This is a genomic window from Finegoldia sp. P2-F-LR (genome assembly GCF_052932265.1).
The window spans coordinates 115,344-173,014 of sequence record NZ_JBRFJF010000001.1; the positions used below are offsets into that span (position 1 = coordinate 115,344).

General features: G+C 28.7%; 55 protein-coding genes and 1 other RNA gene (2 of these 56 cut by a window edge). 6 read left to right on the forward strand and 50 right to left on the reverse strand.

Annotation, left to right across the window (positions count from 1 at the left end):
• From gap to ACU68W_RS00605, 6 genes are all read right to left on the reverse strand, one after another.
• Positions 1-626, reverse strand: partial view of a type I glyceraldehyde-3-phosphate dehydrogenase gene (gene gap / locus ACU68W_RS00580; protein WP_094223486.1) — the 5' portion only. 376 nt of this gene lie to the left of the window's left edge; only the first 626 of its 1,002 coding nucleotides appear in the window; the start codon lies at positions 624-626; its stop codon lies off the left edge, out of view.
• Positions 627-699: 73 nt separating this feature from the next.
• The gene (locus ACU68W_RS00585) at positions 700-2,298 is read right to left on the reverse strand and encodes a Na/Pi cotransporter family protein (RefSeq protein WP_094223487.1); all 1,599 of its coding nucleotides are present in this window, start codon (positions 2,296-2,298) and stop codon (positions 700-702) included.
• 8 nt (positions 2,299-2,306) lie between these two features.
• Positions 2,307-2,774: a tRNA (cytidine(34)-2'-O)-methyltransferase gene (locus ACU68W_RS00590; protein ID WP_094223488.1), complete on the reverse strand. Its 468-nt coding sequence runs from the start codon at positions 2,772-2,774 to the stop codon at positions 2,307-2,309.
• A 143-nt stretch (positions 2,775-2,917) separates the two neighbouring features.
• Positions 2,918-4,885: a transketolase gene (gene tkt / locus ACU68W_RS00595; RefSeq protein WP_094223489.1), complete on the reverse strand. Its 1,968-nt coding sequence runs from the start codon at positions 4,883-4,885 to the stop codon at positions 2,918-2,920.
• Positions 4,886-4,934: 49 nt separating this feature from the next.
• Positions 4,935-6,005: a DNA-processing protein DprA gene (gene dprA, locus ACU68W_RS00600; protein ID WP_094223490.1), complete on the reverse strand. Its 1,071-nt coding sequence runs from the start codon at positions 6,003-6,005 to the stop codon at positions 4,935-4,937.
• Between the two features lie 92 nt (positions 6,006-6,097).
• Entirely contained in the window at positions 6,098-7,507 is a 1,410-nt protein-coding gene (locus tag ACU68W_RS00605; protein ID WP_094205707.1) for a L,D-transpeptidase family protein, read from the reverse strand.
• A gap of 206 nt (positions 7,508-7,713) precedes the next feature.
• Here ACU68W_RS00605 and ACU68W_RS00610 point away from each other — a divergent pair, with 206 nt between their 5' ends.
• From ACU68W_RS00610 to ACU68W_RS00620, 3 genes are all read left to right on the forward strand, one after another.
• Positions 7,714-8,532: a pyruvate, water dikinase regulatory protein gene (locus tag ACU68W_RS00610; RefSeq protein WP_094205708.1), complete on the forward strand. Its 819-nt coding sequence runs from the start codon at positions 7,714-7,716 to the stop codon at positions 8,530-8,532.
• Positions 8,533-8,547: 15 nt separating this feature from the next.
• Entirely contained in the window at positions 8,548-11,178 is a 2,631-nt protein-coding gene (ppdK, locus tag ACU68W_RS00615) for a pyruvate, phosphate dikinase (RefSeq protein WP_094223491.1), read from the forward strand.
• Positions 11,179-11,289: 111 nt separating this feature from the next.
• Positions 11,290-12,519 (forward strand): lipid II:glycine glycyltransferase FemX, encoded by a 1,230-nt coding sequence (locus tag ACU68W_RS00620; RefSeq protein ID WP_094223492.1) that lies wholly within the window; start codon positions 11,290-11,292, stop codon positions 12,517-12,519.
• 40 nt (positions 12,520-12,559) lie between these two features.
• Here the strand turns inward: ACU68W_RS00620 and ACU68W_RS00625 are convergent, their stop codons facing one another.
• The 16 genes from ACU68W_RS00625 to ruvC form a co-directional block, all read right to left on the reverse strand.
• On the reverse strand, positions 12,560-13,900 hold the full coding sequence (locus ACU68W_RS00625; RefSeq protein ID WP_094223493.1) for an MATE family efflux transporter: 1,341 nt from the start codon (positions 13,898-13,900) through the stop codon (positions 12,560-12,562).
• Positions 13,901-13,913: 13 nt separating this feature from the next.
• Positions 13,914-14,792, reverse strand: coding sequence for an Hsp33 family molecular chaperone HslO (hslO, locus tag ACU68W_RS00630; RefSeq protein WP_094223494.1), 879 nt, complete (start codon positions 14,790-14,792; stop codon positions 13,914-13,916).
• Between the two features lie 52 nt (positions 14,793-14,844).
• On the reverse strand, positions 14,845-15,048 hold the full coding sequence (locus tag ACU68W_RS00635; protein WP_002836476.1) for a cold-shock protein: 204 nt from the start codon (positions 15,046-15,048) through the stop codon (positions 14,845-14,847).
• 87 nt (positions 15,049-15,135) lie between these two features.
• On the reverse strand, positions 15,136-15,852 hold the full coding sequence (locus ACU68W_RS00640; protein WP_002836477.1) for a class I SAM-dependent DNA methyltransferase: 717 nt from the start codon (positions 15,850-15,852) through the stop codon (positions 15,136-15,138).
• Complete coding sequence (gene hpt / locus ACU68W_RS00645) at positions 15,845-16,366, reverse strand: hypoxanthine phosphoribosyltransferase (protein ID WP_094208633.1); 522 nt, start codon at positions 16,364-16,366, stop codon at positions 15,845-15,847. The genes ACU68W_RS00640 and hpt overlap by 8 nt, the downstream gene beginning before the upstream one ends.
• Before the next feature lie 144 nt (positions 16,367-16,510).
• Positions 16,511-19,129, reverse strand: coding sequence for a valine--tRNA ligase (locus ACU68W_RS00650; RefSeq protein WP_094223495.1), 2,619 nt, complete (start codon positions 19,127-19,129; stop codon positions 16,511-16,513).
• Between the two features lie 14 nt (positions 19,130-19,143).
• A complete protein-coding gene (locus ACU68W_RS00655; protein ID WP_094208635.1) occupies positions 19,144-19,752 on the reverse strand; it encodes an MBL fold metallo-hydrolase in 609 nt (202 codons plus the stop codon).
• Positions 19,752-20,198: a D-aminoacyl-tRNA deacylase gene (gene dtd, locus ACU68W_RS00660; protein WP_446755941.1), complete on the reverse strand. Its 447-nt coding sequence runs from the start codon at positions 20,196-20,198 to the stop codon at positions 19,752-19,754. The genes ACU68W_RS00655 and dtd overlap by 1 nt, the downstream gene beginning before the upstream one ends.
• Complete coding sequence (locus tag ACU68W_RS00665) at positions 20,198-22,369, reverse strand: RelA/SpoT family protein (protein ID WP_446755942.1); 2,172 nt, start codon at positions 22,367-22,369, stop codon at positions 20,198-20,200. Before ACU68W_RS00665 ends, dtd begins: the two co-directional genes overlap by 1 nt.
• A gap of 64 nt (positions 22,370-22,433) precedes the next feature.
• The gene (gene recJ / locus ACU68W_RS00670) at positions 22,434-24,176 is read right to left on the reverse strand and encodes a single-stranded-DNA-specific exonuclease RecJ (RefSeq protein WP_094208638.1); all 1,743 of its coding nucleotides are present in this window, start codon (positions 24,174-24,176) and stop codon (positions 22,434-22,436) included.
• A gap of 66 nt (positions 24,177-24,242) precedes the next feature.
• Positions 24,243-24,551 (reverse strand): preprotein translocase subunit YajC, encoded by a 309-nt coding sequence (gene yajC / locus ACU68W_RS00675; RefSeq protein WP_094208639.1) that lies wholly within the window; start codon positions 24,549-24,551, stop codon positions 24,243-24,245.
• Between the two features lie 23 nt (positions 24,552-24,574).
• Positions 24,575-25,714: a tRNA guanosine(34) transglycosylase Tgt gene (gene tgt / locus ACU68W_RS00680; RefSeq protein WP_094208640.1), complete on the reverse strand. Its 1,140-nt coding sequence runs from the start codon at positions 25,712-25,714 to the stop codon at positions 24,575-24,577.
• Positions 25,707-26,744, reverse strand: a complete 1,038-nt coding sequence (gene queA, locus ACU68W_RS00685; protein WP_446755943.1) for a tRNA preQ1(34) S-adenosylmethionine ribosyltransferase-isomerase QueA — start codon at positions 26,742-26,744, stop codon at positions 25,707-25,709. The genes tgt and queA overlap by 8 nt, the downstream gene beginning before the upstream one ends.
• 9 nt (positions 26,745-26,753) lie before the next feature.
• Positions 26,754-27,761 (reverse strand): Holliday junction branch migration DNA helicase RuvB, encoded by a 1,008-nt coding sequence (ruvB, locus tag ACU68W_RS00690; protein WP_094205723.1) that lies wholly within the window; start codon positions 27,759-27,761, stop codon positions 26,754-26,756.
• A gap of 8 nt (positions 27,762-27,769) precedes the next feature.
• Entirely contained in the window at positions 27,770-28,366 is a 597-nt protein-coding gene (gene ruvA / locus ACU68W_RS00695; protein ID WP_094223498.1) for a Holliday junction branch migration protein RuvA, read from the reverse strand.
• A gap of 8 nt (positions 28,367-28,374) precedes the next feature.
• Positions 28,375-28,869 (reverse strand): crossover junction endodeoxyribonuclease RuvC, encoded by a 495-nt coding sequence (ruvC, locus tag ACU68W_RS00700; protein ID WP_094208643.1) that lies wholly within the window; start codon positions 28,867-28,869, stop codon positions 28,375-28,377.
• 116 nt (positions 28,870-28,985) lie between these two features.
• Between ruvC and ymfI the strand changes: the two genes are divergently transcribed.
• From ymfI to ACU68W_RS00715, 3 genes are read left to right on the forward strand one after another with little or no spacing between them, the layout of a single operon-like run.
• Positions 28,986-29,723 (forward strand): elongation factor P 5-aminopentanone reductase, encoded by a 738-nt coding sequence (gene ymfI / locus ACU68W_RS00705; RefSeq protein WP_094205726.1) that lies wholly within the window; start codon positions 28,986-28,988, stop codon positions 29,721-29,723.
• A complete protein-coding gene (locus ACU68W_RS00710) occupies positions 29,716-30,435 on the forward strand; it encodes a response regulator transcription factor (protein ID WP_094205727.1) in 720 nt (239 codons plus the stop codon). The genes ymfI and ACU68W_RS00710 overlap by 8 nt, the downstream gene beginning before the upstream one ends.
• Positions 30,425-31,774: a sensor histidine kinase gene (locus ACU68W_RS00715; RefSeq protein ID WP_446755944.1), complete on the forward strand. Its 1,350-nt coding sequence runs from the start codon at positions 30,425-30,427 to the stop codon at positions 31,772-31,774. Before ACU68W_RS00710 ends, ACU68W_RS00715 begins: the two co-directional genes overlap by 11 nt.
• A 36-nt stretch (positions 31,775-31,810) precedes the next feature.
• Here the strand turns inward: ACU68W_RS00715 and rnpB are convergent.
• The 28 genes from rnpB to ACU68W_RS00855 form a co-directional block, all read right to left on the reverse strand.
• Positions 31,811-32,140: RNase P RNA component class A (gene rnpB, locus ACU68W_RS00720), an RNA gene on the reverse strand.
• Between the two features lie 19 nt (positions 32,141-32,159).
• Positions 32,160-32,939 (reverse strand): Nif3-like dinuclear metal center hexameric protein, encoded by a 780-nt coding sequence (locus ACU68W_RS00725; protein WP_446755945.1) that lies wholly within the window; start codon positions 32,937-32,939, stop codon positions 32,160-32,162.
• Positions 32,929-33,621 carry a tRNA (adenine(22)-N(1))-methyltransferase gene (locus tag ACU68W_RS00730; protein ID WP_094223500.1) on the reverse strand — a complete coding sequence of 231 codons (693 nt, stop codon included), beginning with the start codon at positions 33,619-33,621 and terminating at the stop codon, positions 32,929-32,931. The genes ACU68W_RS00725 and ACU68W_RS00730 overlap by 11 nt, the downstream gene beginning before the upstream one ends.
• A gap of 1 nt (position 33,622) precedes the next feature.
• Positions 33,623-34,792 carry an RNA polymerase sigma factor RpoD gene (gene rpoD, locus ACU68W_RS00735; RefSeq protein WP_446755946.1) on the reverse strand — a complete coding sequence of 390 codons (1,170 nt, stop codon included), beginning with the start codon at positions 34,790-34,792 and terminating at the stop codon, positions 33,623-33,625.
• 17 nt (positions 34,793-34,809) lie between these two features.
• Positions 34,810-36,606, reverse strand: a complete 1,797-nt coding sequence (dnaG, locus tag ACU68W_RS00740; RefSeq protein ID WP_094223501.1) for a DNA primase — start codon at positions 36,604-36,606, stop codon at positions 34,810-34,812.
• Between the two features lie 15 nt (positions 36,607-36,621).
• Positions 36,622-37,632: a deoxyguanosinetriphosphate triphosphohydrolase gene (locus ACU68W_RS00745; protein ID WP_094223502.1), complete on the reverse strand. Its 1,011-nt coding sequence runs from the start codon at positions 37,630-37,632 to the stop codon at positions 36,622-36,624.
• A 114-nt stretch (positions 37,633-37,746) separates the two neighbouring features.
• Positions 37,747-39,774, reverse strand: coding sequence for a bifunctional 4-hydroxy-3-methylbut-2-enyl diphosphate reductase/30S ribosomal protein S1 (locus ACU68W_RS00750; protein ID WP_094223503.1), 2,028 nt, complete (start codon positions 39,772-39,774; stop codon positions 37,747-37,749).
• Positions 39,774-40,343, reverse strand: coding sequence for a lysophospholipid acyltransferase family protein (locus tag ACU68W_RS00755; RefSeq protein WP_094223504.1), 570 nt, complete (start codon positions 40,341-40,343; stop codon positions 39,774-39,776). Before ACU68W_RS00755 ends, ACU68W_RS00750 begins: the two co-directional genes overlap by 1 nt.
• A complete protein-coding gene (gene cmk / locus ACU68W_RS00760; protein ID WP_306478719.1) occupies positions 40,333-41,202 on the reverse strand; it encodes a (d)CMP kinase in 870 nt (289 codons plus the stop codon). The genes ACU68W_RS00755 and cmk overlap by 11 nt, the downstream gene beginning before the upstream one ends.
• The gene (locus ACU68W_RS00765; RefSeq protein ID WP_278725699.1) at positions 41,199-42,401 is read right to left on the reverse strand and encodes an NAD(P)/FAD-dependent oxidoreductase; all 1,203 of its coding nucleotides are present in this window, start codon (positions 42,399-42,401) and stop codon (positions 41,199-41,201) included. The genes cmk and ACU68W_RS00765 overlap by 4 nt, the downstream gene beginning before the upstream one ends.
• On the reverse strand, positions 42,401-42,940 hold the full coding sequence (locus tag ACU68W_RS00770) for a tRNA (mnm(5)s(2)U34)-methyltransferase (protein WP_446755947.1): 540 nt from the start codon (positions 42,938-42,940) through the stop codon (positions 42,401-42,403). The genes ACU68W_RS00765 and ACU68W_RS00770 overlap by 1 nt, the downstream gene beginning before the upstream one ends.
• Positions 42,930-43,277 carry a hypothetical protein gene (locus ACU68W_RS00775; protein ID WP_446755948.1) on the reverse strand — a complete coding sequence of 116 codons (348 nt, stop codon included), beginning with the start codon at positions 43,275-43,277 and terminating at the stop codon, positions 42,930-42,932. The genes ACU68W_RS00770 and ACU68W_RS00775 overlap by 11 nt, the downstream gene beginning before the upstream one ends.
• Entirely contained in the window at positions 43,270-43,980 is a 711-nt protein-coding gene (locus ACU68W_RS00780) for a pseudouridine synthase (protein WP_446755949.1), read from the reverse strand. The genes ACU68W_RS00775 and ACU68W_RS00780 overlap by 8 nt, the downstream gene beginning before the upstream one ends.
• A complete protein-coding gene (scpB, locus tag ACU68W_RS00785) occupies positions 43,967-44,515 on the reverse strand; it encodes an SMC-Scp complex subunit ScpB (protein WP_094208657.1) in 549 nt (182 codons plus the stop codon). The genes ACU68W_RS00780 and scpB overlap by 14 nt, the downstream gene beginning before the upstream one ends.
• Before the next feature lie 2 nt (positions 44,516-44,517).
• Complete coding sequence (locus tag ACU68W_RS00790) at positions 44,518-45,228, reverse strand: segregation and condensation protein A (RefSeq protein WP_094205742.1); 711 nt, start codon at positions 45,226-45,228, stop codon at positions 44,518-44,520.
• The gene (locus ACU68W_RS00795) at positions 45,225-45,833 is read right to left on the reverse strand and encodes a site-2 protease family protein (protein ID WP_316532605.1); all 609 of its coding nucleotides are present in this window, start codon (positions 45,831-45,833) and stop codon (positions 45,225-45,227) included. Before ACU68W_RS00795 ends, ACU68W_RS00790 begins: the two co-directional genes overlap by 4 nt.
• On the reverse strand, positions 45,827-46,363 hold the full coding sequence (locus tag ACU68W_RS00800; RefSeq protein WP_094205744.1) for an NUDIX hydrolase: 537 nt from the start codon (positions 46,361-46,363) through the stop codon (positions 45,827-45,829). Before ACU68W_RS00800 ends, ACU68W_RS00795 begins: the two co-directional genes overlap by 7 nt.
• Positions 46,364-46,365: 2 nt before the next feature.
• Positions 46,366-48,063, reverse strand: coding sequence for a DNA repair protein RecN (gene recN, locus ACU68W_RS00805; protein WP_446755950.1), 1,698 nt, complete (start codon positions 48,061-48,063; stop codon positions 46,366-46,368).
• Positions 48,064-48,067: 4 nt separating this feature from the next.
• The gene (locus tag ACU68W_RS00810) at positions 48,068-48,520 is read right to left on the reverse strand and encodes an arginine repressor (RefSeq protein ID WP_002836519.1); all 453 of its coding nucleotides are present in this window, start codon (positions 48,518-48,520) and stop codon (positions 48,068-48,070) included.
• 4 nt (positions 48,521-48,524) lie between these two features.
• On the reverse strand, positions 48,525-49,283 hold the full coding sequence (locus ACU68W_RS00815) for a TlyA family RNA methyltransferase (RefSeq protein WP_094208661.1): 759 nt from the start codon (positions 49,281-49,283) through the stop codon (positions 48,525-48,527).
• Between the two features lies 1 nt (position 49,284).
• Complete coding sequence (locus ACU68W_RS00820; protein WP_094208662.1) at positions 49,285-50,094, reverse strand: polyprenyl synthetase family protein; 810 nt, start codon at positions 50,092-50,094, stop codon at positions 49,285-49,287.
• The gene (gene xseB, locus ACU68W_RS00825) at positions 50,087-50,323 is read right to left on the reverse strand and encodes an exodeoxyribonuclease VII small subunit (RefSeq protein WP_002836523.1); all 237 of its coding nucleotides are present in this window, start codon (positions 50,321-50,323) and stop codon (positions 50,087-50,089) included. The genes ACU68W_RS00820 and xseB overlap by 8 nt, the downstream gene beginning before the upstream one ends.
• Positions 50,316-51,650, reverse strand: a complete 1,335-nt coding sequence (gene xseA / locus ACU68W_RS00830) for an exodeoxyribonuclease VII large subunit (protein ID WP_094208663.1) — start codon at positions 51,648-51,650, stop codon at positions 50,316-50,318. The genes xseB and xseA overlap by 8 nt, the downstream gene beginning before the upstream one ends.
• A complete protein-coding gene (gene nusB / locus ACU68W_RS00835; RefSeq protein WP_094205749.1) occupies positions 51,637-52,050 on the reverse strand; it encodes a transcription antitermination factor NusB in 414 nt (137 codons plus the stop codon). Before nusB ends, xseA begins: the two co-directional genes overlap by 14 nt.
• Positions 52,051-52,090: 40 nt before the next feature.
• Entirely contained in the window at positions 52,091-52,423 is a 333-nt protein-coding gene (locus ACU68W_RS00840) for an Asp23/Gls24 family envelope stress response protein (protein WP_002836527.1), read from the reverse strand.
• Between the two features lie 50 nt (positions 52,424-52,473).
• Positions 52,474-53,628, reverse strand: a complete 1,155-nt coding sequence (gene ftsY, locus ACU68W_RS00845; RefSeq protein WP_094208664.1) for a signal recognition particle-docking protein FtsY — start codon at positions 53,626-53,628, stop codon at positions 52,474-52,476.
• Entirely contained in the window at positions 53,622-57,125 is a 3,504-nt protein-coding gene (gene smc, locus ACU68W_RS00850; protein WP_094223511.1) for a chromosome segregation protein SMC, read from the reverse strand. Before smc ends, ftsY begins: the two co-directional genes overlap by 7 nt.
• A gap of 2 nt (positions 57,126-57,127) precedes the next feature.
• Positions 57,128-57,671: the 3' portion of an elongator complex protein 3 gene (locus tag ACU68W_RS00855; RefSeq protein WP_094223512.1), read on the reverse strand. Its footprint extends 521 nt past the window's final position; only the last 544 of its 1,065 coding nucleotides appear in the window; its start codon lies off the right edge, out of view — the gene reads right to left on this strand; its stop codon occupies positions 57,128-57,130.

A 57,671-nucleotide genomic window follows, 5' to 3' on the forward strand; every position in this document is an offset into this window, starting at 1 on the left:
GTAGGAATCATACTTAAAGCAGCTGCTCTCGCACGTCTTAAATCCTTGTGGTGAGCGTCTTGAATGTTTTGATCGTTAGTATAAGCGTGAATTGTAGTCATTAAACCTTTTTCAATTCCAAATTCATCATCTAATACTTTAGCAACTGGAGCTAAGCAGTTAGTTGTACATGATGCATTAGATATAATATCATCAGTTTCTGGGTCATATTCTTTGTCATTTACCCCAACTACGATCATTTTAACATCTGATTTACCTGGAGCAGTTAATAATACTTTCTTTGCACCAGCTTTAATATGTTTTGATAAACCTTCTTTGTCTTTAAAAGCGCCCGTTGAATCGATAACTAGATCAACACCTAATTCTTTCCAAGGTAATTCTTCTGGATTTCTGTTATTTACAACAGTTATTTCCCTATCACCAATTTTAATTTTGTCATCCACTAATACTTCAACGTCTTTTTCAAAAGTACGATAAATTGAGTCATACTTTAAAAGATGTGCATTTGTTTTAAGGTCACTTGTAATGTTCAATGCCACTAATTCAAGATCAGGGTCATTTTTTTGAATTAAAATTCTTGTTACATCTCTACCTATTCTTCCAAATCCACTAATTGCTACTTTCATTTAATCCTCCTTGAAATATTTCATAATACATACTTTTATTATATACCCGATATATAATCTTATTAATCAAATTTTAAACCTCAATATGAAGAGTATAATTGGATATATTTGTGCAATGGTCAGATATTCTTTCTAAATTTGATAGAATATCTAAAAAATTAACTCCCACTGTAGAATCACATTCATTGTTGTTAATTCGTTTGATATGATTATGTCTATATTTTTTTTCTAAAAAGTCTACATTATTTTCAATATTTGCGACTTTAGAAGCCAATGATTGGTCATTATTTTTAAATGCCATAGTTGAATCTACTATTGCATTTTCTACATTTGAATATAAGTCTTTATACTCATCGATAGCTACTTTGCTAAATTCCTTTTCTTCATCATAAATAAGAGTTACAATTCCGCATATATTTTCAACATGATCTCCTATTCTCTCGAGATCATTAAGCATATCTTGCATAATAAATATTTGTGTGTGCTCTTCATCTGAAATAGATTTGTTAGATAATTTTACAAGATATTCAACAATATGTTTTTCCAAATTATTAATTCTTTTTTCTTCTTCTAATATTTTTGATCTTAGTTTTTTATTACCTGTCATAAAATATTCATCAACATTTTTAAAATTTTGATATACTATATCACTCATTCTAATAACTTCAAGTCTAGCTTGTTCAACCGCAATAGAAGGAGTTTCCAAAATTCTGTCATCTAAATATTGTAAGTCTTTTGCGTGTTCTTCACCTGGAACAATTTTCATAGCAGCTTTAACTAAAAAGTTTGAAACCGGAAGTTGAATTGCAACGTTTATTATATTGAATAAAGTATGATAATTTGCTATTTGTCTTGAAACATTTAATGGAGTTAACATAGATACTATGTTTTGCATCAATTTATTTAAAAATAATAGTACAATTATCGTACCAATTGCGTTAAATAATAAATGTATTATTGCTGCTCTTTTAGCATTTTTCCCTGCTCCTACTGATGAAAGTAAAGCAGTAGTAGTAGTACCAATATTACCCCCTAACAAAAGAGGAGCTGCTTGATTGATTGTTAATAATCCCTGTTTTCCCAAAGCTTGTATTAAACCAATAGAGGCCGAAGATGATTGTACTGCAGTAGTTAAGAAAAATCCTACAAAAACTCCAATTATCGGTGAGTTTAGTTTTAATAAAGCATTTTTAAACCACAATTCTTTAGATAGTGGATTTAATCCATCTCCCATAGTATTCATTCCTATGAAAATTAAACCTAGACCAACAAAGACTTCACCTAGATTTTTTTTCCTATCATCTTTTGCACTCATATATAAAAGTACACCAAAAGCTACAATTAATGGTGCAAATTTCGCAATATCAAAAGCGATTATTTGCGCAGTAATTGTAGTTCCGACATTTGCTCCTATAATTACTCCAACAGCTTGATTCAAAGGCATTAAACCTGCATTTACAAAGCCCACAACCATTACTGTCGCTGCAGATGATGATTGTATTACCATCGTTACTACTATACCTAGTAACACACCTATGTATTTATTCCTAGTTAAAGAACCTACTATCCTTTTTAATTTATTACCTGACGATTTTTGGAGACCTTCACCCATTATTGTCATTCCGAACAAGAAAAGTGCCAACCCACCTAAAACCGGAGTTATAATATCCATAATACCTCCTACTTTAATCTTGGAAAATCTATCTGTCTCAATGCTTCAAATAAAACTATATTGCACGAATTTGCTAAATTTAATGATCTATCAATTTCCATATTCATTGGAATCTTTATAGAATGATCATCGTGCTTAACTACCAAATCTTTATTTATTCCTGAAGATTCCTTTCCGAACACGAAAAAATCACCATCTTGATATTCAAGCTCATGATAATAATTTGTTGCAAAAGTTTCAACATAAAAAACTCTATCATTTCCTTTAATGTATTCTAAAAATTCATTCATATCATCATGAATAACTAAATCAACTTTATCCCAATAATCCATGCCGGACCTCTTTAATAATTTGTCATCTAGTCTAAAGCTAAAAGGTCTAACTAAATGTAATCTAGAATTAGTTAGAACACAAGTTCTTCCTATATTTCCTGTATTAGAAGGTTTCTCTGGTTCTAAAAGAACAATATTTATCATATCCACCTCTTTACGATTCTTTAACTATATTTTAATATTCCCATAAAAAATATACCATAAAAGAAATAGTATTTCAATTTTAAAAACGATTAAAATTTTAAAACAAAAAGACCATCAACACAAAATTGTTGACGGTCTGTCGATTATAAATATTGTTTTATTTTTTCAACTATTTTTTCTGTTGTAAATCCAAAGTGATCCATTATTTTACTACCTGGAGCGCTCATTCCGAACTCATCTATTCCTATATTTAATCCATTAAGTCCAGTATATTTTTGCCATCCATAAGTTGACAAACATTCAATGCTAACTCTTTTTTCTACATTTTTTGGAATAACAGAATCTTTGTATTCTTGATCTTGTTTGTCGAAAATTTCTTGACACATCATTGATACAACTTGAGCCTTAACTCCTTCTTTTTCAAGAGCCTCACTTGCATCTAATGCAAGTTTAACTTCAGAACCTGTTGCTATTATTACTAAATCAGGAGACTCTTGTTTTTTTAGAATATATCCTCCTTTTAAGGCTTGTTCGTTAGTTTCTTTTAAATTAACTAATTTTTGTCTAGACAATACTAAAGCTGTTGGTGTTTCTTTATTTTCTAATGCTATCTTGTATGCCATTGATGTTTCAAAGCCATCAGCAGGTCTAATAGTATTAAGATTTGGAATAGTTCTAAGCATTGCTAATTGTTCTATTGGTTCATGAGTAGGTCCGTCTTCTCCAACACCAATTGAATCATGAGTCAATATATATAGTACTTGTCTCTTCATTAAAGATGACAATCTCATCGCTGGTTTTAAATAATCTGAAAAAATCATAAATGTAGCGCAATAAGGAATTAATCCACCATATAAACTTATACCATTCGTTATAGCAGCCATTGCGTGTTCTCTAACACCGAATTGTATGTTTCTTCCAGATCGATTTGTTTGCGTAAATACATCTAAACCATCCATAAATGTTTTATTAGATGGAGCTAAATCCGCAGATCCTCCAACAATATTTAATTGTTTATCTTTTAATCTATTTAATAAAACATGTGAGTATGATCTTGTAGCATCATCTTTTTCGAAGCTAGTAAACTCTTTAGATGTTAAATATTCTTCATCAATTTCTTTAGATAAGAATTTCATTAATTTATCATAAAGGTCTTTGTGAGTGTGTTTGTAGTCTTCAAACATACTTTCCCATTCAGAATAATATTTTTCCTTTTCTGAAGTTGATTGCGCAAAAAGTTCCTTAACTTCTTGCGGAATATAGAATTCTTCTGTAAAGTCTAAGCCTAATTTTTCTTTTAAACTTGGAATGTTTTCTGCACCAATTGGAGCTCCATGTGCTTTTGCAGTTCCTTCAACGACACTTCCATAACCAATTTTTGTTTTTATTTCAATAAATGATGGTTTATCTGTTGTTTTCGCAAGTTGGATAGTTTCTCTTATTTTTTCTATATCATTTCCATCTTCTACAAAATAAGTATCCCAGCCCAACGCTTCATATCTAGCTCTGACATTTTCTGAGAAAATATTTTTTGTATCGCCTTCAATTGTTATATTGTTAGAATCATATAAACAAATCAATTTTGAAAGTTTTAATGATCCAGCTATTGAACTAGCTTCATTAGTTATTCCTTCTTGAAGACAACCATCACCAACAATTGTGTAAGTATAGTTATCAAAAATTTTGTGGTTTTCGGTATTAAATTGGCTGGCCATATATTCCTGAGCAATTGCCATACCAACAGCCATGCTCAATCCTTGTCCTAAAGGACCAGTCGTAGCATCAATTCCTTTTGTATGCAAATATTCTGGATGTCCTGGTGTTAAGCTGTTGTATTGTCTAAATTCTTTTAAATCATCAACAGTTATTCCAAATCCAAACAAATGTAAAAGTGAATATAACATTGCAGACCCATGTCCAGCTGATAAAATAAATCTGTCCCTATTTATCCAATCGCTGTGTTTTGGTGAGAAATGCATTATGTCATTAAATAATGTAAATGTCATAGGGCTTGCACCTAAAGGAAGTCCAGGGTGGCCTGAATTCGCTTTTTGAATCATTTCTACAGATAATAATCTAATAGTATTAATAGCTAATTGTTTTTTGTCCATATCATTCTCCTCTATAAAATTCCAATGTTATTATATCATATTATTTAATCTACTTTAATGAGTATTTGCTTCCAATATCCACAACAATTCCCAACAATTCCATTTTTGTTAAACTCATCAATACATCAGATATATCTTCATTTAATTTTATAGAAATTTCATCTGGTGAATTGGCGTCAATTTTCAATAAATTATATATTTTACGTTCTAAATCATTCAAATCAAAACTTAATTGTGGTTTTTCCATATATTTATTTTGAAACTCAGGGATTTGAGTTATAATATCCAAAACGTCGGTTAATATGTAAGCTCCATCTTTTATTAGTTGATTAGTTCCGGTTGAATAAACTGAGTTAATATTTCCTGGAACAGCAAATATATCTCTACCTTGAGACAAGGCATAAGATGATGTGATTAATGTACCGCTTTTCTCTTTTGCTTCAATAACGACAGTTGCAAGTGATAAACCAGAAATAATTCTATTTCTAAACGGAAAATTATATGCCAATGGTGCTATTCCAAAAGGATATTCACTCATAATTACTCCGTTATGTGATGAAATCATATCTTGAAACACTCTATAATTGCTCCTTGGATAAACTTGGTCTATTCCACACCCTAAAACTCCAATTGTTTTATTATTATTTTCAAGAGAAGTTTGATGAGAAATTTTGTCTATACCAAGAGCCAATCCACTAACAACTGGTATTTTATATTGTGATATTTCAGATACAAATTTTTTACATGCATAAGATCCATATTGACTACATTTTCTAGCTCCGACAAATGAAACACAATTATCGAAATCTTCAGTCAAATCACCTTTATAGTACAAAGTATATGGTGCATCATCTATTTCAAGTAATTTTTTCGGATATTTTGAATCACCGTATGTAGTAAATTTTATACTGTTTTTCCATAATTTTTCTTTGTACAAATTTATATCGAATTTTTTCATATTTTTTAGAATAAATTCGTAAATTTTAGGATCTACTTCTAGAAGTTTTTTTGCATTATCGTAGATAATATCATCTAATGTATTATAATTTTCAATAATTGGACCTATCCAATTATAATTCGTGTTTAAACTACTCAAAAATAATAATAAATCTGAATCCATAATTTACCCCTTTTCTTTACATATAGAATACCATTAATATTTATTTTTTTACAATAAAAAAAGTCGACTATTATAAAATAATCGACTAATTTTTAATAGATTACAACTGGCATTCCATTTTCAGACGAATTAAAAATTGTACGAACATGATTTATAGGAGTATTTATACAACCATGACTTCCAGCACCATTAAAGATTTGTCCACCGTAGGCGGCCCTTCCCTTTGTATCGTGAATTCCTACACCAGTATAGTCAATTTGCATCCAATAATCTACATGAACTTTATATTTTGATCCGTCTGGATTAAATCCTCTTAAAAATCTATCAGTTTCTTTTGACCAAATTTCAAATAAGCCTGTTGGTGTTTCGTGGTCAATTGATGGGTCTCCTGTAACAACAGGTGTGTCTAATACTAGTTTACCATCTTTAAAATACCACAAATGTTGTGCTCCCAAGCTTATTTCAATATAGCTTTTTCCAAGAACTCCATTATTTCGGCTTCTTCTGCTATATACTAAATCACTGTCTATGGTTTTACCGTTTTTTAAAGCATCTGTAATCATAGCTACTGTTTGTTTTTTGTTAATTTCATTTCCAAAAACTTTTGCTTTAACTTTTATGGATTTACCATTATGAGTTGTAAAATCAAAATCTTTTCCAACAACTTCAAATTTTTCTTTCAAGTCATCTACAAAAATTCTAACTTTTTTATCTTCAAACTTATAATTTTCATCTAAGAAAATAGAATTATCTTCTATTTTTTGTGATTCTCCGTTTGGCAATTTTAAAGTAATAGAAGCTTTTGCAATATTTTCAAGTTCTTTTTTGTTTGGCTCCAATGATTTTTTTGTAACTTGAGGATTAATATATTCTGAAGATAATTTGATTTCATCCTTGTGTTCATTAAAACCTTTTATTACGGATTCACAAACTTTATCCAAATCAAGCTTATTACCTAATTCTTCAGGTTTGATTATTGCTTTTTTGTTTTCAAAAATCAATTGGGCGTTTTTTGGTTCTTTGATATTTTTGAATAGCTCACTATTTTTAATCGTTTCTTTTAATTTTTTAGAATCTACACTTTTCTTAACTTTTACATCTGTTTTTATTCCTTTAATAAGTTCTACTGGCCACAAAAAACCATGTTGTACATAGGTTTGATTTTCCAAAGCAACTTGTTTTAAACCCGCTTGTGAATTATTCAATGTAACAGTTTTATTATCTCTTCCTATAATTGATGTAGTTTGCTCATCAAAAATGTTTTTAACATCAGAAATTTTTCTTACTCCTAAACTTTCACCATTAATTTTCGCGTTAGGATAAGTCATGAAGCTAAAAAATATTGAAACCAATATATAAATACCTAAAAGAATTGAAACAACCCAAATCCATGATTGCGATTTTTTTGATTCTTTCAGTTTATAGATACTATCATTTTTTGAAGACTCATTATTCATTTGACTAGTTTTATTGTCTTCATCTTTTTGTAAATCATTTTTCAATTTATCACCTTCTATTAATTATTCCTGTACCTAGAATGATATCATAAATACACAACACTAGTAAACATTTATATTAAATTATACTTTTTCTATAATCTATACTTAATCAAATTTGTGATAATTTTAAATAAAATAACAAAGATTTGCTTTAAAATTGTAAAAAATGATGTATAATTAAATTGATAATACAAATAAAGGGGTGAATTATGGAAAATATTAATCTGGTAGTTTTATCTGATTCTACCGGGGACACAGGTGATCAAATAGCAAGAGCCGCTTTAGCTCAATTTGATATTACTTGTGAAAATGCTAAATTTCACTTATTTGGACATATCCGATCTATTGAGCATCTTAATTCTACATTACAAAAATGCTTAGAAATGGATAATATTATCATATATTATAGTTTAGTTGAAGAAAGTTTAATTGATAGTTTAAAGAAATTTTGTGATATGAATAATCTCATATCGGTAGATATTTTAACTCCATCAATTGTAGCCATCCAAAGGCTAACAAAACGATCTCCAGCAACAAATCCAGGTGCATTACGTAAACTTGACGAACATTATTTTAGAAGAATCGATGCAATAGAATTTGCTGTACGATATGATGATGGAAAAGATCCAAGAGGAGTCGCTAGAGCTGATATAACGATTATTGGTGTTTCTAGAACTTCGAAAACACCATTATCTATGTATCTTGCAAATAAGCATTACAAAGTTTGCAATATTCCACTTGTACCAGAGTCACCAGTCCCAAAGGAACTTTTTGAAATCGAACCAAAAAGAGTCATCGGTCTTACTAACTCTCCTGATAAGCTAAACAAAATCAGAAAAGAAAGACTAAAATCTATGGGATTGCCAACTGAAAGTACATACTCTGATTTGGGTAGAATACTTGACGAATTAGATTATGCTGAGAAGGTAATGAAGAAAATCGGATGTCCTATAATAAACGTTTCTGACAGAGCAATTGAAGAAACGGCAGAAGTTATTATCAGACATCTAAAAAAAATGAATGATTAAAAAGGAGTTTTTTAAATGACAGAAAAATATGTTTACAGTTTTAAAGAAGGTAATAAAGACATGCGAAGCCTTCTTGGTGGAAAAGGTGCCAACTTAGCCGAAATGACTAATATGGATATACCTGTTCCAACAGGATTTACTATTACTACTGAAGCTTGTAACAAATTTTATCAAGAAGACGAAAAATTATGGGATGGATTATTTGAAGAAATCAAATCTCATATTGAAGAAACAGAAAAAGAATTAAACAAAAAATTTTCCGATGAAGAAAATCCTCTACTGTTTTCTGTTCGTTCTGGAGCTGTAATATCAATGCCAGGCATGATGGACACAATCTTAAACCTAGGTTTAAATGATAAATCTGTTATCGGTTTAGCCAAATCAACTAATAACGAAAGATTTGCTTATGATTCTTATAGAAGATTTATTCAAATGTTTTCAGATGTTGCAAGAGAAATTCCTAAAGTATTATTTGAAAACGAATTAGATAAAGTGAAAGAAGAAAAAAACTTTACAGATGATACAGATCTTGATACCGAAGATTTAAAGAAAATTGTTGAAAAATTCAAAGAAATCTACAAAGAAGAAATTGGCGAAGATTTTCCACAAGACCCTATCGATCAATTACGATATGCTATAGAAGCTGTTTTTAGATCTTGGAATAATCCTAGAGCCAAAATTTATAGACAATTAAACGGCATCGACGATAATTTAGGTACTGCAGTAAACATTCAATCAATGGTATTCGGTAACATGGGAAATACATCTGGAACAGGTGTTGCATTCTCAAGAAACCCTGCAACAGGTGAAAATAAATTATTTGGTGAATTCTTAATGAATGCACAAGGTGAAGATGTTGTTGCTGGTATAAGAACTCCTCAACCAATCAGTCAATTACAAGACGTTATGCCTGAAGTATATGAACAATTCCATTCTATAACTAAAAGATTAGAAGAACACTACAGAGATATGCAAGATTTGGAATTCACAATTGAAAATTCTAAATTATATTTACTTCAAACTAGAAACGGAAAAAGAACTGCTATCAGCGCACTAAATGTCGCAGTAGATCAAGTAAATGAAGGTTTAATTTCAAAAGAAGAAGCTATTTTAAGAATTGAACCAAATAGTTTAAATCAACTCCTACACCCTACTTTTGATCAAAAAGAATTAGAAAATGCTGAAGTTATTACAAAAGGTTTAGCTGCTTCACCTGGAGCCGCTAGTGGTCACGTTTATTTTAGTGCTGAAGATTGTAAAACAGCTGCATCTAATGGCATTAAATCAATATTAGTTCGTCAAGAAACATCTCCTGAAGATATTGAAGGTATGATTAAAGCCGAAGGTATATTAACTGCAAGAGGAGGTATGACATCTCACGCTGCAGTAGTTGCACGTGGAATGGGTGCATGCTGTGTAGCAGGTGCTAGTGAAATAAGAGTAGACGAAGAGAACAAAGTAATCAGAGGTAAAAACATCGAAATCAAAGAAGGAGATTTGATTTCATTAGATGGTAGCACTGGATATGTTTATAAAGGAGAAATTTCTAAAGTAAGTCCAGAACTAACTGGTAACTTTGCACAATTTATGCAATGGGTTGATGAAATTAAAAGATTAGGTGTAAAAACTAATGCAGATACTCCAAAAGATGCACATCAAGCAAAAGAATTTGGTGCTGAAGGAATAGGATTAACAAGAACTGAGCACATGTTCTTCAACGAAGAAAGAATTCCAATCGTTAGACAAATGATTCTCTCAAACACTACCGAAAGAAGACAAAAAGCTCTTGATAAATTAAGACCTTTCCAAGAAGAAGACTTTTACAACATTTACAAAGAAATGGGAGATTTATCAGTTACTATCAGACTTTTAGATCCACCACTTCATGAATTCTTACCAAAAGAAAAACATGACATTGAAGAATTAGCGAAAGAAATGGATTTAACTTACGATGAAGTAAATGATATTATTTTAGAACTTCACGAAGTAAACCCAATGCTTGGACACAGAGGTTGTAGATTAGCTGTAACTTATCCAGAAATTTATAGAATGCAAGCAAGAGCAATTATTAGTGCTGCTCTAAAAGTTAAAAAAGAAACTTCACATGAAATAGTTCCTCAAATTATGATTCCGCTTGTTGGAGAAAAGAGAGAATTAAAATACGTTAAGGATCAAATAATTGAAGAAATCAATCAAGTATTTGAAGAAACAAATCAAAAACTAGATTATGAAATTGGTACTATGATTGAAATACCAAGAGCTTGTTTAATGGCTGATGAAATTGCCGAAGAAGCTGACTTCTTCAGTTTTGGTACAAATGACTTAACTCAAATGTCATTTGGTTTCTCACGAGATGATGCTGGTAAGTTCTTATCAGAATATAAAGAAAAGAAAATCTATTCAAGAAGTCCATTTGAAAGATTAGACCAAGAAGGTGTTGGTCAGCTAATCAAAATTGCTATTGAAAGAGGTAAATCTTCAAATCCTGATTTGCACGTAGGTATTTGCGGTGAACATGGTGGAGATCCTGAAAGTGTTGAATTCTGTCACAGAATTGGATTAGATTATGTATCTTGTTCCCCATACAGAGTTCCAATTGCAAGATTAGCAGCAGCTCAAGCAGCAGCAAGAGAAAATTTAAAATAATTAGGTTAATTAGATAGAGTAAACATGTTTACTCTATCTTTTTTTTGATTTCTAATAACTTATTATAGAAACAATTTGTGGTATAATGTATGAAGTTAAGGAAGTGATAAAATGGCTTACGAAATGATTACACTTAGTAGTGAAGAACATGATAATTTTGTTAAAAACCATAAATATGGAGAATTAAATCAAATATATAAATGGCAATTTGTAAAAAAAGGATGGATTGGAAAAAATATTGGAATTAAAAAAGATGGCAAACTTGTTGGCGCCTGTTTAATTTTATTGAAAAAACTCCCGGTTCTTCCCTATTATTTTGCATATGCTCCAAAAGGACCAGTAATTGATTATGAAAATAAAGAAGATTTGAAAGCAACTATCCAAATTTTAAAGGATTTCTGCAAAAAGAGTAAAGTTTTTGCATTGAAATTTGACCCTCAAGTTTCTGTGGAAACTGATGGATTGATTGATTACTTAAAAGAACTTGGATGTTACCATCATGGTTTAAAAAAAGGGTTAGAATATAATCAACCTAGATATTATATGATAACTGATATAGATAAATCTGAAAAAGAAGTTATGAATTCTTTTCAATCTAGAACTAAAAGTGTTGTAAAAAAATCGTTGAAAAACGGACTTGAGTGTAAAAGATGTGACAAGAATGAATTATCTAAGTTTTCAAAATTAATGGAAATTACAGCTAAAAGAGATGAATTCAATCACAGAAGTCATGAATATTTCGAGAATTTATATGATGTTTTAAATCCAGATGATGATTGTGAATTATACCTAACTAAGCTTATTCCATCAAGTGTAAAAAAATCAAATGAAGATGAATTAGATCAAATAGATAAACAAGAGCTAAAAATTAAAAATAAATTGGAAAAAGATATAACTGAAGAAAAAAAGAATAATTTCTTAAAAGAACTAGATGTATTAGATAATAGAAGAAAAAGATGTAAAGATTTAATCGAGCAAATGAATGGATACATCGAAAATGATGTTGATGAAATTGTATTATCAGGAGCATTATTAACATTTTGTGGAAAAAAATCATACTATCTTTACGGAGCATCTTCAAATGATTTTAGAGATTTAAGTCCAAATTATTTAATGCAATGGACTATGATGAAAAGAGCTATAGAAAAAGGATGCACATCTTATGATTTCGGTGGAGTATCAGGATATACTCCGGAAGATAATGTAGAAGACCATGAATCCGGATTATATGAATTCAAAAAAAGATTTGGCACCGAAATGATAGCTACAATTGGAGAGTTTGACATAGTGTTTAATAAATTTATAAATAAATTATTTGAATTTGCACTAAAACACAGATAATATAAAAACTAGGATTGATATAATAATCAATCCTAGTTTTTTAATCCAATAAATATTTTAATTTATTTTTGTAAACTTTTCTGTAAAATACAATAAACAAGCTAATTCCCTTACATATAACAAGTGAAGATATAATTACCCATATCCATTCAATTCTCAAGTTATTATACATAACCAGAAGGGACAATGGAATTCTGATAAAATTAAATATAATTCCGTTTATAGAAGGATACTTAGTTAATGAAATTCCATTCAAAAATCCAGTAGTAGCTATTTCTACACACATAAATATTTCAGAAAGCGATAATATTCTTAAATACACTACCCCTATATTTAAAGTATCAAGATCATCTGGAATAAATAGCTTAAATAATTGAGGAGCAAAAGTGAATAAGAATATAGTTGTGAATATTCCAATACCAACACATATCTTCATACCTTTTTTGTATCCTTCCATTACTCTGGAATAGTTTTTCGCTCCATTATTTTGAGCAATAAAGGTAGATAATGCAACACTGAATCCACCTACAGTTAACCATGTAATAGATTCTATTTGATTGCCTATTTTTTGTGCAGCTATAGCTTCTTTTCCCCAATGAGCTATAATAGCAGCCATTATTATAGAAAACGTCGCAAAAAGGCATTCTTGGAGGGCTATAGGAAATCCTAAATCAAAAAGCCTTTTTGCATAAATTAAATGCATTTTTTCTTTCAAGTATTTAAAATATTCAAATCTAACTATCATAAACATAATACATGCTGACATTTGAGCGATAAAAGTGGCAAGGGCGGCCCCTTTTATTCCCATTGGTTTTATAAAACCAAATCCAAATATCAAAACAGGGTCTAATACTATATTAATTCCCAAAGCAATTGTGTTTATTATAAAAGGAATTTTACTTTCCCCCTGTCCATTTAATATTCCTGTTAGAACTGGATTTATGAAGTTAAAAAATATTGAAGCTACAAAAAATCCGTAATACTCAAATGCTAGTTTTGTGACCGATTCATCCAGATTAAAGAAATTTATTATTTGTACTTTAAATAAAACCATTAATAAAATAAATACAAATCCAACTATTAATGCAAATTTTATCGCATTAGATATGTATTTTTGTACAGAATCCATATCCTTTTTACCAATGCAATCTGCTACAGATATTTGTGCACCTACGCTTAACATCATACATATCGCATAACTCAACCATCCAAAAAACCCTACAGTTCCAGCCGCAGCTACTGATTCTATAGACAATCTTCCCAACCAAAATAAGTCCATCAGATTATAACTCATCTGTATAAAAGATGTTGCCATAATTGGTAATGATAAGCTTATTAATTCCCTATAAATATTACCTTCAGTAAGATTTCTAGTTTTCAATTAACACCATCCTTTATATATTATTTCTTAATTTTATCAAATCTTCTTTAGTAAAATTGTATTTTTCATGGCAAAAATCACATACCAATTCAGCCTTTCCATCCTCTTCAATCAATTCATTTAACGTTTTTTTTCCCAATGAAATCAAAGATCTTTCAACTCTATCTCTATTGCAATCACATAAATATTTTACTTCTTTTTCACCCAATAATTTTAAATCAAAGTCTGCAAATAATTGATTTAAAACGTCAAAAGGATTTTCATGATTTACAAATAGAGAAGAAATTGGTGGGAAATTATTAATATCTTTTTCCAATTTATCAATTAATGATTCATCATATCCTGGCAATGCTTGAATAAATAATCCTCCAGCGCTTTTTATCGATAAATCAGTATCTACCAAGACACCTAAAGCCACAACTGTTGGTCTTTGATCAGATTGATAGAAGTAATTACTAAAATCTTCAGCTATTTCACCACTAACTAAACTAGTTTGACCTATATAAGGTTCCTTTAATTTAAAATCTTTTATAACAGTAAGTAGACCATCATTTCCTACAAAATTACCAACATCCAATTTTTTATTAGATTTTGGTGGTAAATCAACTTCTGGATGACTTACATAACTCTTTACCTCTCCTCTACCGTTAACTGTAGAAATTAACATTCCACCTGGTCCGTTTCCTTGTAAATTTAATGTAATATTGTGTTTGTCATTTTTTAATTCGTGACTCATAATTGACGCCATAGTACTTAATCTTCCCAACGCAGCGGATGCTGTTGCTGATGTATTATGAATATCTCTTACTGATTGTACTAACTCCGTAGAATCTACAATTATAAATCTAAATGATTCTGTAGAATCGGTAGCAATATATAATTTATTTATCATATAACCTCCAAATAAAAAACCCCCTAAAAAGGGGCATATTAATAATATTTTATTATAATTTTTTTACATTACAAGCTTGAAGACCTCTAGGTCCATCGGCGATATCAAATTCAACTTCTTGATTTTCTTCTAGTTTCCTATATTCGCCGTTATCTTCCAATGCAGTATAATGCACAAACACATCTCCATGATCTTCTGTTGAGATAAATCCGAAGCCTTTTGTAGCATTAAACCATTTTACAGTCCCTTTTGTCATATTTCCTCCAATATTTAACGTAGTTTTCATTTACTATATTAATATAACATACACAATAAAAATATACAACGAAATAATTATCGTTACCTAATAACATATAAATAATGCGCGTTGGGTACAATTATTAAGAGTTTTACCTGTATCAAAATCTATTATTTTAACAGTATTAAAACCACTGTTGTACAACATAAATCTTAGTGCATCCAAACTATAAACTTTTTCTGTTTGAGTTTCCCTAATCCTTTGATAAGAATTATCCTGATTTTTCACAAAAAAGTCAATATAAAAATCTATCAAATTATCTTCTTCATAATATTGATTAACCCAAGTATAAAAAATATCCTCATATTCATACACAAAGTGATTGTTACCCATTACTTCTATTAGCTTATAAGGAGTGTTTACATCAAACATAAACACTCCTGTACAATTTTCATTAATATTTGAGAACAAATTCTGTAGTTTTTCTGAGTCTAGTATATAGTTTATTGTATCTAAAGTAGAAAAAATAAAATCATAATTTTTTGTTAGCTCTAATTGACATAAATCCTCATTAATAATATTGATATTAGAAAATTTATCTGCACAAATTTTCAACATTTCTTTACTAAGATCCACTCCAGTATAATTAATTGAAGAGTTATAGAAGTATTTTGTCATATTTCCACTGCCGATTCCTAACTCAAGAATAGATTCTGGTTTTATGTCTAATTTTTTTAATTCTTTTTTGATAACTTCAGAATACTCTTCATAATCAATATCAAAAGTTAATTTATCATAAATATACGCAAATTCTTTATACATCTTGATTCCAAATGAAAATGTAAGGTATATTTCGATATGATGATTTATAGTTCAAACCATAACCAACTATAAAAACATCATCAATTTCAAAACCAACGTAATCTGCGTTATATTCAACTTGTCTTCTGCTTGGTTTATCTAGCAATACACATGTTTTAACACTTTTTGGATTTTTTTGTTTAATATATTCCAAAGTATTTACGATTGTATTTCCAGAATCAATAATGTCATCAACTATTAACACATCATAGTTTTCTAAATTTTCTCTTACATCAGTAAGGATTTCTACTTTACCTGTTGATTTTTCAGCGTCTTCATAAGAAGATGTAGTCATAAAATCAATACAAATTGGCATATCTATTTGTCTAACCAAATCAGACATGAACATAAAACTTCCTCTAAGAAGAGATACTACACATAAATTCTTATCTTTGTAATCTTTGGTAATTTGAGCACCTAATTCTTTAACTTTTTCTTTAATTTGTTGTTCACTTAATAATATTTCTTCTTTCATTATTCACCCCTGTATTTGAACTATTTACATTCTCATCTATCTTTTTTTCAATCTTCTCTAATTATACTAAAATTTTATTTAAAGTATATTGTACGCTGACCAACACCATAATCAAAACAAAACCAAATATGATTTTGAATTTCATTACATATTTTCCTTAATAGAACTAATAGAATTATTAATATCGTCAATTAAATGTGAATATTTTTCGACTTTTTCTTTTTCTTTTTCGACAAGTGCTTCAGGAGCTCCTTTTAAGAATCCTTCATTTTTTAGTTTTGATTCCGCTCTCTTTAATTCTGATTTAGCTGTATTTAATTCTTTTTCTAGTCTTTCTAATTCTTTAGAATAATCAATTAGATCATTCAATGGAATAATGATTTTATAAGAATCTTTAACAATTACTATATTATTATCTTCTGATATATCTTCGTTAACCTTATATTCGTTAATAGAAACACTTGATCTAAATAGTGACTCTAGTTTTTTAAAATCTTCTTCCAAGCTCTTATCAGATGTCAATATATATATATCAGATTGTTTTTTAGGCGCAATATTCATTTCTTGTCTTGAATTTCTAATACTAATTACAGATTCAACTAACTTGTCAATAATTTGCTCTTCGTTTTTATATGACTTTGTTTCAGAATATTTTGGCCATGTTTCGTTAATCAACATATCATTTTTATTAGGAAGATAGCTATATATTTCTTCTGTGATATATGGCATAAATGGATGTAATAATTTTATTACATTAGTCAACGTATAAATCAAAACTGAGATTGCAGATTCTTTTAAAATAGAATCATCTCCATAGAGTCTTGGTTTAACTAATTCAATGTACCAATCACAGAACACATTCCAAGTAAAATCGTATATTTTTTCAGCTGCTATACCAATTTCATATTTATTTAAATTAGTAGATACTTCATCAATGACATCATTTAAGCTTGATATAATCCACTTGTCTTCAATTTGTAATTCGACATCATTGATGTTTTTAACATGATCTTCTACATTCATGAAAACAAATCTGGATGCGTTCCATAATTTATTGCAGAAATTTCTATTCGCTTCTACTTTTTCCATGTAGAATCTTGAATCATTTCCAGGAGTATTACCAGTGATTAACGCAAATCTTAACGCATCTGCTCCATATTGATCTATAACTTCTATAGGATCAATACCATTTCCTAAAGATTTTGACATTTTTCTTCCTTGAGAGTCTTTAACTAATCCTGTCAAGTAAACATCTTTGAAAGGAACTTCTCCTAAATTATAAAGTGAAGAGAATACCATTCTAATTACCCAGAAGAAAATAATATCATATCCTGTTACTAGAACATTTGTAGGGAAGAAATATTTCAAATCTTCTGTTTCGTTTGGCCATCCTAATGTGGAAAAAGGCCATAATGCAGATGAGAACCATGTATCCAAAGTGTCTGGATCTTGAGTATATTTTTCAGGGTCTGGATTTTTTCTTGCAACCACAACTTCACCTGTTTCATTATGGTAATAAACCGGAAGTCTATGTCCCCACCATAATTGACGAGAAATACACCAATCTCTAATGTTTTCTAACCAATTTACATAAACTTTTTCGAATCTTTTTGGAATAAATCTAATTTCTTCATTTTTATAAGCGTCTAAAGCTAATTTTGCTAACTGTTCCATCTTAACAAACCATTGTTTACTGATTAATGGCTCAACAGTAGTATGGCATCTTTCACAATGACCTACGGCATGTTCATGTTCTTTTACTGAATCTAGTTGTCCGATTTTTTCCAAATCTTCGATAATTAATTTTCTTGCTTCATATCTATCTAATCCAGAATATTTACCATATCCGTCAACAATCTTTGCATCCTCATCAATTACAACACATTGACCTAGCTCATGTCTTGCACCTACTTCAAAGTCATTAGGATCATGTGAAGGAGTAATCTTAACAATTCCAGTTCCAAATTCCATATCCACATAGCTATCAGCAATAACTTTAATTTCTCTATTAACTAATGGTAATATCAAAGTCTTTCCAACAATGTCAGTATATCTTTCATCATCTGGATTTACAGCGACTGCCAAATCACCCAATAATGTTTCTGGTCTAGTAGTAGCTATTACAATATAATCATCAGAATCCTTGAATTTATATCGAATATTCCAAAAATGTCCCGATTCATCTTCGTGGACAACTTCTATGTCGCTTATTGCAGTATGACAATTTGGACACCAATTTACAATTCTGTCACCTTGGTAAATCAAATCATCATTGTACATTTTTATGAATACTTCTTCTACTGCTTCTGTTAAATTGTCATCAAGAGTAAAAGCTTCTCTACTCCAATCACAAGATACTCCTAATTTTTTTAATTGATTTTTGATATTTCCACCGTATTCACGTGTCCAGTCCCAAGATGCTTCCAAAAATCCATCTCTACCTAAAGATTCTTTGGATTTTCCTTCTTCTTTTAATTTACTTACAACTTTTGCTTCAGTTGCAATACTAGCATGATCTGTTCCTGGAACCCAAAGAGCACTATATCCATCCATTCTATTTTTTCTAATCAATATATCTTGAATAGTGTTATTTAACGCATGTCCAAGGTGTAAATTACCTGTTACATTTGGTGGTGGCATTACAATTGTAAATGTTTTTTTATCATTATCAATAACGCCTTTGAAGTAACCTTCATTTTCCCAAATTTTATATATCTTATCTTCAAAATCTTTTGGATTGTAATTTTTTTCTAAATTTTTCATAATTCTCCTAAATTTTATTTAAAATATGGATTGTATTTCTTTTCGTCACCAATATTAGTTTCTGGTCCGTGTCCAGGATAAACTTTTATATCATTATTTAAAAGTTTTAGCTTTTCAACACTATTTTTAATGTCTTCAAAACTTGCAGTTGGCAAATCATATCTACCTATTGAATTCTTGAACAACATATCTCCTGAAAACATTACATCCTTGTAAATATAGCAGCTAGAGCCATAAGTATGACCTGGAGTTTCTAAAACTGATATTTTAGAATCATTAAACTCAATCGTATCTCCTTCTTTTATATAATAATCTGCTTTTAAAGTAATTGGATTTCCAACTTTTCTTGTATAATTTTTTTCAGGATCTTCAAGTAAATCTTTTTCTTTTTCTGGAGCGTAAATAACTGTATTTAGCTTATTTTTTAATTCTTCAGCTGCAAATATATGATCAAAATGACCATGTGTAATCAATATAAATTGTATTTCTAAATTACGATTTTTGATATATTCACAAATATCATCAGCTTGTGCACCTGGATCCACAACAAAACATTTATTATCTTCCGATAAAATGTACATGTTTTCTCCATATTTTGTAGTAACTATTTTGTCTAATGTCATTATTCACTCCTACTATCTATAATTATCGTAACTGGTCCATCATTTGTAAGTGATACCTTCATATCAGCTCCAAATTCCCCAGTTTGAAAAGGTACATTTTCTTTTTTTAACTCTTCAATAAACTTTTCGTATAAATCTCTAGCAAATTCTCCTTTGGCACATTTATCAAATGATGGTCTATTCCCTTTTCTAGTACTTGCATACAATGTAAACTGAGAGACAAGTAAAATTTCATAATTTAAATCTTTAATTGAAAGATTAAGCTTATCTTCTTCATCAGAAAATATTCTTAAATTAACAAGTTTTCTGATGCAATAATCAATATCCTGTTCATTATCTTCCCTATGAATTCCTAATAGTACTAAAAAACCATCTTTAATTTCACTTTTTGTTGTACCATCTATTTCGACGTTTGTTTTATTAACTCTTTGAACTAATAATTTCATTATGAATTCACCCTAAAAACGTCTATAGTTCCTTTAATATTTTTAATTCTAGCAATTACTGTATCGATCTGAGAACTAGAACTAATTTCTAATATTATATTAATTGTTACCGTTTTATCTTTATTTGTTCTAGTGTTAAATGTTTTAATGTTTAATTTGCACTCACTTATAACTTTAGTTATATCAGCAAGATAACCGACATTACTAAAAGATATTATTTGAAGTTCAACTTGATAATTATGATTGATTAAATTATTGCCCCATCTAACTGTGATTAATCTATCTTTGTCATTGACTGATTTTACATTGGAACAATCTCTTCTGTGAACACTAATTCCTCTACCTCTAGTAATGTAGCCGACTATTTCGTCACCAGGAATTGGGTTACAACATTTAGCCAGTTTTATTTCTACATTATCAATTCCATCAATTACTACTCCACTTTCTTTTGGCTCTTCATTAACAAAATCGACATGATTTGGTTTATTAACAACTTGGTCTGTTTCATAATAGTCTTTGTGATATTCCTTTAGCTTAGGAATAACTTGCGTAACCCTTGTGGAACCATAACCAATAGCAGCGTACAAATCATCAGTAGATGAAAAGCTTAATTTACTTGCAATTTCTTCAAGCCATTCTCTTTTTAGTAATTCATTGAAACTATAGCCCATTTTTGCAACTTCTTTTTCAAGCATATCTCTTCCAGAAACAATATTCTCAGTTCTTTGTTCTTTTTTAAACCACTGTTTAATTTTTGTTTTAGCTTGAGATGTTTTTACAATTTTAAGCCAGTCTTTTGAAGGACCTGAATTTGGATTTGTGAGAATTTCAACAACATTTCCTGTTTTTAATTTGTAAGTTAATGGTACAATCTTTCCGTCGACTTTTGCACCAACACATTTGTTTCCTACTGCAGAGTGAACTTTGTACGCAAAATCAATCGGTGTTGAACCAGATGGCAAATCCATTACATCACCTTTTGGTGAGTAAACAAAAACTTCATCATTGGCGAATTCTTCTTTGAATAAATCCATGAATTCTTTTGAATCTGTATAATCTTTTTGCCAATCCATGATTTCTCTTAGCCACGCTAATTTGCTATCATATTTTGATTTTTTATTAGTAGTACCTTCTTTGTACTTCCAATGAGCAGCAATACCATATTCAGAAGTTTTATGCATTTCCCAAGTTCTAATTTGTATCTCATAAGTTCTTCCGTCATGAGCTAATATTGTAGTGTGTAAAGATTGGTACATATTAGGTTTTGGTGTTGCAATATAATCTTTGAAAGTATTAGGGATTGGTCTGAAAAATCTATGAGCAATTCCTAAAACATCATAACATTCACTTTCTTTATTGACTATAACTCTGATGGCTGATAAGTCTTTAATTTCTTCAAAAGCCAAATGTTTTTTGTACATTTTTTTATATATTGAAAATACACTTTTTGGCCTTCCAAAAATCTCCGCTTTTATATTATATTTTTCAAGTTCATCTTGAAATTGTCTTATAATATTTTGTATTTGGGATTCTCTTTGTTGTCTAGTTTCGTTTATTTTATTTACTATATCTTGATAAATATTTGGTTCCAAATACTTTAAGCTTAAATCTTCTAATTCCCATTTTATTGTAGACATACCAAGTCTGTGAGCAAGTGGTGCATAAATTTCTAAAACTTCATTGGCTTTTTCTATCTGCTTTTCACGAGTCATGTATTCCAAAGTTCTCATATTGTGAAGCCTGTCAGACAACTTAATTATTATAACTCTAATGTCTTTGGCCATTGCCAATATCATTTTCTTTAAATTTTCTGCTTGATTATCTTTTTTAGTTTTAAATTTGATTTGTTTTAATTTTGTAACACCATCGACCAGGTCAGCTATTTCCTTGCTAAATAAATACTCTAAATCTTCGTAAGTTATTTCTGTATCCTCTACGACATCGTGAAATAGCCCGGCTATGATAGTTGCATCATCCATGTTCAAAGAAGCCAAAATTTTAGCTACAGCCATCGGATGAATTGCATAAGGCTCACCAGAATTTCTAAATTGTCCCTCATGAGCTCTAACCATGTAGCCATATGCTCTAGTTATCTCATCTACATCAGTATTTGGATTATATGATTTTATAGATTTTATCAAACTTTGTAAATCCGATTGTTCATAATGCATAAAGCTACCTCCTAATAATTATTTTGTTATAATTATACCATAACATGAGCATTATTGTTAACACTTACCTTAAATCAATTAAATTTAATTGAATATTCTTAACATTATTAAAATCATTAATCTCAGGGTAGTATATTATATCTATTTTTGCATTACTAGCAATACTGTTTTCAAGTTGAATCATTACATTTTCACCGAATTTTTCTAATAAATAATTATATTTTTCTATAGCTTCTGAAAACATAATTGCATCAATTGTTTTATTATTTTTGAGTAATTTCAACTTCAAAACATTCTTATTTTTTCCAATCATCCTTGCAAAAATAATTTCCAAGTTTTTATCTCCCAAAATCGGTCTAGGATTATCCTTGCCAAAAGGACGAAGACGATCGATTTCTTCTATCAAATCAAAATCTATCTTGTCTACATAAAAGCTTGAATCAATAAGGATTTTTTTTACAAAATCCTCTTTGGTAAGTCTACTTCTTTGATTAACTTTAGTTCTAAACTCATCTAATTTATCTACTTCAATTGATAATCCACACGCCATAGGATGACCACCAAATGATACAAACAGTTCTCTAAACTCATCAAATTCTTTGAATATATCATACTCTGAAATACTTCTTCCTGATCCTTTAAGAACATCTTGATTTTCTGATTGTGTTAGTATTAACGTTGGTTTATTGTATTTATCTTTAATTCTTCCAGCTATGATTCCACAAACACTTTCATGAATTCCTTCAACATTACAAATCAATATATCATCATTTATCAGTCCTGTGTTTTCAATTATTTCGACAGCTTTATTAAATCCATCTTCTGTTAATTTTTTTCTTTTTTCATTGAGATCAACTAAAACTTTAGCGTAAGCTTCTACATTATCCATGTTTTCATCACGAAATAGTTCAACGCCTAATTTTGCAGTATCTAATCTTCCGGCGGCGTTAATACATGGACCAATAATAAATCCTAAACTGTAAACATTTACTCCATTTTTAATTCCAGTCATATCAATCAAGCATTTTAATCCGTAATTCTCTGTATTATTGATTTCTTCTAATCCTTTAATCACAAAATATCTATTTTCGTCCTTTAAATCTACGATATCACATACAGTTCCCATTGCTACATATTGGAGCAAATTTTCACATTGTAACATACCGTATCCTTTTTTGATATTTATAGCCTGAATTAATTTATAAGCAACCCCTGCGCCACATAAACTTTTAAATGGATAATTGCAAGTCAGCTGTTCGGGGTTAATGACTGCATCAGCATTTGGAATGATTTCTTTTCCATCAAGTTTTATTGTTTGGTGATGATCAGTTACAATTATTTTTATTCCATTTTGTTTGGCATAATCACATTGTTCTATAGCACTTATACCATTATCACATGTTACTATTAAATCAATATTATCTTCAATACATTTGTCTATTATGCTAAAAGAAATCCCATATCCATCAATCATTCTATTAGGAATATCATAAGAAAGTTTATCTGTAAAATATCCAAGTCCATCTAATAAAGTCATTGTCGATGAATTTCCGTCTTGATCGTAATCGCCAACTATTCTTATATTTTGCTCATTTTCAATAGCATTTATAATTATTTCCACAGCTTTGTCCATATCTTTCATTAAAAATGGATTATGATATGAATTTTCTGCATTAGGATTCAAAAAGGTTTCAAAATTTGTAATATCTCTATTTAATAAAATCTTTGCTATTAATGGATGAATATTATATCTTTGAGATACTTCGCTAAAATTATTACCTCTATTATTTATTAACCATTTATTCATTCATTTTCTCCAAATAAAAAAATGGATTTATAGCTCAAATTTTAAATTTGAGCTATAAATCAATTTCTATTTTTCTTCATTATCTTCTTTTTTGCTTTCTGTTGCTTTTGCTGCTTTTACATTTGATGCAATAGCATTTTTAACAAATTCAAGTCTTGTTTTTTGTGATGCAGTTTCCAAGATGACACTATCATCAGTTACAGAAACTATTGTTCCCTTAACTCCACCAATTGTAATTACTTCGTCTCCAACTTTTATAGCGTTTCTCATATCCATTAATTGCTTTTGTTGTTTTTGTTGTGGACGAATCATTAAAAAATACATTACAGCAAAAAGTGCAATCAAAGGCAATAATGATGCTAACATTTTTGGCATAATAATCCTCCTTAAATATTTACTTATTTAATATTATCACATTTTTGATGATAATCATAACCATAATTTCTATAGAATTCATCTTTGAATTCTAAGTATCTATCTTCTTCTATAGATTTTCTAATATTTTCCATCAATTTGATTAAAAATCTCAAATTATGAATAGACAATAATCTTGCACCTAAGATTTCATCTACATTTAGTAAATGTCTGATATATGCTCTAGTATGATTTTTGCAAGCATAACAATCGCAATTATCGTCAAGTGCAGAAAAATCATCTTTGTATTTTGCGTTTTTTACTACTAATTTACCTTTAGAAGTTAAGGCTGTACCATTACGAGCAATTCTAGTAGGAAGAACACAATCACACATATCAACACCATGTTCAACTGCTTCGAATAAGTAATCCGGTGTACCAACACCCATTAAATATCTTGGTTTATTTTCTGGCATAAAATCAGTTGTAAAATCTAATAAATCAATCATCAAATCTCTAGGTTCGCCTACGGATAATCCACCTATAGCATAGCCTGGCAAATCAAAATCAATTGTATTCTTAGCAGAATATTCTCTTAAATCTTTGTACATACCACCTTGAATAATACCAAAAAGATTTTGTTTATCAGTGTTTTTATGATAATCTTTACATCTTTTAAGCCATCTTAGTGTTCTTTTCATTGAGTCTTCTGTGTATTCATAACTTGCTGGATAAGGAACACATTCATCAAAAGCCATCATTATATCAGATCCTAAATCATTTTGAATTTCCATTGATTTTTCAGGAGAAATAAAATGTTTTGATCCGTCAATATGACTTCTAAACTGAACTCCTTCCTCAGTAATTTTTCTTGTCTTACTCAAACTAAAAACTTGAAATCCACCACTATCTGTTAGAATTGGTCTATCCCAATTCATGAATTTATGAAGGCCATCTGCTTTTCTGATAATTTCTTGACCCGGCTTTAAGTATAAATGATATGTGTTAGATAGAATTATTTGAGAACCAATAGATTTCAATTCATCATTGTTCATTGCTTTAACTGTTGCTCTTGTGCCTACAGGCATAAAAACAGGTGTTTTTATAACACCATGATTCGTTTCTATAGTGCCTGTTCTAGCTTTGCATTGAGACGATTTTTTCTCTAGTGTAAATTTAAACATTCTTGCCTCCATTTATGAACATAGCATCCCCAAAGCTAAAAAATCTAAAATCATTTTGCTTTGCTTTTTCATAAGCATCAAAAATGTATTCTTTCTTTGAAAAAGCACTTACCAACATCATTAAAGTAGACTTAGGTAAATGGAAGTTAGTTATTAAACTGTCCACGATATTAAATTCAAAGCCTGGATAGATGAAAATATCTGTCCAGCCACTTTCAGCTACTAGTCTTGAATTATTATTGTGTGTAACTGTTTCTAAAGTTCTTACGCTTGTAGTCCCTACCGCTATAATGTTATGTCCTTTACTTTTTTGTCGATTAATAATATCAACGGTTTCTTGACTTATAGTATAATATTCAGAATGCATATGATGATCTTTAACATCATCTACTTTAACCGGTCTGAATGTTCCTAATCCTACATGTAATGTTAAGAATACTACATAAATTCCTTTTTCTTTGATACTTTCTAAAAGTTCATTTGTAAAATGAAGACCTGCCGTAGGTGCTGCTGCACTTCCTTTGTGTTTTGAATAAACAGTTTGGTATCTTTCCTTATCATTCAATTTTTCTTTTATATATGGAGGAAGTGGCATATTTCCAAGTTCATCTAATCGTTCTTCAAAAATTCCTTCATAATCGAATTTTAAAATTCTAGATCCATCTTCTGTAATGTCTACGACTTTTGCGCTTACTTTATCAGAAAATTCTATTACTTGACCTAATTTCATTTTCTTTCCAGGCTTTACCAAACATTCCCACTTATCTTCTGTTTGTTGTAGAAGTAAAACCTCAATTTTTTCTTCTTTTCCTGGTCTGGGTCCAAAAAGTCTAGCGGGAATAACTCGTGTGTTATTACATACTAAAACATCACCAGGGTTTAAATAATCTATAATATTATAAAACTTTTTTATTTCTGTATTTCCGTTAAATCTATCCATAACCATTAGCTTAGATTCATCTCTTTTATCTAATGGAGTTTGAGCGATAAATTTTTCATCTAACTCGTAATCAAAATCATCTGTATTCATCTTATAAAATCACCTCTTTCTAACTATATTAAAATGTTTGTACGCTTTATCTGTGACAATTCTTCCTCTTGAGGTTCTATTGATGAATCCTATTTGCAACAAATAAGGTTCATAAACATCTTCAATAGTAATTCTTTCTTCGCCAGTGGCCGCTGCAATTGTATCAACACCAACAGGTCCACCATCAAAATTATTAATCATTGTCATTATTATTTTTCTATCAACATAATCTAGTCCACATTTGTCTACTTCTAACAAATTTAAACCGCGATTACTTATTTCCTTTGTAATGGTTCCATCTGCTCTTACTTCTGCATAATCCCTAACTCTTTTTAATAGCCTGTTAGCGATTCTTGGAGTGCCTCTACTTCGCCTTGCTATTTCCATAGCACCTTCTTCATCAATGCCTATTCCCAAAACACCCGCAGATCTAGTAACAATTTTCTTCAAACTTTCTATATCATATAACTCTAAGTTTAATAGAACACCAAATCTATCGCGAAGTGGTCCTGTCAATTGACCTGATCTTGTAGTAGCACCAATAAGTGTAAATTTCTCCAAATCTATTCGTAAGCTTCTTGCAGAAGGTCCTTTCCCCACTATAATATCCAAAGCATAATCTTCCATTGCAGGATACAAAATTTCTTCAACAGAACGATTAATTCTGTGTATTTCATCTATAAACAATACATCATCTTTTTGTAAATTTGTAAGAATACTTGCTAAATCAGAAGGCTTTTCGATTGCAGGTCCACTAGTAACCCTTAGGTTAACTCCCATTTCATTAGCTATAATGTGTGCTAAAGTAGTTTTACCTAATCCAGGTGGTCCATATAATAGAGCGTGATCCAATGGTTCATTTCTATTCTTTGCAGCTTCAATAAAAATTGACAATTTCTTCTTGACTTTATCTTGACCAATATAATCGCTCATCCATTTTGGTCTTAAATTAAAATCAATATCTTCGTCGCTTTTCGTAAAAGATGCTCCAACAATTCTATCGTTTTTATCTTCCATTTTCTCACCTACCTACTACTGTCCAAGCTTTTCATTGCTTTTTTCATTATATCTTCAATTGATAATCCAGAAATATCAGTGTTTTCGATAAATGCATCCACATCATTTTTAAAATAACCAAGTTGTAATAATGCTTCTCTTGCAAATTCTGAATCACTTGATTTTTTCACTTCTTTGTTAACAGGTTTTTCTGATGGCACAAAATCTTTTTCGATTTTTTCTTTTAACTCTAAAATAATCCTTGATGCTGTTTTTTTGCCAACGCCTGGTGCTTGTGTTAGAAGTTTAATATCATCAGTAATAATAGCGGTTTTACATTCATCAACTGTCATAGTTGATAGTATATTCATTGCATATTTTGGGCCAATAGATGTTACATCTGTTAACAAATTAAATAAGTCTCTTTCTTTTTGAGATGAAAATCCGTACAAAATACTTGCATCTTCTCTTTCGACAAATTCAGTATATACTTTATATTCATCAAATGCACTGACATTATCCCTAAAAAAATCAGTTATGAATATTTTATAACCAATTTTGTTGTTTTCCAATACTATGTAATTTTCATGAACTTCAGTAATAACTCCAATAATATACGAATACATATTATCTCCTATTTCATTTCATTTAGATATTTAAATTTACTTCCAAAAATGTGACACAAAGCCACAGCTACAGCATCTGCAGCATCATCAGGTTTAGGTATATCGTTAAATTTTAAAATTGTTTTAACAGTTTCTTGTACTTGTCTTTTATCAGCTCTTCCATATCCTACAACTGCTTGTTTAATTTGAAGAGGCGTATATTCATAAAGACATAAATTCTTATTGATACAGCTTAGAATTTCTACTCCTCTTGCTTGAGATACAGTTATTGCTGTCTTTACATTTTTATTGAAAAACAATTCTTCAAATGCACAATCTTCAGGTTGAAATTCATCGATAATTTTGTTCATCTCGTTGTAAATAAATGATAATCTGTCAGGTAATGGTGATTTTGAACTTGTTGTGATGCAACCATATTCAAGACATTTTATTTTGTTATTATCATAATCCAATATAGAATATCCAACGATTGCTATACCAGGGTCAATTCCTAAAACTCTCACTTATTATCAAATCCTATACTCTAATATATTTTAACATGTTTTAATATTATATCATAAACATTTTGACTTGTTAATTTGCCTATATGTTATAATATAATCAGTTAAAAGGAGAAAAAATGAAGACAATTTTAATAACTGGTGCCAGCGGAGGTATTGGAGAAGGAATTTGCAAAATGTTAGAAAATCATCCAGAATATAGAATCGTTGTGCACTATTTTAATAATGAAGATAAAGCTAAAGAAATCGTTGAAAATATTAGAAATAAAGGCATAGATGCAATATCATATAAGTGTGATTTAAGAAATTTTGATGAATGCAAAAAAATGTTCGAATTAATTAGAAATAAATTTAGATGTGTTGATATATTGATTAACAACGCAGGAATATCTATTGTAGATCAATTTCAAGATATTAAAGTTAATGATTGGTATAATATGTTTGATGTTAATGTGCATGGAACCTATCATATGTGCAAATTAGCATTGGAAGATATGTTAGATAAAAAGGAAGGAAATATTATTAATATTACTTCAATTTGGGGAATGATTGGCGGATCAATGGAATCTTGTTACTCAGCAACAAAAGCTGCAATAATAGGGCTTACAAAATCCTTAGCTAAAGAATTTGGATATAGTAACATTAAAATAAATGCTATTGCCCCTGGAGCTATAGATACACCTATGTTAGATAACATCTCAAAAGATGATTTAGATTATGTTGTAGAAGACACCCCTATGGGAAGACTTGGAACACCTGAAGATATTGCAAATCTTATAGAATTTTTAATATCAGATAAAAATTCATTTATGACTGGGCAAATATTAAGTCCAAATGGAGGTTTTGTAATTGTTTAAAGAAAATTTAACCGATATAAAAATTTTAATAGTTGAAGATGAGAAAAACATATCAAATGCAGAAAGAAAATACTTAGAAGTTGAAGGATTTCAAGTTGATCAAGCATTTGATGGACAAGAAGCTATTACTATGATTAATACAACAGATTATTCATTAATTATTTTAGACTTAATGTTGCCAAAAGTTAGCGGTGAAAAAGTTATGGAAGTAATTAGATCTAGAACTGAAACACCAGTAATCATGGTTACAGCTAAAGTAGATGAATCTGAAATATTAGAGGGTTTAAAACTTGGAGCTGACGATTATATTACTAAACCTTTCAGTTTAAAAATATTAGTTCAAAAAGTAAAAACAATTCTCAGAAGAGTTGAAAAGCTTGGCCTCCCAAAATCCGAAAAAATTTATTTTGATAATGGACGTGTAAGTATTTCTTTTGAAGATAACACGTTTATTAAAGACGGAGAAAGCATAAATCTTACTAGCAATGAATTTCAAATAATCAAAACTTTATTCTCTAATCCCAATAAAATATTTACGAGAGATGAAATAATAGAATTATCATTTGGTTATGATTATGAGGCTTTTGACAGAGCTATAGATACTCACATTAAAAATATTAGACATAAAATTGAAGATAATCCAAAAAAACCTCGTTATATTAAAACAATTTATGGAGTTGGATATAAATTAGGTGTATACGATGAAGCTTAAGTCGGAAATATTATATGAGTTTTTAAGAGCTATTATATTTCCTATCATGTTATTGTCATTTATTGCGGTATTCATTTTTCAATTATCATTCAAAAATTTTGTTGACAATGAAGAACTAAACAGACAAAACAAAATTGAACAGCTAACTAAAAACTTATTTTTAGATCAACAACAAGGACTAAGCATAAAAAGTATTGATAAGTACATGTGGTATTTGAGCGAGTTAGATCTTGATGTTATTTTTTATGACAATAACGATAAGGAATTATATTCTTTTAAAGAAGGATTGGAATTAGCTAAGAAAACTCCACTTTATAACACTATAGTAAAAGATGTATACGATGAAAACAACAAAAAAATAGGTCATATCAAATATATTTATAGGATTAATAATAATTTCAAACAAAGAGGAGAAGTATTCATAACAAACTTATTAAGATTAATAATTTTATCCACATTTTTATCATACTTTACAAGTTTGATAATATCAATTTTCCTTTCAAGAAAGGTGACTAATCCTATTGAAGAATTAACTCAAGCTACAGTCAATATAAGAAAACAAAACTACATTCTACCAATTATAAAAAGTAATATAGTTGAAGTAAATCAATTATCCCAAAATATCAATTACATGGCAAATTCATTAAAATCTCAAGAATTTAATCGAAAACAATATGCACAAAATATTAGTCATGAATTGAGAACCCCTTTAACTAATTTAAGGTTAAATTTAGAATTGATTCAAGACGGCATTATGGAACCTAATGAACAAAATGTAAGTACTCTTCTTATAGAAATTGATAGATTGACTAGCTTAATTAATCAGCTAAATAATACATTTAAAAAATCAACTCCAGAAACTATATATAATCCTACAGATTTTAATCTAACTGAATTTTTACATGAAATATTTAAATCTATGAAAACACAATATGATAAAGCAGGAGTTTTATTTGATATGGAAATATCAGAGGATTTGGATATCCATACTGACAAAGAAAAGTTAGCTAATATAATTATCAACTTATTATCTAATGCACTTAAAGCTTGTCAAACAAAAGATTCAGTATTATTAAGAGCTAGACATATCAACAGAAAAATTGTTATCTCCGTAAAAGATACTGGAATAGGTATTAGTGAAGAAAATAAGCCGAAAATTTTCGAAAGATTTTACAGAGTTGATGATTGCAGAAACACAAAAGAAAATGGTTACGGACTGGGTCTGTCAATTGTTAAAAACTACGCTGATATTATCGGTGCTGATATATCAGTTAATTCAAAACTAAACTTAGGTACAGTAATGATGATTTCTTTTAATGACGATATAATTGTAAAATAAAAAAAGATTGGTAACAGTATTGCTACCAATCTTTTTTTTATGACCAAATCTATAAGCCGTGTTCTGTATTTGATAATCATCTATCTAGACTAATTGTTACCAATTAGTTCAAGCAATCTACCTACCGGAGACGACGAGCAGCCGTCTTTAATCCTATTTGATTTTGCACTGAATGGGGTTTACATAGCCATAAAGTCACCTTTACGCTGGTAGGCTCTTACCCTACCTTTCCACCCTTACCATTAAATGGCGGTATATCTCTGTTGCACTAGCCTTAGGGTCGCCCCCACTGGACGTTATCCAGCATCCTCGCTCTATAGTGCACGGACTTTCCTCATGAATTCATGCGATTATCTGATTTAGTCACCATAACATTATAACACAATTAGAAAATTTTTCTAGTTGATTTTTCTAAATAATTAACATCAATTTTTATTTCTGGAAAAAATTTTTGAATAGTTTGTCGTAAAGGTTCTAAAATGAATTTTTCTGATTCATAGTGGCCAATATCTATTAGTACAAGATTATTATCTTGTGCATCTATCTGTTCATCATATTTAAATTCAGAAGATACAAATACATCGCAATTATTATCAATACAATTTTCAATGAAGTGACCACCACTTCCACCTAATACCGCTATTCTTTTAATCTTTCGATTTGTATTACCGTAAACAATTACATTTTCAAGATTTAATTTGTTTTTCAAATCATAAATAAAATCCTCGGCAAAAATCTCATCAATATCAGCATATTTCCCATATCCTATATTATTTTTATGAGAATCTAAAATTTTCATATTAATCAAACCTAATTGTTTAGCTAGCGCATCACTTACTCCAAATTCGACACTATCTAAATTGGTATGCGAAGAATAAATACAAATTTCATTTTTTATCGCACTAATTAATCGTGTATTTACACTATTTTTTTGTTCTATAATATTCTTTAATGGATGAAAAATAACTGGATGATGTGTAAATATCAAATCATATTTTTCTCTAATAGCTCTATTCAGACAATTATCATCTAAATCTAAGGAAATCAAAATCTTATTTATTTCTCTATTTAAATTACCAAATTGAATACCACTATTGTCAAAGTCTTCCTGAAGTTCTAAAGGAACTAATTTTTCATACCAACTTATAAAATCTTTAAGCTTCAATTTTATTCAACACTTTCTCAAGTTCTTTTATTTCGACATTAATATTATCAATAGCATTTTTTACATTATCAGAGTCTTTTTCTGATATATTCCACAATATTGTTTTCTTATTTTCTATCTGTTGTTTTATATATTGCTTCAAATTTTCAGATTTATTATCGATTAAAAATTTTCCAAATTCATACTCATAATCATTCGAAAATAATTGCTTACCGACTTTAATTTTAATTATTTGATAATATTTGTCATTTTCAAACAAATCAACTTCTTCGATAATTTCAAAAGAATTATCATGTAAAAATTTTCTTAGTACTGAAAGTGAATTATTTGCTCCTAGTATTAAGCAGTTTGCGCTTTTAGCTACATCGATATTTTTGTTCAAGATATCAACAATTAAATTTCCTCCCATTCCTGAAATTATTATCGTGTCAACTTGATACTCGTTTAGGTTATCCAAGCCATCGGATACATTTAGTATTATTTTTTCAGGTTCATCAAGATAATCTAATTTTTCCCTTAATTTATCTAATGATTTTTCACTAATATCGGATGCGATAACTTTCTTTGCTTTATTCGATTTTATTAATTCATACGGAACAATTCCATGATCTGTTCCTATATCAGCAACTATTGAATTATCTTCTACTAAGTTAATTATTTCTTCAAGCCTACGTTTTTTCATTTTATTCCAAAAAATCCTTTAATTTTTGACTTCTAGATGGATGTTTTAATTTTCTCAAAGCTTTTGCTTCTATTTGTCTTATTCTTTCTCTTGTAACATCAAAGTCTTTTCCAACCTCTTCAAGTGTTCTAGGAGTACCATCAACAAGTCCAAATCTTAATGCTAATACTTTTCTTTCTCTTTCATTTAAAGTGTTTAAAATGCCTTCTAATTCTTCTCTAAGCATAGTAAAATTTGCTGCTTCATCTGGAGCGATAGCAGTATCATCTTCAATAAAATCTCCTAAATGACTGTCTTCTTCTTCACCAATAGGTGTTTCCAAACTTACAGGTTCTTGAGCTATTTTTCTAACTTCTCTAACTTTTTCTACTTCAATTCCCATTTCTTTTGCTATTTCTTCATTTGTAGGGTCTCTTCCCAAATCTTGTAATAATTGTCTTTCAATTCTTACAAGTCTATTAATAGTTTCTACCATGTGTACAGGAATTCTTATTGTTCTAGCTTGGTCAGCAATTGCTCTTGTAATAGCTTGTCTTATCCACCAAGTAGCGTATGTTGAAAACTTGAAACCTCTAGTATAGTCAAATTTATCAACTGCTTTCATAAGTCCGAGATTACCTTCTTGAATCAAATCTAAAAAGCTCATTCCACGTCCAACATATCTTTTAGCAATACTTACAACCAAACGTAAGTTTGCTTCTGCTAACTTTTTCTTAGCTCTCTTAGATCCATTTTCCATTTCTTGCGCTAATTGAACTTCTTCTTCAGCTGATAACAAAGGAATTTTTCCGATTTCTTTTAAATACATTTTTACTGGGTCGTCGACATTAATTCCTTTAATATCAGAAACATCTTCGATGATTTTTTTGTCATCCTTAATATCGTCATGGTCTTCATCATCAATAGACTCGTCATCTTCGATATCGTCTTTGTCGTCATCCTTTGAAGATGATTTCTTTTCTATTTCATCATTACTTTCAAAAATTTCAATATTATTTTCAATTAGCAAATTTCTTATATCTTCTATATCATCTTCATCAAGAGAAGAAATATCATCAATCTTTTTGAAGTCTTTGATAGTTACTATGCCATCATTCTCATTACCTATCTCTATTAATTGATTTAATGCTTCTTTTTTTATTTGTTCAACATCCAAGTTTTCTTCTGACATAAAAAACTCCTTTCTGACTATTTGTACTCTTTAATTTGTCTATTAATTTCTAAGATTTTATTCAAAATTTCATTATATTCTTTATTAATCTTTTCATTAAATTCTACTGATTGCATTAGATCTAACTGAGATTTAATACTCTCCTTTTCCTGGGTCATTAAGTATTTTTTAATCTCCAATACAACCCTTCCGATATTATTAATATTAATTGAATCTCTAGATTTTTGATATAAATAATCGATAGTACGATCCATTTGAATATCATTTTTAAAATAATCTCTAGCCGATTTTTCATCAATTTGATTTTCATTATTTTTAGAATAGTAAAAATCTACAAACTCGATAAAATTATTATAAGAACTGATCTTAGTTTTGAATTTTGAGAATTCTTCTTTCAAATCATAGTATACATCTTTATGAAAACAAGCAATTGTCATTATTTCAACTGCAGTTATTTTCTCCTGATTGTTAATACTATCTTTTTCTGTAATTTTTTTATCATCAGTTCTCTCATTATGAAAAGTGATGTTAGGCTTAACTTCATTCAATTTACTAGAGACATCTTTTTTTAAACTTAAATATTCTATGTTTAAATCATCAGAAAATCTCTTAATATATTCATCTCTAATGACTTCCCTATCTAGTTTTGATAATAAAGTTGTCAAATCATCTATAAGTTGTATTTTTTCTTTTACATCATTAATGTCGTATTTTTGAAGTATTTTCTTATATTCATAAATAACACTATCTACTGCGTTATCTATTAGCCTATCGAAACTTTCATTTCCGTATTGTTTAATATAATCATCAGGATCCATATTATCAGGTATGACAATAATGTTAGGACTAATATCCTGCTCTTTAAATATTTCTATAGCACGTGATGTTGCTTTTTGACCTGCTGAGTCACCATCATAACATATATAAATATTCTTACAATATCTTTTGATTAATTTTGCTTGATCATGTGTTAGAGAAGTACCTAATGAAGCAATTGCATAGTCAAATCCATAATTTGTCAATGAGATAACATCCATATATCCTTCTACCAATATAATTTTCCCAACTTTAGTAGAATTTTTTAAATTAGAAACTCCATAAACATTCTTGCTTTTATCGTAAGCTAGGCTCTGAGGAGAATTCATATATTTTGCCCTTGAATCCGCAATAGCTCTACCACCAAAACCAATAACATTGCCTCTTATATCTATAATAGGAAACATCAACCTATTTCGAAATTTATCATAAACATTCCCTTTTTCGTCCTGATTTATGAGGCCGACTTCTATTATATCATCTTTTTGATATCCTTTTTGTAGTAAATGGCGATAAAGACTATTTTTCCCATCGGCGTAACCTATTATAAACTTATTAATCAAATTATTATTAAGATTTCTTTTTTTTATATAATCCTTCGGTATATCATTTATCAATAGATTTTTGTAATAAAATAATTTGGCTTCATTATTAATTTCAAATAATTTTTTGCGATGTTCGTATTTTTCTTTATTGACTTCATTTGTTTCGACTAAAATACCTAACTTATCTGCCAAAAATTTAATAGCTTCAGGATATGACAAGCCCTCTTTTTGCATTATAAAGGATATAACATCGCCTCCAACACCACAACCAAAACAATGAAAAATTCCTTTTGATGGAGATACACTAAAAGACGGCGTCTTCTCATTGTGAAATGGACATAGTCCAACATAATTTGAACCAGCCCTTTTCAATTCAACATAATCTCCAATTACTGAAACTATATCAGCAACACTTTTTATCTCATCTATTTTATCTTGTGGTATAAATCCCATCTTATCATCCTATCTTTATATGCTCCAAGAATCTGGTATGAAAATTTCTTTAAAAGTTCTTTTTGCAAATGAATCGGTCATACCAGCGATATAATCTGTAACTATATCATCTTCAGTTTTATTTTGTAACTCAATATTTTTGTAAATATCTGTGTGTGATTTTGGTAATCTACTAATATCTTCTAAATAGTAACTATATAGATTAGTTAATACATATTCTACTTTTTTATCATCTTTTCTTACTATGTCGTTAAAATATACGTTCTTAAACATAAATGATCGCAAATCTTCCATTAGTCTGTATGTTTTATCAGACATTTCAATGTGATTTTTATCGAAACTATTTTCAACTAAATCATTTACTAAGAAATTAATTCTTTTTGAACCTCTATCTCCTAGTTCTTCTGTAATTTCTATAGGTAAATCACTATGTTTTATAATATTTGATCTAATAGAATCATCAATATCGTGATTAATGTAAGCAATTCTATCTGAAAATTTAATAATTTGTCCTTCTAATGTATTTGCCTTGTTGCTACCTGAATGATTCACTATTCCATCTAATGTTTGTTTCGTTAAATTAAGACCTATTCTAGAAGTTGAATGTTCTAGATATTGGACAACATTAATGGATTGTTTATAATGTTTGAATCCTTTTGGATTAAGTTTATCTAATATCTTTTCACCTACATGCCCAAAAGGTGTATGTCCCAAATCATGTCCCAAGCCTATTGCTTCTACTAAATCTTCGTTTAAACGTAAACACCTTGCAATAGTTCTAGCTATTTGGGTAACCTCTAATGTGTGGGTTAACCTTGTTCTATAATGGTCTTTTTCAGGGTTTAAGTACACTTGTGTTTTATGCTTAAGTCTTCTAAAAGATTTTGAGTGAATAATTCTATCTCTGTCAATTTGAAACGGATTTCTTAAATTATCATTTGGTTCGGATTGAATTCTCTCAGCTTCATTTGATTTTGTAGCAAATTCACTATAATAATTTTCATATAATTTAAAATCTACATTCATATTAAATCACACCCTAATCTATATGTTTTATATACCCCAAAAGACGCGTTATAATTCATAACTACATTAAAAAAAGCCAAACACCTGTTTGGCTTTTTGGATATAAAGTAGATTTTAGTTATCTTCTTCGATTTCTTTTAATTTTAAATCTAATAATGCACCTAAATCGCTGTTAATCAAAGTTTCTTCACTTGATTCTGGTTTAGTTTCTAGTTTTTTAGGTTTAACTTTTTTAGGTCTTGGTTTTCTTTCTGGTTTTTCAGGTTTTGGTAATAAAGCTTTCATACTTAAAGCTATTCTTTTCTTTTCAGGATTGATTTCTAAGATTTTAACTTTAACTGTATCACCAATATTTAACTCATCTGATGGTTTATCAACGTGTTCATTTGAAATTTCAGAAACGTGAACTAAGCCTTCAATTCCTTCAGCTAATTTAACAAATGCACCAAAGTCAACTAAGTTTACAACTTCTCCTTCAATAACGTCTCCTTCGTGATTATTTTCAACGAAAGCGTCAAATGGTTTTTGTTGTAATTGTTTCAAGCCAAGTGAAATTCTGTTCTTTTCTCTGTTAGCTTTAAGAACTAAAGTTTCGATTTCATCTCCAACTTTTAAAACATCTTCTGGTGATTCAATTCTATTCCAAGAAATATCTGAAATATGAAGTAAACCATCTACTCCACCTAAATCGATAAATGCACCAAAGTCTGTTAATCTTTGTACTTTACCAGTTATTGTTTCACCAACAGTTATGTTTTCCCAAGCCTTATCTTCAATTTCTTTTTGTTCTGCTTCTACAACAGCTCTGTGAGATAAAACTAAACGTCTCTTCTTTTCATCTATATTCAAAACTTTACATACCAAAGTTTCTCCTACATATTTAGATAAATCTTTTACAAAGTGAGTAGTTACTTGAGAACCTGGTATAAAAGCTCTTACATTATCAATTGTAGCTATTAAGCCGCCTTTTACTACTTGTGTTACTTTTGCTTCTACAGTTGAATCATTATCAAAACTAGAAACTAAATTCTTCCAGTTTTTAATTCCTTCAACTCTTTTTGTAGAAAGTACAACATTTCCTTCTCCGTCATCTAGCTTAATAACGTAAACTTCGATTTCGTCGCCTTGTTTGTACAAATCCTTAGGTAATTTACCTTCTTCTGTTGATAATTCGTCTAGTTTAATAATACCATCAGCCTTATAGCCAATATTAACCATGACTTCATCATCTGTTACATAAATAACTTCACCCTTTACGATTTCTTTTGGGTAAATCTTATTCATGCTTTCTTCTACTTGTTCCATAAAATCCTTGCTGTAATTATCCATTAAATTTACAACCTCCTCAATAATCCAAGCCGGTGTGGACGCACCAGCTGTAATACCTAATAATTTAGATTCAATAATACTATCATCGATACAAATATCCTTGTATGTTTCAATTCTTAAAACTTTTTTGCAATTTTGTTTTGCAATATCATACAATTTATTTGTGTTAGAACTATTCAAGCCACCAATCACAATCATATAATCGACATTCTTAGAAAGCTCTAAACAAGCCATTTGTCGGCTTTTTGTAGCCCCACAAATAGTATTATCTATCACAACGTTAGTATTACCTCTTACTATTATATCAGAAATTTCCAAAAATTTCCTCTTTAAATTAGTAGTTTGTGAAATTACATATAATTTTTCACCTTTTATTTTTTTTGCTTCATCAATTGAGTTAACAACTTCAACATTATTTTCAACTTGTCCTTTCATCGCTATAATTTCCGGATGATTTGGATCGCCAATAATAATAATTTTGTAACCTTCATCGTGTTTCTTATTTATTTTTTCATAAATTTTTAATAGTGATGGGCAAGTTAAATCCACTAATTTGTATCCATTATTTTTTATTTCTTCTTTTAATTTTAATGTTGCACCGTGAGATCTAATAAAAATCGTGGAGCCTTTCTCAGCTTGAGTATAATCGTCTATCTGTTTTATACCCAAAGCTTCTAATCTTTTACATTCTTGTTCGTTATGGATAAGCTGACCCAAAGTATACTTTAATTTTGATGGGTCATTTTCAATTATCTCTATTGCTCTTTCAACTCCATAACAAAACCCTGCATTTTGTTGTACTATTATATTCATCAGTTCACCTTGTAAATATTTTCGTATATAGCTCTGGTTATTGCTTTATTTCTTATATCTTTTGAAACATCATCAAAACTTGATATAGCTATTTTATCTCTTACAAACACTTCTACTTTTGATCTGAACTTATAATTAGAATTTATGAATACTGGGATAACATCTGCTCCTGCTCTTGACGCAATCATAGCAACTCCTGTTTTCATATTTTCTTCACTAACTTTTTTTACTCTTGTTCCTTCTGGAAATATTCCCAAAACTTCGTTGTCTTTTACAAGCTTGATAGAGTCTTTTATCGTTTTAATATTTACATTATCTCTATCAACCGGAAAAGCTCCAAACTTGTTTAGTAAAAAGCCTAGAAATTTATTATCAAATAATTCTTTTTTTGCCATAAAGCGTATGGGTCTATCAAAAATTATCGCTAATAAAATTGGATCCCATAAATTTATGTGATTTGCACAAATAACTAAAGAAGTTTCAGGAAGATTCGTATTTCCATGAACAACTAATTTGTATCTTATTTTAAATACTATTTTCAATAAAAATCTTGCAAATCTATAAAACATTTCTACCTCTAATTATCTCTATTAATTTTTCAACAACTTCATCAATATTCATATCATCAGAATTTATATAAACAGCATCTTCGGCTCGTTTCAAAGGAGCATATTTTCTATTTTTATCCTGTTCATCTCTTAATTTTATGTCTTTTAGAATCGTTTCATAAGATGAATCGTCTTTTTGTTCGTTAAATCTTCTTTTGGCTCTAACTTCGGGTGATGCATCCAAATAAAATTTGTAATCAGCATTCTTTAGTATGTTAGTACCAGCATCTCTTCCATCAATAATAATCGCTTTGTTGCTAGCAATCTGTCTTTGAATTTCAACTAATCTTTCTCTTACAGAATAATATGTTGAAACTTTTGATGCTGCCATAGAGACATCATTTGTTCTTATCTTATCTCTCAAGAATTCACCATTTACTTTAATCTTAGATGATTCAAATGTTATGTCCAAATTGTTTAATACATGCATGACCTCTTCTTCGTCTTCCAAATTGATATTTTTCTTCAAACAAAAATAAGCAAGAGAACGATACATTGATCCCGTATCCAAATATTCAATGTTTAATATATTTGAGATTAATTTACAAACTGTTGATTTACCAGATCCACTTGGTCCATCGACAGTAACAGAATATACGTCATTATTAACCAATTCAATATAAACATTATCATCGTCATTTTTTCTGAGCATTCTTGATGAGATCAAAATATTTTTATTTGTTTTAATTAACCTATCGTCGAAAATTTCTTTCATAACTCTAGGCGTCGATATCAATAATATGTCAAAATTTTTGTCTTTGATATATTCATTAATATCATCATAAAGTTTTGATTCGTTTTCGTATTTGATTTTTTTCATATATTTATCCCCGCTAAATAACCCGTTGAAAAAGCAAATTGTAAGTTAAATCCTCCTGTAAAACCATCAACATCAATTACTTCTCCACAAAAATACAAGTCTTTTACAATTTTAGATTCCATCGTGCTTGGATCAATCTCATTAACATCGACTCCTCCCACACTAATTATTGCATAATCAAGCTTTTCATTTGATACATAAGTAAAATCAAAACTTTTCAAAATTCTTCTTAAATTATCACGTTCATATTTTGTTATTTCATTTACTTTTTTATTTGGATTTATACTTGCAGATTTTAAAATTGGCAGTATTAATTTTTTGATTGTTATTTTACTTATAGCATTTTCAATTGTTTTGTTTTGATTTTCGCTGAAATCTCTTAAAATCCTATCATCAAGTTTTTGATCTGTCAATCCTGGTTTCAAATCTATCGATATTTTAATGTCACCATTTTTGTTGCACAATATACTTGATAAAGTAAGTACTAAGGGACCTGAAATTCCTTTTCTTGTAAAAATCATTTCACCTATATCATCGTATATCAATTTCTTATTCAAATAACATTTTAGTCCGACGTTTTTAAGACTAACTCCCTCTAATTCTTCCACATTCTCTTTTAAAATAATTGCACTTAAACCAGGCTTCATTTCGTGAATAGTGTGACCTAGCTTAATTATTTGATTGTAAAGTGATCCATCTGAGCCTGTATTTGGATATGATTTACCTCCACAGGCTATGATAACTTTATCAAATCCATATTCATCACGGTTTGTAGTCAGATAAAATTTATTAGATTTGTAAATTTTGTTTACCTGCTCATTTAAGTGTAAATGTACATTCTTATCCTTCAATATTTTTTCAAATACTTTAATCACATCTGATGATTTATCACTCTGTGGAAAAACCCTATTTCCACGTTCGACTTTTGTTCTAAGACCATTTGAATTAAAAAAATTTATGACTTGTTCGTTAGTAAAGTCATAAAATGGGCTATAACAAAAATATTTGTTTGTGTTAATATTTTCAATTAATTCTTGTATATCACATGAATTGGTAATGTTGCATCTTCCTTTTCCGGTAATGAACAATTTCTTACCTATTTTTTCATTATGATCAAAAATATGAATTTTATTTTCATCTTTAATAAAGCTTGCAGCCATCAATCCTGCTGCTCCTGCTCCTATTATCGCTACATTCATTATTTAATCCTTTCAATTAAGCATACAAAAGGTGGATTGTTTATTTGATTTATAAAATCGTATCTAATAACATTGAATTCTTTTTGGTTTAATTTTTGAAGGAATGCGATTATGTTTATACTTTCTTCAAGTCCCGGCTTGTGCCCAGGATAGAAAGTAATAACAATTTGTGCTTCTATGCTTAGCACTTTCAAAAGCTTATCTAAAGTTTTAATTACAGTATCATAATCAGTAGTTATTTTTTTATCTCCACCTGGAAGGTATCCCAAATTAAACACCACAAAATCAATTTTCTGATTAATATATTTGTTAAAATTTAGATGAGAATCGTTAATAACTTTCAAGTTCTCAAATTTTCTAGAATTATCTATACAATCTTTTTGGATATCAAACCCATAAACTTCAATGTTTTCGTTTATGGATAACATTTTGTATGAATCGTTTCCGTTTCCAAATGTCATATCTAAACAAATTTTTGAAGTTGGAATTTTATCTTTCATCAAAGATTCAACTAATGTTTTAGTATTATTATAAATCATTACAGCTTCCCCTAAAAAGTAGATTAAAGTCTATTTTGCCTCGATTTTCAAAAAATGATTTTACTAAACCATTATTATCATAAAACTCTTCAATGCCAAAATCTCTCAAATTCATCCCTATACTTTTTAGAAAAAATAACTTGTTAGAATTCTCCTCTTGTAATTGAAAATCTGCTATATTTGCTCTTTTACCTTCTGTCCTAATCAGAGAATATCCTTTTGGTTTTAAGTCGTCAATATATATAAAGCAAAAATCCCCTACAATTTCTTCTATTTTTAAGTTAAAATTTTTTAAAATTTCTTCGTCTTTGTTATTTGCAAGTCTAACTTCAATCATATTTACCTCTTATTAAGTCCAAATCTTTACTTTTTAACAGTACGTATTCTCCGCTTTTTAAATTATCGTCCATCTTGTAATTACCAATTTGAACCCTTTTCAAATCTAAAACCGGATGATTTATATAATCAAACATTCTTCTAATTTGTCTGTTCCTACCCTCATAAATAGTTACCATGTATTTTGTATTGTCTTTTACATTGGCAATAAATTCTATATTTGATTTTTTTAATTTATAACCATCTAATATTATTCCATTTTTTAATTCTTGTATTTTGTTTTTGGTTGGTTTACCTTTCACTAAAACCTCGTAAACTTTTTTATGCTCAAATTTAGGATGAGTTAATTCATAAGTTAAATCACCATCATTCGTTAATATTAATAATCCATGAGAATCCTTATCCAAACGACCAATTGGATAAACCCTTGTATTAGATTTAATTAAATCAACAATTTTTTTATCAGCGAATTTATCCTTAACTGTTGAAGTATATCCAACAGGTTTATTGATAGCAATATAAACTTTTTCTTCTTTTTTCCTAATTTTCTTACCTTCAACTTCAACAATATCACCATCATTTACTTGATAGGATAAATCTAAAAGTATTGTTCCATTAACACAAACTTTTGAGTACTTGATTAGTTCATCAGCCTTTCTTCTAGAACAATATCCACTTTGTGCTATGAACTTATTTATTCTCATTCTCTTTTTCCTTAATAATTTTTTCTATTTCATTTAATTTCGGAAGATCTTCTAAAGAATTAATATTGAAATAGTACAAGAACTCGTCAGTAGTACCATATAATATAGGCTTTCCTATTTTATCCAGTCTTCCGACTTCTTTTATTAAATTTTTTTTAGTTAAAGTATCAATTGATGAACTAGATTTTACCCCTCTTATTTCATCTATTTCAATTCTTGTTATTGGCTGTTTGTAAGCTATAATAGATAATACTTCCATTGTTGTATTGGTTAATCTTGTATTTTTATTTTTTACAAAAATTTCTTTTAAAAAATCGTAATATTCTTTTTTAGTTTGAATTTGATAGTTATCGTTGATGCATCTAATTTCCAGGGAAGTGTTTCTATATTCATATTCTTTAATTAAATCATCAAGCATATTCCTAGTTTCTTTTTTGCTAAGGTTTATGGCTTCAGATATTGATGAAATATCTAATGGTTCACCCCATAAGAAAAGTAAAGATTCAATTTTATTTCGAATAATTTTATCTTCCATAATTACCTCATTAATATTTCCATTTTATCCTCATGATTTTTTACAACCTTTAATATGTTGGATTTTAATAATTCTAGTAAAGCTAGAAACACAGATATGACTTCATTTTTATTGGTATTTTTTGATAAAAAATATGAAAAACTATATTTGTTATTTTTTTCTACCTTCCACAATATATCTTCAATACAATCTTCAATCTTATATTCTTCCGCTTCTATAATTTCTGTTTCTTCAATGACAATTCTATTATCTACCCTATTTAATATTTCTAACAAAGTTTCAGATAATAAATTAATGTCGGGAACAATCAAATTTTCTTTTTCAGATTGATAAACCGATAAATCCTCTTGAATTTTTCTAAAATGTTTCGATGAGATGTTTTCTAATTCGATTAATTGTTTAGAGATTTCTTTAAATTTTTTATATTCTATTAATCGTTGTTTAATTAAATCCTCATCTATCTGATCATCTTCATCAAAATCATTTTTGGGTAATAATTTTTTTGATTTTATATATAACAAAGTAGAAGCTAAGTAAATGAAATCAGTCAAATCTTTAGTAGAATGATTTTTCAAATTCTCAACTTCTTCAATGAATTTATTTGTAATCTTTGCTAAATCAACATTTTCTATATCAATTTTTTCTTTTTCAACCAAATTTAATAAAAGATCCATTGGACCGTTGAATTCTTCAGTTTCAATAATCAAACTCATAGTGCAATTGCTAACCTTAAAAACTTATCAATTATAAATGATGTTATAGGCGTTAAAACTTTGCCTAACACACCTGAAAATATTAATATAAGCAATATAAAATAAGTGTATTTTTCATATTTTGCCATAAAATCTAGAAATTTTCCTGGAAAAAAAGCAGTTATAACCTTAGAACCATCTAAAGGTGGAACGGGTATTAAGTTAAATACTGCAAAATACACATTGTATACAATAAATAAACTCAAAATTTCTGATACTACAGGATTTAAATGAGAAAATCTAACATATAAAAACGAAAATATAAGTCCTAAAATTAAATTTACTGTAACTCCCGCAATTGAAACCAAGAACATCCCTAAATGTCTGTTCCTAAAATTGTATGAGTTAATTGGAACCGGCTTTGCCCAACCAAACTTAAATAAAATCAAACTAATTGCACCTAATGGATCAATGTGATCAATAGGATTGAAGCTTAATCTACCCATGCTTTTAGCCGTATTATCACCCATCCAATAAGCAACATAACCATGAGCAAGTTCATGGAGAACAATAGTTGGAAGTAATACAAGTATAATTATAATATAATGATTTATCGTTTCTAGCATTTACTCACATTCCTTAAAAAATATAGAATTCCCATAATTGTCTTCCCGTCAACAATAGCTCCATCTTCTATCATTTGCATTAATTTTTCTTGTTCGATGAGTTCTATATTTAAAAATTCGTCATCATCTGCTTCTAGTTCGTCTCTGAATAATTCTTCAGCCAAAAAGAAACTTACTTTTTCATCACTAAAACCTGGAGAAGAATAAGCATCAAATAAATAAGTTAAGTTTTTGCAATTATAACCTATTTCTTCTCTCATTTCTCTTATCGCTGCATCTTTTGGTGTTTCGTTGTGTTCAATTAATCCTGCTGGTAATTCCATTAGTTGTTGGTCAATAGCTTTTCTATATTGACTAACGAAAAATAATTTATTATCTTTTACTGCGATTATGCACACAGCGTTTGCGTGCTCTACAATTTCTCTTTTGGAGTATTTTCTATTTGGAAGTTCAACCGTATCTAACCTTAGGTTTAAAATTCTTCCTTCATATATCATTTCACTCTTTATAGTTTTTTCTTCATAATCCATAATTATCTCCTATCTTTTTTTAATTCATTTGCTTGATTAATCATTAATTTGGCTTGTTCAATTGTAGTTTCCGTTATGTTTATACCACCGATCAATCTAGAAATTTCATTTACCTTTTCTTCAGGAGTTAATACTTTTAGAATTGATTTCGTTTCATTATTTAAATCAATCTTCTCAATTAAAATGTGATTATCGCTCAGTGAAGCTATTTGAGGTAAATGACTTATTGAAATCACTTGTTTATCTTTTGATAAATCAATAAGTTTTTCACCTACTACCAATGCTGTTCTGCCACTTATTCCAGTATCAATTTCGTCAAAAATAAGAGTATTTATATCTTCAAAATCTGATATAACTGACTTAAATCCAAGCATAATTCTTGAAATTTCTCCACCAGATGCAATAGATGCCATTGGTTTTAAATCTTGTCCTAAATTTGTTTTAATTAGAAAATCCAATGAATCATAACCTTTTTCATTGAACTCGGAAAGTTTTTCAAATTTAACTTTAAAATCAGCATGTTTCATATTTAAATCTTTTAGGTTTTGAACTATCAATTTTTCTAATTTACACACAATTTCTTTTCTAATTTTATGAAGTCTATCTGATAATTCAATTCCTTTCTTGTTTTTTGAATCGATTAATTCCTTGAATTTTCTTTTATTTTCTGTAATTTCATTCAGTTCTTTAAGTCTACGTTCCAAATCTTGTCTAAATAAAACTATATCATTAATAGATTTCCCGTATTTTCTCTTTAAATTTGTAATTATTGCTATTTTATTTTCTAAATCATTTAATTTGAACTCATCTTGATAAATGCCTGATGAATATGAACTAATTCTTGAGAACAAATCGTCCATATCATAATAAATTTTATCCAAATCTTGTTTGAGAGAATTAACTTCATTGTCAAACTCAGAGATTGAATCCATCTTGCTTAAAACAATATTAAACATAGTGTTGATATCTTGTTCGTTGTAGTTTTCATCTGAATACATGTTTAATATTTCACCGATATTATTTTTAATCAAATTAACATTCGATAGTTTATTATACTCGTTTTCAAGTTCTTCTTCATCTACATTATCAAGATCTATTTGTGATATTTCATCAATTTGATAATTAATAATATCAAGTTGTCTATCTTTTTCTTCATTTGTAATATTAAAACTCTTGTATGCTTTTTTGTATTCTGCAATATTATTGAGAATTCCGCTTAACTCAGTTTTGATTTTAAAAGTTTCTTCCTTTTCAAAGGAATCAATTAAATCTAAATAAAAATCCTTGTTCAATAGTGATTGAGTTCCATTTTGCCCATGAATATCAACAAATTTACTCATTAATTCATTTAATGTATTAAGCGTGATTGATCTATTATTTAATTTATTTATACTTTTTAAATTAGTGTCTACAATTCTTGAGATTATTATTACTCCATCTTCGACATTGTATCCCATATCTTCTAAAAATTTAATTTTAGAATTGTCAGCTATTGTAAATGTCGCTTCAACAATAGTTTTTTTTGAAGAATCTCTGACAAAACTTTTGTTAAATCTTTGCCCTAGAAGAAGTTCGAAAGCTTCTATCAAAATTGATTTTCCTGAACCAGTTTCTCCAGTTATGATATTAAGTCCATCTGTAAAATCGACATTGATTTTGTCAATTATCGCAAAATTTTCTATATAAAGAGAATTTAACATTTTATTACCTGATGATTGATTTGATTTCTGAAACTAATTTTTCCAATCCAGATTTATCTTCAACAGTTATATAAATTGTATCGTTACCTGTTAGAATTCCAGCAATATTGTCTAATTTAGCGTTGGTAATTGCCATACCACATACTGTTGCAGTGTGAGATATTGTTTTAATAATTACCATGTCTTCATTATGCTTGATAGTCAACACAGCAGATCTGAAAATCTTATCTAATCTTTCGTTTAATGAATCGTGTACAGTGTCAATTATTGCATAATGATATTCGCCTTCTCTAGTTTGAACTTTTGATATTCTTAATTCTTTTATATCTCTAGAAATAGTAGCTTGTGTAGCTCTAACTCCATGAGCTTCTAAATAGTCAGAAAGTTCTTCTTGAGTTCTTATTTCATTTTCTTCTATTAAGTCTAGAATTAATCTTTGTCTTGTGTATTTTTTCATATTTCTACCTCAATTTATTAAATGCTGTCTCCACAACATCCTTGAATTTTATATTCTTATTATCTAAAGTCGTAATATGGATTAAATACTCTATATTTCCACTCTTACCTTTTATTGGACTATGTGTCATCTCAGAAATATACAATCCTTCATTATTTAGATAATTATTAATATCATTTATTATAGATAAATGTTCCTTTTTATTATTAATTATATGATTTTTTGATTTTAATTCAAACTGCGGCTTTATCAAAAATATCATTTCGCCATTATTTTTTAGCATTTTAACGGCATTTGGAATAATCATTTTCAATGATATAAAAGATACATCGCATACTATCAAATCAAATTTCGGATACTCATCTACATTAATATTTCGAAAATTAGTATTTTCGAATAATTTAACCCTGCTATCATGTCTGAGTTCGTCAACCATTTGATTATCTCCAACATCAATAGCATAGACTTCTTTTGCATTGTTTTTTAATAAAACCTGAGTAAATCCACCAGTAGATGAGCCTATATCTAAGCACAAATTATGCTTACCTATGTTAAATACCTCAAAAGCTTTTAAAAGCTTTAAAGCACCTCTCCCAACGTATTCAGTATGTTCTTTTACTTCAACTTCATCAGAATTTATCTCAAGTGATGGTTTCTTTACTAGATTACCTTTATAATAAACCAATTCATTCTCAATCAAAGATTTTGCCTTTGTTCTAGAAGATGCAAAGTTTTTTTCGCACAAATACAAATCAATTCTCATATTAATATTTCCTATCCAACAGTTTATTTGTAATTTTAATTAAAGGTTGAGAATTATCGATATCTTTAATACAATCTATAGCTTTATGAGAGTACTGATTTGCATCTTCAATGCCTTTTTCTTTTCCAAAAATAGTGACATAAGTTTTTTTATTAATTTTTACATCATTTTCATAATCCATAATGTCATCAATTATTTGAAATGCCATTCCTAGATTAAAAGCATAATTTTCTAGTTTTAATAATATATTATCGTCAACTTTACTTAAAATTCCAGCAGATACAGTAGCTGCTTTAAGTAAATTACATGTTTTTTTATCGTAAATTTCAATAATATTTTTTTCAGAAATCTCACTGTCAATATCCAAAAGTTGACCTTTTATCATCCCAAAACATCCTGATTTTTTTACGATATAATTTGCACATTTTGCGTCAATATCGTTTTTAATTGATTCAGATAACACTTCAAAAGAATAATTTAAAAGTGCATCTCCAACTAAAACCGCAATATCTTCCCCGTATTTTTTATGCACTGTTAATTTTCCTCTTCTATAGTCGTCATTATCCATGCATTCCAAATCATCATGTACCAATGAATAATTGTGAATTAATTCTATTGAAATAGCATAACTGATAGATTCATTAATAGATTCATTAAACATTTGATAAGTCAGTAGAAATAAAAGCGGTCTTAATCTTTTTGCATCGTCGTCAACAATAGTATATCTCATAGCTTCGCCAATTTTATCATCGGAAAATTTTAAAGCTTTAATTGTAGTGTTTATTAAATTTATGATTTCCTGACTATTCATTATCATCACTTAAAAGCATATTTATTTGAAAATCTTCCTCTTTGTTATCTTTAATCAAAGTCATTTTACCTTCTTGTTCTTTTAAAATAGAACTTAATCTCTTGTGAAGCTTCATACCTTCTTCGTATAATTTTATATTTTCTTCAAGACTCAGCTCTCTGTCTTCCAACTTTTCAACGATGTCACTTAGTCTTTTTAATCCTTCATCGTATTCTCTATATTCATTCATTGAATTTCTCCTTATTTTGAACAGTTGTATCAAGTTTACCATCTTTCATAATTAAGACAATTTTTTCGTTCTCCATAACATCATCAATAGAAGAAATACTCTTATCATTCTTTAATACTTTTGCATATCCCTTCTCTAAAATTGTACTTGGATTCAAATGCAATAAGTTATTTTTATATGAGTCTAAAATCAATTCTTTGTAATTAATATTTGAGATCAAATTTTTAATCATTGTTATTCGAATTTTATTTAGTTTTTCGATTTCTAAAGATAATAGCTTATCAGGTTTCAACAAGTTTAATTTATGGTAAATATTTAATTCTTCATTGTACTTATCTTCCAAATTTTTCTTATAAGCTTTTTTTAAGCTATCCTTCAAAAGTTGAAGATTATCCATGTGTTCTTTAATAATGTTTTTGGGACCTAAAAATTCCAACTGCTTACCATAATACTCTAATTCTTGATTTTCATCTTCAAATCTTCTTATCAAAATTCTATTAATTTTAGCGTAGCTTTCCTGTAAAAAATATTTTAATTCATTAAAATCAGCAGTGGCTAGCTCAGCAGCTGCTGTTGGAGTAGATGCTCTTAAATCAGCTACAAAATCAGAAAGCATAAAGTCATTTTCATGACCAACGGCGCTTATGATAGGGGTTTTTGAATTATAAATAGTTTTTAAAAGATTTTCATCATTAAATGAATTTAAATCCTCAAAACTTCCACCGCCTCTTCCTACTATAAGAGTATCTAGATTTTGCTCATCCATATATTTAATGCCTTGTATAATAGATTCTGACGATTGCTCTCCTTGAACAACACAATGATATATCAAAATATCGCAAATAGGATATCTTCTCTTTATTGTTCTACAAATATCATTCACGGCCGCTCCCGTAGAAGATGTAATCACGCCAATAGCTTTAGGATATTTAGTTATAGATTTTTTTGTTGATTCCGAAAAAAAGCCTTCTCGTTCAAGCTTTTCTTTTAACTCTAAATACTTTTGAAAAAGGTCTCCAGTGCCTGATTTCTTACATTCTTTTACAAGAAGTTGATAAGTGCTTGATCCTTGATATGTTGTTATGCTCCCTCTTAATTGAACTTTGTCTCCATCTTTTAAGTTTATAGTTTTTGCAAGAGACATTGTTTTAAAAATCATACAAGAAATCAATGCTTTTTCATCTTTTAATCTAAAATAAACATGTCCTGAAATATTTTTATTAAAATTTGAAATCTCACCTTCTATCCACACATTGGATAAAATTGGATCTTTCTTCAAAGTATTTTGAATATAATCAGAAATCTCTTTAACACTATAAACTTGCATTTTCTTTTCTCTTTAATACAGAGCCTAATATGCCGTTGATGAAACTGTATGATTTTTCTGTAGAATATTCTTTCGCTAATTCAACGGCTTCATTAATTGCAACACTATCTGGAGTGCTTTCCACGTATAGAATTTCGCAAACACCAACTTGTAAAATCGATAAATCTAATTTGTTAATTCTGTCCAAGTTCCATTGTTTTGTGTTATTTTCTATAATATTTACTATGTCATCAATATGTTCAATAAAATTTAATACAATTTCTTTGAAAAAAACTATATCATTTTTATTAATATTCTGATATTTACAAAATTCTTCAATTCTATTTTTATCATAATCTCCATTCATATTCATTTCATAGATTAATTGCATTGCGCTTTTTCTAGATTGTCTTCTTGACATATTTCCTCCAAGAAAATAACCCTCTGATAAGAGGGTTACATTAAATACTTATTTTCTCACAAACAACATCTACATTTATGACAACTAACCCAGTCATCATGCCGATATTTTCTTTTATTTTCTTTTGCACCTTATAGCATACATCCTTGATGTTATAATCAGAATCTACTTCAATATGAGCTCTTACATTTACAGCATTGTCAAGAATTTCAATGATTACTGATTTTTGAGCTCCTTTTTGTATATTTACTTTTTCTGATTGTGGTGTCATAATAGCTTTTACACCTTCAACTTCCATGCAAGCTTCTGCTGCAATAAGTGAAATTATGTCATTAGAGATCTTAACAGATCCGTTATTAAATTTATTATCCATGTTATTCCTCCACACACAAATTTTATCAAAAAATGAAAAAAAATTCAATTTTAATTTATTATTGCTTCTATAAATTTTTCTGGTTCAAACTTAACCAAATCATTAACCTGTTCGCCAATTCCAATGAATTTTACTGGAATTCCTAATTCCATTTCTAGTGGAAATATCATTCCACCTTTAGCTGTACCATCTAGTTTTGTAATTATAGCCCCTGTTAAATCAGTTGCATTCATAAATTCTTTTGCTTGAATAATCGCATTTTGTCCAGTAGTACCATCTACAATGAGTAAAATTTCTTTTTTAGCTTCTGGATATTCTTTTTCAATAACTCTCTTTATTTTATTCAATTCATTCATTAAATTCTTCTTATTATGAAGTCTTCCAGCTGTATCGCAAATTAATATATCTGCATCTCTACTTTTCATAGCACTAACTCCATCAAATACAACACTAGCTGGGTCAGAACCTTCTTTGTGACTAATAATGTCAACTTTAGCTCTATTTGCCCATTCAGTAAGCTGCTCTATAGCCGCTGCTCTAAAAGTATCGGCAGCAACCATCAAAACTTTTTTCCCATCTTTTTTGAATTTCATGGCTAATTTACCAATCGTAGTAGTTTTTCCTACACCATTTACACCAACTACTAAAATAATAGTTTTATCATCTACATTTAAATTATTGTCGATCTTATCATTAATTATATTTTCTTTTAATATATCAGCCAAAACATTTTTTATTTCACTTGGATCTTGAATGTTATTAAGTTTTACTTTATCTCTCAATTGAGCAACAATCTTTAATGTAGTTTCAACACCAATGTCAGCGGAAATCAAAGTTTCTTCAATTTCTTCGAATAATTCTTCATCAACCGTTCTATAATTGGCTAAAACTTGATCAATTTTATTAGAAATATTGTCACGAGTTTTAAGTAATGAATTCTTTAATTTTTCAAAAAATCCTTCCCTATTTTCTTCTTTATCTTCGATAAATTCTTCAGATTCTTCTTGGTATTTTTCGTTATAAGTTTCAGACTTTTCATTCTTTTCTTCAACGACTCTTTCAGCATCATTAACTTCTTCACTTATTTCTGTATTTTCATTGGATTGACTAATTTCTAATTCTTCTTGTTGTAAATCTTCTTCTATATTTTTTGTTTCTTCGTCATCTTTTTTAGACTTAAACTTATCAAAGAACTTATTTAGCATATCTCTCTCCTATCTACATCTAATTTAATCATTTTAGATATTCCATCTTTTTCCATACTTATTCCATATAATATGTTAGCTATCTCCATTGTACTTTTTCTATGTGTAATAATAATGAATTGAGTTTTTTCTTTAAATTTAATTAAATATTCTTTGTATCTCTTAATATTTATTTCATCTAATGCAGCATCTATTTCGTCTAATATACAAAAAGAAGATGGTCTTGTCTCAAAAATCGCAAAAAGCAACGCTACCGCTGTCAACGATCTTTCTCCACCGGACAACAAGTTTAGACTTTGAAGTTTTTTTCCAGGTGGTTGAGCAGTTATTTCAATTCCAGAACTTAGAACATCATCTTCGGTCAATTTAAGACTTGCATATCCTCCATTAAAAAGTTGTTTAAAAATCGCAATAAATTTTGTATTTATTTCTTCAAATTTTTTGGTGAATACTTCTTTCATTTCTCTATTAAGCTTATTAATAGCGCTCATGATATCTTCCCTGGATTCAATTAAATCATTTTTACTTTTAGTCATAAAATCAAATTCTTTTTTAACTGATTCATATTCTTGAATACTATCTACAGAAAAAGAACCTATATTTCTTAAATCATTGATAATTTTATTGATTTCTTTCTGACTAATTTTAATATCAGAATTAGATTCTATTGTGTCTATATTAATATCATAGAGCTCATTAATATCTATTTTTATATTATTTAACTTCTCTGTTGTATTTAAAGCCTTTTCAATTAATGAGTTATTGCTTATTTCTATTTTTTGAACACTAGAATTTGAATCATATATTGATTGCTCAATCTTTGTTAACTCTGATTTAAATTCATTCATATTGGACTTCATATTTAAAATTTCATTATTTAGTCCAGAAATAATATCATCATAATCAATAGTTTTAGATTTTATATCATTTTTATGGCTTTTGTATTTAGAAATATTTTTATGAATTTCATCAATTTTAACTGAATTAACTTTAAAGTTATCTTCCAAATATTCTTTTCTGATTTTTGCATCATTTAACTGATTATTAAATATATTTAAATCCCTTTGTACAGAAGAGTATTCAGATTTTAAACTAATCATATTCATTTTTTCCGAATTATATTGTTCTTGTAATTTTTCAATTTCAACACTTAATTCTTTTAAAAGACTTTCTAATTCTACAATTTGATTTTTTAAATCAGTTTCTTGTAAATCATTGGCATCACTTTGTATAGTATTTGAATTCAACTTATTATCAAAATCACTAATATTAGATTTCAAATATTTAATTTCAAACTGTTTGTCCTTGATGTTGCTATTACAAGCATCCCTTTCAGTTCTTAATTTTACAATCTTATCTTCAATAATTTCTAAATCGGATTTGTTTTGATTTACAATATCAATATTTTCTTCGTATATTTTTTTCAAATCATTGTGTTCATTAACACAGTCTTTATACAAATTTTCAACAGAATTTAAACTATTTTTCGTTGATAGTATTGAGTAATTGGAAGGCTTTTTATATCCACCTACCATTGAACCCCAACTATTAATGATATCACCATCTAATGTAACTATTCTATAGTTTTTGTATTTCGAACTTATGATAATAGCATCTTCCATATTTTGAGTAACAAGTGTTTTCTGTGCAAAATAATCTACAATATCCCTAAATTTTTCATCAGATTTTATAAATTCATTTAAATGTCCAAGTACCAATTCATCTTTTACATAATTATAATTTCTAGATTTTATTTTATTTAATGGTAAAAAAGTAAGTCTTCCTATCTTATTTGACTTCAAAAAATTAATTAATTCCTTACCATCATTTTCATTCCTGACAATTATATTTTGAAACGCTGATGACATTATTGCATCAACAGATTTCTCATACTGCTTTGCTACACTGATTAAATCCCCAAGTGTCCCTATTACTTTATCTTGTAAACTAGGATTTAACTTTTTAAAAAAGTTTTGAACTGTAAAGTTGTATCCTTCGTGATTATCTATAGTATTTTTCAAAAACATATATTTATTTTTGTTAGTTATCGATTCTTCTTTTAAGTTTGATAATTTGTCTTTTAGATCAAGTAAAGACTTTTCTTTATCTTTAATAATTCTAGAAATTTGTTCTTTATCTTTGTTCAAATTACCTAAACTTCTGTCATAATCACTGATTATTTCTTCGAAATTTTGTAATGCTTTTACTAGTTGAGTTAATTTTAATTCAGATCCTTCTTTTTGATTTCTTAGCTCTGATATTTCCTTCAATCTTTCTTGTTCAATAGCATCTCGTGAGGATTTTTCAATAATATGTTGTGTATAAATTGACTGTAATTTTTTTAATTTTTCTGATTTCTTATCGCTCAATTCTTTTTTAATGTTAAGTTCATCTTCAGAATCATCAATATTCAATTTTTCTAAATTTGAATTTATTTCTTCAAGCTTTTTCTCAGAGTTCTTTATTGTATTTTGTAAATCATCACTTTTTGATGTTAAATTTTTAATTTCTGATGAATAATTCTCGTTTTCTTTTGTTAATCTCTCTAATTCAGTGTTGCTATTTTTAAGTCTTTCATCATTCAATTGAATATCTGATTCGTTTTTTATTTTTTGACTCTTAATATCAGCTAAATTAGAGATTTTCAATTCTGTATCAATATCTATTTTATTGATGCTTTTTAATAAATCATTTCTTTTATTTTCAAATTTTACAAGTTTTGATTTTAAGTCTATCAAGGTTTTATCATTATTTTCTTTTTTCTCAATGACATCACTTAGTGTAATAGAAAGTTTTTCGATATCCAATAAAGCTTTTTGGATTTCCATTTGCTTTAGTTTTTCTTCCAGAACAATTCCTTGTTTAGCCTTTTTACTTTCTTTTTCTAAATATTTTAATCTATCAACTTGTGAAATCAATATATCTTCAATTCTTAGTAAATTCTCATTAGTTTGTTCAAGTTTCTTAACACTTTGTTCTTTAATGTATTTTTGTTTGGAAATTCCAGATGCTTCTTCGAATAATTCCCTTCTATCTTCACTTTTTGATGACAGAATTTCGTCGATTTTACCTTGACCGATTACAGAATACCCTTCTTTCCCAATTCCCGTATTTAAGAATAATTCCTTTACATCTTTTAAACGAACTTGGTTTTTATTAATGTAATATTCACTTTCACCAGTACGGAAAACTCTTCTTGTTACTGTAATTTCTTGATAATCAATGTCTTTCCATAAGTCATTTTCGAATGTTATGGAAACTTGTGCAAAGTTAACAGGTTTTTCCTTCTGAGTTCCAGCAAAAATAACATCTTGCATTTTATTCCCACGGAGATTTTTTGCTGATTGTTCACCTAAAACCCATAAAATAGCATCAGAAATATTTGACTTTCCGCTACCATTAGGCCCAACAATTGCTGTTATGGGATTATCAAAATTCAATTTTATTTTATCTTTAAAGGACTTAAAACCTTGTATTTCAACTGATTTTAATCCCACAGCTACACCTCTTTTTCAATATATTTAAAAATATTTTCTAAATTAATATCAATTTTGTTGATATGATCTAACACTAAGAAGTTATTATTAGAATTAGAATATTTTATTGTTTTTAATCCATATTTTTCTTTAAAATAATTTTTGTTTTCCCCATTATAGCCGACAAAATTATTCAAAATATTTGGTTTGGCATGTATTTCTAGTGTTTCAAGATTATCATTTTTCAAAACATAATCTACCACTTTTCTATACAAATTATCTTCTACCAATTGTCTATAATTTGGATGAATTGCCCCTGCAACTACATCTTCGCCTTGTTTTATATTTTCTGTATTTAATAGACCTAATCTAATAACTGGAATGTTAGCGTTTATAAATTTCAAATATATTTTGGTACAATTTTCGACCGAATCGTGCAAATTTTCCGGACTATATTTATTAATTTGGGTAAAAGTTTCAAGCATAGTATTCTTTATAACTAAAGTTGGATATATCCTGACAAAATCAGGTTGTAACTTGATTAATTCATCTGCAGTATATAAGTCC

Excerpts from the sequence above, each read along its gene's own strand:
- ACU68W_RS00665 (WP_446755942.1), bottom strand. The coding sequence starts at position 22,369 with ATGCATTATGAACAATCGGATTTACAAAGTTTGATAAAATCTATAAAA.
- ACU68W_RS00755 (WP_094223504.1), bottom strand. The coding sequence starts at position 40,343 with ATGTTTTATAGATTTGCAAGATTTTTATTGAAAATAGTATTTAAAATA.
- ACU68W_RS00650 (WP_094223495.1), bottom strand. The coding sequence starts at position 19,129 with ATGAAAAATTTAGAAAAAAATTACAATCCAAAAGATTTTGAAGATAAG.
- ACU68W_RS00635 (WP_002836476.1), bottom strand. The coding sequence starts at position 15,048 with ATGACAAAAGGGACTGTAAAATGGTTTAATGCTACAAAAGGCTTCGGA.
- dtd (WP_446755941.1), bottom strand. The coding sequence starts at position 20,198 with ATGAAATTATTAGTTCAAAGAGTTAATAAAACAAACGTCGAAATAGAT.
- ruvB (WP_094205723.1), bottom strand. The coding sequence starts at position 27,761 with ATGGAAGATAAAAACGATAGAATTGTTGGAGCATCTTTTACGAAAAGC.
- tgt (WP_094208640.1), bottom strand. The coding sequence starts at position 25,714 with ATGTTTAAATTTACACTAGAGAAAAAATCGTCTCAATGCAAAGCTAGA.
- ruvA (WP_094223498.1), bottom strand. The coding sequence starts at position 28,366 with ATGTATTCGTATATTATTGGAGTTATTACTGAAGTTCATGAAAATTAC.
- ACU68W_RS00780 (WP_446755949.1), bottom strand. The coding sequence starts at position 43,980 with ATGAGAATAAATAAGTTCATAGCACAAAGTGGATATTGTTCTAGAAGA.
- ACU68W_RS00840 (WP_002836527.1), bottom strand. The coding sequence starts at position 52,423 with ATGGATAATAAATTTAATAACGGATCTGTTAAGATCTCTAATGACATA.
- tkt (WP_094223489.1), bottom strand. The coding sequence starts at position 4,885 with ATGGACAAAAAACAATTAGCTATTAATACTATTAGATTATTATCTGTA.
- recJ (WP_094208638.1), bottom strand. The coding sequence starts at position 24,176 with ATGAATAAATGGTTAATAAATAATAGAGGTAATAATTTTAGCGAAGTA.
- ACU68W_RS00790 (WP_094205742.1), bottom strand. The coding sequence starts at position 45,228 with ATGAGTTTGATTATTGAAACTGAAGAATTCAACGGTCCAATGGATCTT.
- ACU68W_RS00730 (WP_094223500.1), bottom strand. The coding sequence starts at position 33,621 with ATGAAAAAACGTAGGCTTGAAGAAATAATTAACTTAGTAGAAGATAAT.
- ACU68W_RS00770 (WP_446755947.1), bottom strand. The coding sequence starts at position 42,940 with ATGATTTATAATAATACTAAAACATTAGTTGAATCTTTGATGAAAGAT.
- ACU68W_RS00585 (WP_094223487.1), bottom strand. The coding sequence starts at position 2,298 with ATGGATATTATAACTCCGGTTTTAGGTGGGTTGGCACTTTTCTTGTTC.
- ACU68W_RS00810 (WP_002836519.1), bottom strand. The coding sequence starts at position 48,520 with ATGAAAAAATACACAAGACAAAGATTAATTCTAGACTTAATAGAAGAA.
- ACU68W_RS00715 (WP_446755944.1), top strand. The coding sequence starts at position 30,425 with ATGAAGCTTAAGTCGGAAATATTATATGAGTTTTTAAGAGCTATTATA.
- scpB (WP_094208657.1), bottom strand. The coding sequence starts at position 44,515 with ATGGAAGATAAAATTATTCGAAATAAAATTGAATCTTTACTTTTCTTA.
- ACU68W_RS00795 (WP_316532605.1), bottom strand. The coding sequence starts at position 45,833 with ATGCTAGAAACGATAAATCATTATATTATAATTATACTTGTATTACTT.
- ymfI (WP_094205726.1), top strand. The coding sequence starts at position 28,986 with ATGAAGACAATTTTAATAACTGGTGCCAGCGGAGGTATTGGAGAAGGA.
- ACU68W_RS00800 (WP_094205744.1), bottom strand. The coding sequence starts at position 46,363 with ATGGATTATGAAGAAAAAACTATAAAGAGTGAAATGATATATGAAGGA.
- hslO (WP_094223494.1), bottom strand. The coding sequence starts at position 14,792 with ATGATAAATAAATTATATATTGCTACCGATTCTACAGAATCATTTAGA.
- dnaG (WP_094223501.1), bottom strand. The coding sequence starts at position 36,606 with ATGGGATTTATACCACAAGATAAAATAGATGAGATAAAAAGTGTTGCT.
- cmk (WP_306478719.1), bottom strand. The coding sequence starts at position 41,202 with ATGAAAAAAATCAAATACGAAAACGAATCAAAACTTTATGATGATATT.
- ACU68W_RS00655 (WP_094208635.1), bottom strand. The coding sequence starts at position 19,752 with ATGACATTAGACAAAATAGTTACTACAAAATATGGAGAAAACATGTAC.
- xseA (WP_094208663.1), bottom strand. The coding sequence starts at position 51,650 with ATGCAAGTTTATAGTGTTAAAGAGATTTCTGATTATATTCAAAATACT.
- ACU68W_RS00750 (WP_094223503.1), bottom strand. The coding sequence starts at position 39,774 with ATGAATATAATAGTACAACAAAATGCAGGGTTTTGTTATGGAGTTGAA.
- hpt (WP_094208633.1), bottom strand. The coding sequence starts at position 16,366 with ATGAAAGAAGAAATATTATTAAGTGAACAACAAATTAAAGAAAAAGTT.
- ftsY (WP_094208664.1), bottom strand. The coding sequence starts at position 53,628 with ATGCTAAATAAGTTCTTTGATAAGTTTAAGTCTAAAAAAGATGACGAA.
- ACU68W_RS00815 (WP_094208661.1), bottom strand. The coding sequence starts at position 49,283 with ATGAGAATTGATTTGTATTTGTGCGAAAAAAACTTTGCATCTTCTAGA.
- ACU68W_RS00640 (WP_002836477.1), bottom strand. The coding sequence starts at position 15,852 with ATGTATAAAGAATTTGCGTATATTTATGATAAATTAACTTTTGATATT.
- xseB (WP_002836523.1), bottom strand. The coding sequence starts at position 50,323 with ATGAATGAATATAGAGAATACGATGAAGGATTAAAAAGACTAAGTGAC.
- yajC (WP_094208639.1), bottom strand. The coding sequence starts at position 24,551 with ATGCCAAAAATGTTAGCATCATTATTGCCTTTGATTGCACTTTTTGCT.
- dprA (WP_094223490.1), bottom strand. The coding sequence starts at position 6,005 with ATGGATTCAGATTTATTATTATTTTTGAGTAGTTTAAACACGAATTAT.
- ACU68W_RS00745 (WP_094223502.1), bottom strand. The coding sequence starts at position 37,632 with ATGAATGTAGATTTTAAATTATATGAAAATTATTATAGTGAATTTGCT.
- ACU68W_RS00765 (WP_278725699.1), bottom strand. The coding sequence starts at position 42,401 with ATGAATGTAGCGATAATAGGAGCAGGAGCAGCAGGATTGATGGCTGCA.
- recN (WP_446755950.1), bottom strand. The coding sequence starts at position 48,063 with ATGTTAAATTCTCTTTATATAGAAAATTTTGCGATAATTGACAAAATC.
- ACU68W_RS00590 (WP_094223488.1), bottom strand. The coding sequence starts at position 2,774 with ATGATAAATATTGTTCTTTTAGAACCAGAGAAACCTTCTAATACAGGA.
- rpoD (WP_446755946.1), bottom strand. The coding sequence starts at position 34,792 with ATGTCAGAAGAAAACTTGGATGTTGAACAAATAAAAAAAGAAGCATTA.
- ACU68W_RS00620 (WP_094223492.1), top strand. The coding sequence starts at position 11,290 with ATGGCTTACGAAATGATTACACTTAGTAGTGAAGAACATGATAATTTT.
- nusB (WP_094205749.1), bottom strand. The coding sequence starts at position 52,050 with ATGTCAAGAAGACAATCTAGAAAAAGCGCAATGCAATTAATCTATGAA.
- ppdK (WP_094223491.1), top strand. The coding sequence starts at position 8,548 with ATGACAGAAAAATATGTTTACAGTTTTAAAGAAGGTAATAAAGACATG.
- ACU68W_RS00820 (WP_094208662.1), bottom strand. The coding sequence starts at position 50,094 with ATGAATAGTCAGGAAATCATAAATTTAATAAACACTACAATTAAAGCT.
- ACU68W_RS00610 (WP_094205708.1), top strand. The coding sequence starts at position 7,714 with ATGGAAAATATTAATCTGGTAGTTTTATCTGATTCTACCGGGGACACA.
- ACU68W_RS00775 (WP_446755948.1), bottom strand. The coding sequence starts at position 43,277 with ATGATTGAAGTTAGACTTGCAAATAACAAAGACGAAGAAATTTTAAAA.
- queA (WP_446755943.1), bottom strand. The coding sequence starts at position 26,744 with ATGAATACAGATGATTTTGATTACGAGTTAGATGAAAAATTTATCGCT.